The organism is Enterobacter sp. 301B (assembly GCF_003850715.1).
Classification (GTDB): Bacteria; Pseudomonadota; Gammaproteobacteria; order Enterobacterales; family Enterobacteriaceae; genus Enterobacter; species Enterobacter intestinihominis.
The window spans coordinates 57,672-114,556 of record NZ_PQTC01000011.1 but is presented as its reverse complement, the minus strand read 5'-3'; the positions used below and the strand labels follow the sequence as shown (position 1 = coordinate 114,556).

General features: G+C 55.1%; 56 protein-coding genes and 2 tRNA genes (1 of these 58 only partly in view). 26 read left to right on the top strand and 32 right to left on the bottom strand.

Going from position 1 to position 56,885, the window contains the following annotated elements:
• On the bottom strand, positions 1–115 hold the start of the coding sequence (gene garR / locus C3451_RS13965) for a 2-hydroxy-3-oxopropionate reductase (protein WP_022649490.1). It extends 776 nt beyond the left edge of the window; only the first 115 of its 891 coding nucleotides appear in the window; its start codon is at positions 113–115; its stop codon lies beyond the left edge, outside the window.
• Positions 116–136: 21 nt separating this feature from the next.
• Positions 137–907 carry a 2-dehydro-3-deoxyglucarate aldolase gene (gene garL / locus C3451_RS13960; protein ID WP_063139189.1) on the bottom strand — a complete coding sequence of 257 codons (771 nt, stop codon included), beginning with the start codon at positions 905–907 and terminating at the stop codon, positions 137–139.
• A 367-nt stretch (positions 908–1,274) separates the two neighbouring features.
• Here garL and garD point away from each other — a divergent pair, with 367 nt between their 5' ends.
• Positions 1,275–2,846, top strand: coding sequence for a galactarate dehydratase (gene garD, locus C3451_RS13955; protein WP_045622078.1), 1,572 nt, complete (start codon positions 1,275–1,277; stop codon positions 2,844–2,846).
• Positions 2,847–2,953: 107 nt separating this feature from the next.
• Here garD and C3451_RS13950 read toward each other — a convergent pair whose 3' ends face one another.
• On the bottom strand, positions 2,954–3,757 hold the full coding sequence (locus C3451_RS13950) for a DeoR family transcriptional regulator (protein ID WP_045622079.1): 804 nt from the start codon (positions 3,755–3,757) through the stop codon (positions 2,954–2,956).
• A 239-nt stretch (positions 3,758–3,996) separates the two neighbouring features.
• On the opposite strand from C3451_RS13950, the gene kbaZ reads away from it, so the two are divergent.
• From kbaZ to C3451_RS13895, 11 genes are all read left to right on the top strand, one after another.
• Positions 3,997–5,304, top strand: coding sequence for a tagatose-bisphosphate aldolase subunit KbaZ (gene kbaZ, locus C3451_RS13945; RefSeq protein WP_045622080.1), 1,308 nt, complete (start codon positions 3,997–3,999; stop codon positions 5,302–5,304).
• A 19-nt stretch (positions 5,305–5,323) separates the two neighbouring features.
• Positions 5,324–5,797 (top strand): PTS N-acetylgalactosamine transporter subunit IIB, encoded by a 474-nt coding sequence (gene agaV / locus C3451_RS13940; protein ID WP_003861728.1) that lies wholly within the window; start codon positions 5,324–5,326, stop codon positions 5,795–5,797.
• Between the two features lie 10 nt (positions 5,798–5,807).
• On the top strand, positions 5,808–6,587 hold the full coding sequence (gene agaW, locus C3451_RS13935) for a PTS N-acetylgalactosamine transporter subunit IIC (RefSeq protein WP_003861730.1): 780 nt from the start codon (positions 5,808–5,810) through the stop codon (positions 6,585–6,587).
• Positions 6,577–7,455, top strand: a complete 879-nt coding sequence (gene agaE / locus C3451_RS13930; RefSeq protein ID WP_022649494.1) for a PTS N-acetylgalactosamine transporter subunit IID — start codon at positions 6,577–6,579, stop codon at positions 7,453–7,455. Before agaW ends, agaE begins: the two co-directional genes overlap by 11 nt.
• 16 nt (positions 7,456–7,471) lie before the next feature.
• On the top strand, positions 7,472–7,906 hold the full coding sequence (gene agaF, locus C3451_RS13925; RefSeq protein ID WP_032626392.1) for a PTS galactosamine/N-acetylgalactosamine transporter subunit IIA: 435 nt from the start codon (positions 7,472–7,474) through the stop codon (positions 7,904–7,906).
• A complete protein-coding gene (nagA, locus tag C3451_RS13920; protein ID WP_124304333.1) occupies positions 7,903–9,036 on the top strand; it encodes an N-acetylglucosamine-6-phosphate deacetylase in 1,134 nt (377 codons plus the stop codon). The genes agaF and nagA overlap by 4 nt, the downstream gene beginning before the upstream one ends.
• A 246-nt stretch (positions 9,037–9,282) precedes the next feature.
• The gene (locus C3451_RS13915) at positions 9,283–10,428 is read left to right on the top strand and encodes an SIS domain-containing protein (RefSeq protein WP_045308028.1); all 1,146 of its coding nucleotides are present in this window, start codon (positions 9,283–9,285) and stop codon (positions 10,426–10,428) included.
• 12 nt (positions 10,429–10,440) lie between these two features.
• Positions 10,441–11,313, top strand: a complete 873-nt coding sequence (gene kbaY / locus C3451_RS13910; protein WP_003861740.1) for a tagatose-bisphosphate aldolase subunit KbaY — start codon at positions 10,441–10,443, stop codon at positions 11,311–11,313.
• Positions 11,314–11,429: 116 nt separating this feature from the next.
• Positions 11,430–13,001 carry a maltose/glucose-specific PTS transporter subunit IIBC gene (malX, locus tag C3451_RS13905; protein ID WP_045622083.1) on the top strand — a complete coding sequence of 524 codons (1,572 nt, stop codon included), beginning with the start codon at positions 11,430–11,432 and terminating at the stop codon, positions 12,999–13,001.
• Between the two features lie 12 nt (positions 13,002–13,013).
• Entirely contained in the window at positions 13,014–14,186 is a 1,173-nt protein-coding gene (locus C3451_RS13900; RefSeq protein ID WP_045622085.1) for a PatB family C-S lyase, read from the top strand.
• A gap of 16 nt (positions 14,187–14,202) precedes the next feature.
• Positions 14,203–16,092, top strand: a complete 1,890-nt coding sequence (locus C3451_RS13895; RefSeq protein ID WP_124304332.1) for an enterotoxin — start codon at positions 14,203–14,205, stop codon at positions 16,090–16,092.
• 67 nt (positions 16,093–16,159) lie between these two features.
• Here C3451_RS13895 and rsmI read toward each other — a convergent pair whose 3' ends face one another.
• Complete coding sequence (gene rsmI, locus C3451_RS13890; protein ID WP_045622088.1) at positions 16,160–17,023, bottom strand: 16S rRNA (cytidine(1402)-2'-O)-methyltransferase; 864 nt, start codon at positions 17,021–17,023, stop codon at positions 16,160–16,162.
• A gap of 61 nt (positions 17,024–17,084) precedes the next feature.
• Between rsmI and C3451_RS13885 the strand changes: the two genes are divergently transcribed.
• The 4 genes from C3451_RS13885 to dolP are packed head-to-tail and all read left to right on the top strand — an operon-like array spanning position 17,085 to position 20,773.
• Positions 17,085–19,223, top strand: a complete 2,139-nt coding sequence (locus C3451_RS13885; protein ID WP_045622090.1) for a penicillin-binding protein activator — start codon at positions 17,085–17,087, stop codon at positions 19,221–19,223.
• On the top strand, positions 19,181–19,576 hold the full coding sequence (locus C3451_RS13880) for a YraN family protein (RefSeq protein WP_022649504.1): 396 nt from the start codon (positions 19,181–19,183) through the stop codon (positions 19,574–19,576). Before C3451_RS13885 ends, C3451_RS13880 begins: the two co-directional genes overlap by 43 nt.
• Positions 19,577–19,597: 21 nt before the next feature.
• Positions 19,598–20,188, top strand: a complete 591-nt coding sequence (diaA, locus tag C3451_RS13875) for a DnaA initiator-associating protein DiaA (protein WP_003861754.1) — start codon at positions 19,598–19,600, stop codon at positions 20,186–20,188.
• 9 nt (positions 20,189–20,197) lie between these two features.
• A complete protein-coding gene (gene dolP, locus C3451_RS13870) occupies positions 20,198–20,773 on the top strand; it encodes a division/outer membrane stress-associated lipid-binding lipoprotein (protein WP_022649505.1) in 576 nt (191 codons plus the stop codon).
• A 50-nt stretch (positions 20,774–20,823) separates the two neighbouring features.
• Here dolP and C3451_RS13865 read toward each other — a convergent pair whose 3' ends face one another.
• Both C3451_RS13865 and C3451_RS13860 read right to left on the bottom strand, forming a co-directional pair.
• Positions 20,824–21,861, bottom strand: a complete 1,038-nt coding sequence (locus C3451_RS13865; RefSeq protein WP_023307055.1) for a permease — start codon at positions 21,859–21,861, stop codon at positions 20,824–20,826.
• Positions 21,862–21,901: 40 nt separating this feature from the next.
• Positions 21,902–22,546 carry an NAD(P)H-binding protein gene (locus C3451_RS13860; protein WP_022649507.1) on the bottom strand — a complete coding sequence of 215 codons (645 nt, stop codon included), beginning with the start codon at positions 22,544–22,546 and terminating at the stop codon, positions 21,902–21,904.
• 128 nt (positions 22,547–22,674) lie between these two features.
• On the opposite strand from C3451_RS13860, the gene C3451_RS13855 reads away from it, so the two are divergent.
• A complete protein-coding gene (locus C3451_RS13855; RefSeq protein WP_015571965.1) occupies positions 22,675–23,193 on the top strand; it encodes a type 1 glutamine amidotransferase domain-containing protein in 519 nt (172 codons plus the stop codon).
• On the opposite strand, the gene C3451_RS13850 is transcribed toward C3451_RS13855, so the two are convergent.
• Positions 23,173–23,607 (bottom strand): YhbP family protein, encoded by a 435-nt coding sequence (locus C3451_RS13850; protein WP_045622092.1) that lies wholly within the window; start codon positions 23,605–23,607, stop codon positions 23,173–23,175. The genes C3451_RS13855 and C3451_RS13850 overlap by 21 nt on opposite strands.
• A 14-nt stretch (positions 23,608–23,621) precedes the next feature.
• On the opposite strand from C3451_RS13850, the gene C3451_RS13845 reads away from it, so the two are divergent.
• Positions 23,622–23,951, top strand: a complete 330-nt coding sequence (locus C3451_RS13845) for a GIY-YIG nuclease family protein (RefSeq protein ID WP_003861768.1) — start codon at positions 23,622–23,624, stop codon at positions 23,949–23,951.
• Here the strand turns inward: C3451_RS13845 and C3451_RS13840 are convergent.
• Together C3451_RS13840 and C3451_RS13835 are read right to left on the bottom strand one after the other, a co-directional pair.
• On the bottom strand, positions 23,938–24,441 hold the full coding sequence (locus tag C3451_RS13840) for an N-acetyltransferase (RefSeq protein WP_022649509.1): 504 nt from the start codon (positions 24,439–24,441) through the stop codon (positions 23,938–23,940). The genes C3451_RS13845 and C3451_RS13840 overlap by 14 nt on opposite strands.
• Positions 24,435–24,959 carry an SCP2 domain-containing protein gene (locus C3451_RS13835; RefSeq protein ID WP_003861771.1) on the bottom strand — a complete coding sequence of 175 codons (525 nt, stop codon included), beginning with the start codon at positions 24,957–24,959 and terminating at the stop codon, positions 24,435–24,437. Before C3451_RS13835 ends, C3451_RS13840 begins: the two co-directional genes overlap by 7 nt.
• 221 nt (positions 24,960–25,180) lie before the next feature.
• Between C3451_RS13835 and C3451_RS13830 the strand changes: the two genes are divergently transcribed.
• From C3451_RS13830 to C3451_RS13820, 3 genes are all read left to right on the top strand, one after another.
• Entirely contained in the window at positions 25,181–26,176 is a 996-nt protein-coding gene (locus C3451_RS13830) for a peptidase U32 family protein (RefSeq protein WP_022649510.1), read from the top strand.
• Positions 26,177–26,183: 7 nt separating this feature from the next.
• Positions 26,184–27,062, top strand: coding sequence for a U32 family peptidase (locus tag C3451_RS13825; protein WP_045622094.1), 879 nt, complete (start codon positions 26,184–26,186; stop codon positions 27,060–27,062).
• A 77-nt stretch (positions 27,063–27,139) separates the two neighbouring features.
• Positions 27,140–28,147, top strand: a complete 1,008-nt coding sequence (locus C3451_RS13820; RefSeq protein WP_045622096.1) for an LLM class flavin-dependent oxidoreductase — start codon at positions 27,140–27,142, stop codon at positions 28,145–28,147.
• Positions 28,148–28,231: 84 nt separating this feature from the next.
• On the opposite strand, the gene mtr is transcribed toward C3451_RS13820, so the two are convergent.
• The 12 genes from mtr to C3451_RS13760 all read right to left on the bottom strand — a co-directional run bounded on the left by mtr (position 28,232) and on the right by C3451_RS13760 (position 41,935).
• Positions 28,232–29,476 carry a tryptophan permease gene (gene mtr / locus C3451_RS13815; protein ID WP_045622097.1) on the bottom strand — a complete coding sequence of 415 codons (1,245 nt, stop codon included), beginning with the start codon at positions 29,474–29,476 and terminating at the stop codon, positions 28,232–28,234.
• A gap of 142 nt (positions 29,477–29,618) precedes the next feature.
• Positions 29,619–31,514 carry a DEAD/DEAH family ATP-dependent RNA helicase gene (locus C3451_RS13810; RefSeq protein ID WP_022649514.1) on the bottom strand — a complete coding sequence of 632 codons (1,896 nt, stop codon included), beginning with the start codon at positions 31,512–31,514 and terminating at the stop codon, positions 29,619–29,621.
• Positions 31,507–31,587 carry a protein YrbN gene (yrbN, locus tag C3451_RS13805; RefSeq protein ID WP_097397692.1) on the bottom strand — a complete coding sequence of 27 codons (81 nt, stop codon included), beginning with the start codon at positions 31,585–31,587 and terminating at the stop codon, positions 31,507–31,509. The genes C3451_RS13810 and yrbN overlap by 8 nt, the downstream gene beginning before the upstream one ends.
• Positions 31,588–31,694: 107 nt before the next feature.
• Positions 31,695–32,579: a lipoprotein NlpI gene (nlpI, locus tag C3451_RS13800; RefSeq protein WP_003861782.1), complete on the bottom strand. Its 885-nt coding sequence runs from the start codon at positions 32,577–32,579 to the stop codon at positions 31,695–31,697.
• A 110-nt stretch (positions 32,580–32,689) separates the two neighbouring features.
• Entirely contained in the window at positions 32,690–34,828 is a 2,139-nt protein-coding gene (gene pnp / locus C3451_RS13795; protein WP_022649515.1) for a polyribonucleotide nucleotidyltransferase, read from the bottom strand.
• A 242-nt stretch (positions 34,829–35,070) separates the two neighbouring features.
• The gene (gene rpsO, locus C3451_RS13790) at positions 35,071–35,340 is read right to left on the bottom strand and encodes a 30S ribosomal protein S15 (RefSeq protein WP_003861789.1); all 270 of its coding nucleotides are present in this window, start codon (positions 35,338–35,340) and stop codon (positions 35,071–35,073) included.
• A 154-nt stretch (positions 35,341–35,494) separates the two neighbouring features.
• Positions 35,495–36,445 carry a tRNA pseudouridine(55) synthase TruB gene (truB, locus tag C3451_RS13785; RefSeq protein ID WP_023298718.1) on the bottom strand — a complete coding sequence of 317 codons (951 nt, stop codon included), beginning with the start codon at positions 36,443–36,445 and terminating at the stop codon, positions 35,495–35,497.
• Positions 36,445–36,849: a 30S ribosome-binding factor RbfA gene (gene rbfA, locus C3451_RS13780; protein WP_003861793.1), complete on the bottom strand. Its 405-nt coding sequence runs from the start codon at positions 36,847–36,849 to the stop codon at positions 36,445–36,447. Before rbfA ends, truB begins: the two co-directional genes overlap by 1 nt.
• 106 nt (positions 36,850–36,955) lie before the next feature.
• Positions 36,956–39,643, bottom strand: a complete 2,688-nt coding sequence (gene infB, locus C3451_RS13775) for a translation initiation factor IF-2 (RefSeq protein WP_022649517.1) — start codon at positions 39,641–39,643, stop codon at positions 36,956–36,958.
• Positions 39,644–39,667: 24 nt separating this feature from the next.
• Positions 39,668–41,170, bottom strand: a complete 1,503-nt coding sequence (gene nusA / locus C3451_RS13770) for a transcription termination factor NusA (RefSeq protein WP_003861798.1) — start codon at positions 41,168–41,170, stop codon at positions 39,668–39,670.
• Positions 41,171–41,198: 28 nt separating this feature from the next.
• Positions 41,199–41,651, bottom strand: coding sequence for a ribosome maturation factor RimP (rimP, locus tag C3451_RS13765; protein ID WP_014833432.1), 453 nt, complete (start codon positions 41,649–41,651; stop codon positions 41,199–41,201).
• 207 nt (positions 41,652–41,858) lie between these two features.
• A tRNA-Met gene (locus tag C3451_RS13760) sits at positions 41,859–41,935 on the bottom strand.
• 287 nt (positions 41,936–42,222) lie between these two features.
• Between C3451_RS13760 and argG the strand changes: the two genes are divergently transcribed.
• Entirely contained in the window at positions 42,223–43,569 is a 1,347-nt protein-coding gene (gene argG / locus C3451_RS13755; protein WP_045622099.1) for an argininosuccinate synthase, read from the top strand.
• Positions 43,570–43,756: 187 nt separating this feature from the next.
• On the opposite strand, the gene C3451_RS13750 is transcribed toward argG, so the two are convergent.
• From C3451_RS13750 to rlmE, 6 genes are all read right to left on the bottom strand, one after another.
• Positions 43,757–43,843 (bottom strand) — tRNA-Leu (locus tag C3451_RS13750).
• 9 nt (positions 43,844–43,852) lie between these two features.
• Positions 43,853–44,185, bottom strand: coding sequence for a preprotein translocase subunit SecG (secG, locus tag C3451_RS13745; RefSeq protein WP_003861803.1), 333 nt, complete (start codon positions 44,183–44,185; stop codon positions 43,853–43,855).
• A gap of 222 nt (positions 44,186–44,407) precedes the next feature.
• Entirely contained in the window at positions 44,408–45,745 is a 1,338-nt protein-coding gene (gene glmM, locus C3451_RS13740) for a phosphoglucosamine mutase (RefSeq protein ID WP_003861804.1), read from the bottom strand.
• Positions 45,738–46,586 carry a dihydropteroate synthase gene (folP, locus tag C3451_RS13735; protein WP_045622101.1) on the bottom strand — a complete coding sequence of 283 codons (849 nt, stop codon included), beginning with the start codon at positions 46,584–46,586 and terminating at the stop codon, positions 45,738–45,740. The genes glmM and folP overlap by 8 nt, the downstream gene beginning before the upstream one ends.
• A gap of 98 nt (positions 46,587–46,684) precedes the next feature.
• On the bottom strand, positions 46,685–48,619 hold the full coding sequence (ftsH, locus tag C3451_RS13730; protein WP_003861810.1) for an ATP-dependent zinc metalloprotease FtsH: 1,935 nt from the start codon (positions 48,617–48,619) through the stop codon (positions 46,685–46,687).
• Between the two features lie 102 nt (positions 48,620–48,721).
• Positions 48,722–49,348 carry a 23S rRNA (uridine(2552)-2'-O)-methyltransferase RlmE gene (gene rlmE / locus C3451_RS13725; protein WP_003861812.1) on the bottom strand — a complete coding sequence of 209 codons (627 nt, stop codon included), beginning with the start codon at positions 49,346–49,348 and terminating at the stop codon, positions 48,722–48,724.
• Positions 49,349–49,475: 127 nt separating this feature from the next.
• Here rlmE and yhbY point away from each other — a divergent pair, with 127 nt between their 5' ends.
• Complete coding sequence (yhbY, locus tag C3451_RS13720) at positions 49,476–49,769, top strand: ribosome assembly RNA-binding protein YhbY (RefSeq protein WP_003861814.1); 294 nt, start codon at positions 49,476–49,478, stop codon at positions 49,767–49,769.
• Between the two features lie 151 nt (positions 49,770–49,920).
• Here yhbY and greA read toward each other — a convergent pair whose 3' ends face one another.
• A complete protein-coding gene (gene greA / locus C3451_RS13715; RefSeq protein ID WP_023298719.1) occupies positions 49,921–50,397 on the bottom strand; it encodes a transcription elongation factor GreA in 477 nt (158 codons plus the stop codon).
• 228 nt (positions 50,398–50,625) lie between these two features.
• Here greA and dacB point away from each other — a divergent pair, with 228 nt between their 5' ends.
• The 3 genes from dacB to pmrB are packed head-to-tail and all read left to right on the top strand — an operon-like array spanning position 50,626 to position 53,764.
• Entirely contained in the window at positions 50,626–52,059 is a 1,434-nt protein-coding gene (gene dacB / locus C3451_RS13710) for a serine-type D-Ala-D-Ala carboxypeptidase (RefSeq protein WP_063139193.1), read from the top strand.
• Between the two features lie 2 nt (positions 52,060–52,061).
• Positions 52,062–52,724, top strand: a complete 663-nt coding sequence (gene pmrA / locus C3451_RS13705; RefSeq protein WP_003861819.1) for a two-component system response regulator PmrA — start codon at positions 52,062–52,064, stop codon at positions 52,722–52,724.
• Entirely contained in the window at positions 52,721–53,764 is a 1,044-nt protein-coding gene (gene pmrB, locus C3451_RS13700; protein WP_045622103.1) for a two-component system sensor histidine kinase PmrB, read from the top strand. The genes pmrA and pmrB overlap by 4 nt, the downstream gene beginning before the upstream one ends.
• A 33-nt stretch (positions 53,765–53,797) precedes the next feature.
• Here pmrB and cgtA read toward each other — a convergent pair whose 3' ends face one another.
• From cgtA to rplU, 4 genes are all read right to left on the bottom strand, one after another.
• A complete protein-coding gene (gene cgtA / locus C3451_RS13695; protein WP_003861823.1) occupies positions 53,798–54,973 on the bottom strand; it encodes an Obg family GTPase CgtA in 1,176 nt (391 codons plus the stop codon).
• Positions 54,974–54,988: 15 nt separating this feature from the next.
• Positions 54,989–55,954, bottom strand: coding sequence for a DMT family transporter (locus C3451_RS13690; RefSeq protein WP_003861826.1), 966 nt, complete (start codon positions 55,952–55,954; stop codon positions 54,989–54,991).
• Between the two features lie 95 nt (positions 55,955–56,049).
• Positions 56,050–56,307: a 50S ribosomal protein L27 gene (gene rpmA / locus C3451_RS13685; RefSeq protein ID WP_003861831.1), complete on the bottom strand. Its 258-nt coding sequence runs from the start codon at positions 56,305–56,307 to the stop codon at positions 56,050–56,052.
• Positions 56,308–56,326: 19 nt separating this feature from the next.
• Positions 56,327–56,638: a 50S ribosomal protein L21 gene (gene rplU, locus C3451_RS13680; protein WP_003025032.1), complete on the bottom strand. Its 312-nt coding sequence runs from the start codon at positions 56,636–56,638 to the stop codon at positions 56,327–56,329.
• Positions 56,639–56,885: the final 247 nt, after the last annotated feature.

Below are 56,885 nucleotides of genomic sequence, written 5' to 3'. Positions count from 1 at the left end.
CCACCGCGTCTGAATTACGATCTAAAACCACCAGTGAGTAACCTGCTTTGATGAGGTTTTTGCTCATTGGTTTGCCCATGATACCCAGGCCAATAAAACCCACTTTCAGCGTCATAATCTGTTTCCTCAATGATGGTTATTTTTTAAAAGCGTCCGCTAATTTCTGCGTGGCGGCGCGGAATACGCCGAGGTCGCTGCCGACGGCGACAAACGTTGCGCCCCACTCCAGGTAGCGGCGGGCATCGGCTTCCACCGGCGCCAGAATGCCGCACGGTTTACCGTGCGCTTTGGCACGGGCAAAAATGTGCTGGATTGCCCGCTGCACGTCCGGGTGGCTGGCGTTGCCCAGATGACCAAAGGCGGCCGCCAGATCGCTCGGGCCGACGAAAATACCGTCGACACCTTCGGTCGCGGCAATGGCGTCGACGTTATCGACCCCCTGCTGGCTCTCGATCTGAACCAGAATGGTGATGTTCTTGTTGGACTGGGCGAAATAGTCCGGCACGGTGCCAAACATGTTGGCGCGGTGCGAGACAGACACGCCGCGGATCCCTTCCGGCGGATAGCGGGTGGCAGCTACGGCCAGCACCGCTTCTTCTTCCGTTTCAACAAACGGGATCAGGAAGTTGTAGAAGCCGATATCCAGCAGACGCTTGATAATCACCGGCTCGTTGGTAGGTACACGCACCACCGGCGCGCTGTGGCTGCCTTTCAGCGCCATCAGCTGCGGAATAAACGTGTTGATATCGTTTGGCGCATGTTCGCCGTCCAGCACCAGCCAGTCGAATCCGGCCAGGCCCAGCACTTCGGTGCTGATGGGGTTGGCCAGCACAGACCAGCAGCCAATCTGAATCTGATGCGCCGCAAGGGCCGCTTTAAATTTATTCGGGAAGATGTCGTTACTCATTACGTATACCTTTTTTAATTCCGCAGTTTTAGCCAGTAGCTTTTCTTATTTATTCCGACTCAGCGTCAGCGTTATATTTATTTTCCTGACTGAATTTTGGCTTTATAAAATCGTCATTCAGTATAATCGTCACCACCCGGCAGCACATTGTCTCAATGCTCAATTATCCAACGGGGTTAGCACGCTATTTTGAGCATATGCCCAATGCAGTGGGCGCTGATGCACAGAATCAACGATTAGTGTTTCGGGAGCGATCGCGATCACATTCTCACTTTTCCTCTCCTGACATTCTTTATTTCCTCAATAAGAAACGATTAACCATCTGGCTATATTTAGTATCAGATATTTTGCTGGAGATGAGTGAACAATGGCCGATATTGAAATTCGACAGGCGTCGCCGACGGCGTTCTATATAAAAGTGCACGATACCGATAACGTGGCGATTATTGTCAACGACAATGGCTTAAAAGCGGGTACCCGCTTTCCGGACGGGCTGGAGCTGATTGAGCACATTCCGCAGGGGCACAAAGTCGCACTGGTCGATATCCCGGCGCAGGGCGAAATCGTGCGCTACGGCGAAGTCATCGGCTATGCGGTGCGCGCTATCCCGCAGGGTAGCTGGATTGAGGAGTCGCTGGTTGAGCTGCCCACCGCCCCGCCGCTGGAGACGTTGCCGCTGGCTACCCGCGTCCCTGAGCCGTTACCTCCGCTGGAGGGTTATACCTTCGAAGGTTACCGCAACGCGGATGGCAGCGTGGGAACCAAAAACCTGCTTGGCATCACCACCAGCGTGCATTGCGTGGCGGGTGTCGTGGATTACGTGGTGAAAATTATTGAGCGCGATCTGCTGCCGAAATACCCCAACGTTGACGGCGTGGTGGGGCTTAACCACCTGTACGGCTGCGGCGTGGCGATCAACGCGCCCGCAGCGGTCGTGCCGATCCGCACGATCCACAATATCGCCCTTAACCCAAACTTTGGCGGCGAGGTGATGGTGATTGGCCTCGGCTGTGAAAAATTGCAGCCAGAACGCCTGTTGCAGGGTACTGAGGATGTGAAAGCCATTCCGGTTGACGAGGCCAGTATTGTGCGTCTTCAGGATGAACACCATGTCGGCTTCAGATCGATGGTCGACGACATTTTACAGGTGGCAGAGCGCCATCTGGAGAAGCTGAACAAACGCCAGCGTGAAACCTGCCCGGCCTCTGAACTGGTGGTTGGGACACAGTGTGGCGGCAGCGATGCGTTTTCCGGCGTCACCGCTAACCCGGCGGTAGGTTATGCCTCCGATCTGTTCGTGCGCTGCGGCGCCACGGTGATGTTCTCCGAGGTCACCGAAGTGCGTGACGCCATCCACCTGCTTACGCCGCGCGCCGTCAACGAGGAGGTGGGTAAACGCCTGCTGGAGGAGATGGCCTGGTACGATAACTATCTCGACATGGGCAAAACCGACCGCAGCGCCAACCCGTCTCCGGGTAACAAGAAAGGCGGCCTGGCGAACGTGGTGGAAAAGGCCCTCGGGTCGATTGCCAAATCCGGCCAGAGCGCGATTGTGGAAGTGCTCTCACCTGGCCAGCGACCAACCAAACGCGGTCTGATCTACGCGGCAACGCCTGCCAGTGATTTCGTGTGCGGCACCCAGCAGGTGGCATCCGGCATTACGGTACAGGTCTTTACCACCGGACGCGGCACGCCGTACGGCCTGATTGCGGTACCGGTGATCAAAATGGCGACCCGCACCGAGCTGGCAAACCGCTGGTATGACTTAATGGATATCAACGCGGGCACCATCGCCACCGGGGAAGAGAGTATTGAAGAGGTGGGCTGGAAGCTGTTCCACTTCATTCTGGATGTGGCAAGCGGACGGAAGAAAACCTTCTCCGATCAATGGGGATTGCATAACTCGCTGGCGGTGTTTAACCCGGCACCGGTGACGTGATGGCCCCTCACCCTGCCCTTTCCCCACCGGGGAGAGGGTAAAAAAACCGCACCGAGCAGTCCCCTCTCCCCTATGGGGAGAGGGTTAGGGTGAGGGGAAAAGCCTCTTTAGACCAGCACCACATCGATCCCGCTTTTGCGTAACCCTTCCAGGCTTTCCGCCGGAATACCTTCATCAACGATAATCATGTCGATCCGCTGAGTATCAATGATTTTATGCAGGCTTGAACGGTTAAACTTGCTGGAATCAGTGACAACGATAATACGCTCCGCCACCTCGCACATTTTCCGGTTCAGACGGGCTTCATCCTCGTTGTGCGTACTCACCCCCCGATCGAGATCGATGGCATCGACGCCCAGGAACAGCAGGTCAAAATGGTAATTCTGTAAGGACTGCTCCGCCTGGTCACCATAGAAGGACTGCGACTGACGGCGCAAGTGCCCGCCGGTCATCAGCAGCTCTACGCCCTCCGCTTCCAGCAGCGCGTTTGCCACGTTCATCCCGTTGGTCATGGCAATGACATCGGTATGCTGGCGCAGCATGCGGGCAATTTCAAAGGTTGTGGTGCCGGAGTCCAGAATAATGCGATGACCCGGCTTCACCAGTTCAGACGCCGCCTGCGCGATGCTGCGCTTCACAGCCGTATTAAGGGAACTTTTGTCCTCAACGGACGGCTCCACGCCGGGGGCATTGCCTTCGCAAATCAGCGCGCCGCCGTAAGCGCGAACGGCAATCCCCTGCTTTTCCAGAAAGGCCAGATCGTTACGGATCGTCACCGTCGACACGCCGTATAAAAGAGAAAGATCGTTAACCTGCACGCTTCCCTGCGCCCGCAACCGCTGAATGATCTGCTCTCGCCTTTCACTGGTGCCGGTGATGCGCTTCTCTGCGGATGAATCGGTGCTGCTCATACGAGCTCCTTAGTAAATAAACTTTCGTTTCATTTCGTTTTGCTTATTAACGCCTTTCTTTTGAGGGAATGCAAGCCCTGTATGGTGAGCAGACGCAAGCTTAACCGCCGCTGAAACCTTTCATTATGTTTCTTTTGTGAAACAGATCGGAAAACTATTATCTTTCGTTTTATTTTTACCCCACCATAATGCAGTATCAAATGAAACAAAACGAAAGATGCATACCAACACCATCCGAAATGGAGAGGAAAGTGAAACATCTGACAGAAATGGTGGAACAACATAAACGGGGGAATACAAACGGGATTTACGCCGTCTGTTCCGCACATCCATTGGTACTTGAAGCTGCAATTCGTTACGCCCATTCACAACAGACGCCTCTGCTGATTGAAGCCACCTCAAACCAGGTGGATCAGTTTGGCGGCTATACCGGTATGACGCCCGCCGATTTTTATGGGTTTGTCTGCAATCTGGCGGGATCCCTCGGTTTCCCCACCTCACAGCTGATCCTTGGCGGCGATCATTTAGGTCCTAACCGCTGGCAAAACCTGCCAGCTTTGCAGGCGATGGCGAACGCCGACGATCTGATCAGAAGCTACGTGGCGGCCGGATTTAAAAAAATTCACCTCGATTGCAGCATGTCCTGCGAAGACGATCCGGTTCCTTTAACCGATGCAATCGTTGCCGGGCGTGCCGCTCGGCTGGCTAAAATTGCCGAAACCACCTGTCTCGAGCAATTTGGCGTAGCGGATCTGGTCTACGTTATCGGCACGGAAGTTCCGGTTCCCGGTGGGGCACACGAAACGCTGACCGAGCTTGAGGTCACCACACCAGAGGCGGCACGTGCCACGCTTGAGGCACACCGCCACGCATTCGAGAAGGAAGGGTTAAGCGACATCTGGCCGCGCATTATTGGCCTGGTGGTTCAGCCTGGCGTTGAGTTCGACCATGCGCACGTTTGTGACTATCAACCGCATAAAGCCGTCGCACTGAGCAAGATGGTTGAAGCCTACGACACGCTCGTATTTGAAGCACACTCTACCGATTACCAGACGCCGCAGGCGCTGCGCCAGTTGGTGAAAGATCACTTCGCCATTCTGAAAGTCGGCCCTGCGCTAACCTTCGCGCTGCGCGAAGCGCTGTTCTCCCTGGCTGCAATTGAAGAAGAGCTTTTGCCGGCAAAAGCCTGCTCAGGACTGCGTTACGTCCTGGAAAACGTGATGCTCGATCGCCCGGAATACTGGCAAAGCCACTATCACGGCGACGGCAATGCCCGTCGCCTGGCCCGCGGTTACAGCTATTCCGACCGCGTGCGCTATTACTGGCCAGACAGCCAGATTGACGAGGCTTTTGAGCGACTGGTACGCAACCTGGCGGATGAACCGATCCCGCTGCCGCTGATCAGCCAGTATCTGCCGTTGCAGTACAGCAAAGTTCGCGAGGGTGCTCTCAGGTCCACACCACGGGAGCTCATTCTCGACCACATTCAGGACATACTCCAGCAGTACCATGCCGCCTGCGAAGGCGTAACGACTCAACACGCATAATTAAAAAGAGGAAAACGCTATGCCAAACATTGTCTTATGCCGCATTGATGAACGCCTGATCCACGGTCAGGTGGGCGTACAGTGGGTGGGGTTTGCGGGGGCGAACCTGGTGCTGGTGGCAAATGACGAGGTTGCAGACGATCCGGTTCAGCAAAACCTGATGGAGATGGTGCTTGCGGAAGGCATCGCCGTGCGTTTCTGGTCCCTGCAAAAAGTGATCGACAACATTCATCGCGCCGCCGACCGGCAGAAAATTCTGCTGGTTTGTAAAACACCGGCTGATTTTTTAACGCTGGTCGAGGGCGGCGTGCCCATCACCCGTATCAACGTCGGAAATATGCATTACGCCAGTGGCAAACAGCAAATTGCCAAAACGGTATCTGTAGACGCGAACGATATCGCCGCGTTTAACGGCCTGAAGGCGGCCGGAGTGGAATGCTTCGTTCAGGGCGTTCCAACAGAGACTGCTTTGGATCTCTTTAAACTGCTCTGAGGGATTCACAATGGAAATCAGTCTGTTGCAGGCTTTCGCGCTGGGGCTTCTCGCCTTTATCGCGGGCCTGGATATGTTTAACGGCTTAACACACATGCACCGTCCGGTGGTGCTCGGGCCACTGGTTGGCCTGATTCTGGGCGATCTGCACACCGGAATTCTGACCGGCGGTACGTTAGAACTGGTCTGGATGGGTCTCGCGCCGCTGGCGGGCGCGCAGCCGCCAAACGTGATTATCGGCACCATCGTTGGCACCACATTTGCCATTACCACAGGCGTGAAGCCGGATGTCGCCGTTGGGGTCGCCGTGCCGTTTGCCGTGGCGGTTCAGATGGGGATCACTTTCCTCTTCTCGGTGATGTCCGGCGTGATGTCCCGCTGCGATCGCATGGCGGCTAACGCAGACACCCGTGGTATTGAACGGGTCAACTATCTGGCACTGCTGGCGCTCGGCGTCTTCTACTTCCTGTGTGCGTTTCTGCCCATCTACTTCGGGGCTGAACACGCGAAAACCGCCATTGATGTCCTGCCGGAACGTCTGATCGACGGTCTGGGCGTCGCGGGCGGCATCATGCCAGCGATCGGCTTCGCCGTGCTGCTGAAGATCATGATGAAAAACGTCTACATCCCTTACTTCATTATCGGCTTTGTCGCCGCGGCCTGGCTGAAACTGCCGGTGCTGGCGATTGCCGCGGCTGCGCTGGCGATGGCGCTGATCGACCTGCTGCGCAAATCGCCTGAACCGACGGCGCCTGCGGCCCAGAAAGAGGAATTTGAAGATGGCATCTAATCCAACCACCCTGCCGGGCGTGTCTGAAAGTGAAGAGACGCTGCTGACCGGCGTGAATGAAAACGTCTACGAAGACCAGAGTATTGGCGCTGAGCTAACGAAAAAGGATATTAACCGTGTCGCCTGGCGTTCCATGCTGCTACAGGCCTCGTTCAACTACGAGCGAATGCAGGCCTCCGGCTGGCTGTATGGGCTACTGCCCGCGCTGAAAAAGATCCACACCAATAAGCGGGACCTGGCGCGCGCCATGAAAGGCCATATGGGCTTCTTTAACACCCACCCGTTCCTGGTGACCTTCGTCATCGGCATTATTCTGGCAATGGAGCGTTCCAAGCAGGATGTGAACAGCATCCAGAGCACTAAAATTGCCGTCGGTGCACCGCTCGGTGGCATTGGTGACGCCATGTTCTGGCTAACCCTGCTGCCTATTTGCGGGGGGATTGGCGCCAGCCTGGCGCTACAGGGATCCATTCTTGGCGCCGTGGTCTTTATCGTGCTGTTTAACGTGGTGCATCTCGGCCTGCGTTTTGGTCTGGCGCACTATGCCTACCGGATGGGTGTCGCCGCGATCCCGCTGATCAAGGCCAACACCAAAAAGGTTGGTCATGCTGCGTCCATTGTCGGGATGACGGTGATTGGTGCGCTGGTGGCAACCTATGTGCGCCTGAATACCACACTCGAGATTAAAGCCGGGGATGCGGTCGTCAAACTGCAAACCGACGTGATCGACAAACTGATGCCCGCCTTTCTGCCGCTGGTCTACACCCTGACCATGTTCTGGCTGGTACGCCGTGGCTGGAGCCCGCTGCGCCTGATTGGTATCACCGTGGTGCTGGGCGTTGTCGGTAAATTCTGTCACTTCCTGTAAAAGCAAAGAGGTTGCGATGTTAGGCATTATTTTGACGGGTCATGGCGGTTTTGCCAGCGGGCTGGAACAGGCGATGAAGCAAATCCTCGGCGAACAGCCGCAGTTTATCGCCATCGATTTTCCGGAAAGCTCCACCACTGCGCGGCTGACCGCGCAGCTTGAGCAGGCAGTGAATGATTTGGATGCAGAGCACGATATCGTGTTTCTCACCGATCTTCTCGGCGGTACGCCGTTTCGTGTGGCCTCTACCCTCGCGATGCAACACCCCGGCAGCGAAGTGATCACCGGCACCAATCTCCAGCTTTTGCTGGAGATGGTTCTGGAGCGCGACGGGTTAAGCAGTGAAGCATTTCGTTTGCAGGCGCTGGAGTGCGGCCATCGCGGCCTGACCAGCCTGGTGGATGAGCTTGCACGCTGTCGCGAGGAAGCGCCCGCCGAGGAAGGGATATGAGCCAGCTGCTGCGCGCGCGTCGTCTGCTTACCGGGCGGGGCTGGCTGGATGACCATCAGCTGCGCATGGATAGAGGCGTCATCACCGCCATCGAGCCGATTCCGGCAGGGGTTAACACCCGCGAGGCAGACCTGCTTTTCCCGGCATACATTGATATCCACGTCCACGGCGGCGCGGGTGTGGATGTGATGGATGATGCCCCCGACGTGCTGGACCGGTTAGCCATGCATAAAGCGCGTGAAGGCGTGGGGGCGTTTCTGCCTACCACCGTCACCGCTCCGCTGGAGGCGATCCATAGCGCGTTACGGCGCATTGCCCGACGCTGTCATGTCGGTGGCCCCGGTGCGCAGGTCCTGGGCAGCTATCTGGAAGGCCCGTACTTTACGCCGCAGAACAAAGGGGCACATCCGCAAGAACTGTTTCGCGAACTGGATCTCGCGGAACTTGATGATCTGATTGCGGTTTCGCAGAACACGCTGCGGGTAGTGGCGCTTGCTCCGGAAAAAGCGGAAGCCCTGAAGGCGATCCATCACCTCAAGCAAAAAGGGATACGCGTCATGCTGGGTCACAGCGCCGCTACATACGCGCAAACCCTGGCCGCATTTGATGCAGGCGCAGCCGGGCTGGTGCACTGCTACAACGGCATGACGGGGTTACACCACCGGGAGCCCGGCATGGTTGGCGCTGGCCTTACGGACCCACGCGCGTGGCTGGAGCTTATTGCCGACGGGCATCACGTTCATCCTGGAGCCATGCGGCTGTGTTGTTGCTGCGCGAAGGATCGTACGGTGCTGATTACCGATGCCATGCAGGCGGCGGGTATGCCTGATGGACGCTATACGTTGTGTGGTGGAAATGTCGAGATGCAGGGCGGCGTTGTCCGCACGGCCTCAGGCGGGCTTGCGGGCAGCACGCTCGCGCTGGATGCCGCCGTGCGAAATATGGTGGAGCATACGGGGGTCGCCCCAGAGCAAGCTATCCATATGGCTTCACTGCATCCCGCCCGTCTGCTCGGTATGGATCACTTGCTGGGATCGTTAGCGCCTGGCAAACGCGCCAATATTATTGCACTGGATGCGGGTTTACACCTCCGGCAGATTTGGATCCAGGGTCAGGCTCTTTCCCTGTAGCCCTTTCACAGTGTGCCCTGTTGGCCTTACGGAAGACGATCGTAAGGCCTTTCTTTTCCTTTCCTTGATTTTCTCCTTTCCTTTCGCGATCACACTTTTCGTTTTATTTCTTTTACGCCATTGAACTTTCGATTTCTTTTCTATAGATTTTATTTAACAGCTAAAGTGAACAAGTGAAACGAAACGAAAGATAGCGACACGTTTGCCAGCGTCTGATGTGGAATTCACACGACTAAGGACTGAGTTATGCCACAAACCACTACCGCCGCCACCGGCACCTGGACCGAAAAAGAGATCCGCCAGCAGCCAGCCAGCTGGCTTCGCTCGCTCAACAATATTGATAACCTGCGCGCGTCGATCGACAGTTTTCTGACACCACTGTTGCGCAAGCCCGATCTGCGGATCGTTCTGACCGGCGCGGGTACGTCCGCTTTTATCGGCGACATCATTGCGCCATGGCTTGCCAGCCACACGGGGAAAAACATCACCGCGATACCTACGACCGATCTGGTCACCAACCCGATGGATTATTTCAGCCCTGCGCACCCGCTGCTTCTGGTCTCTTTCGCCCGTTCTGGCAATAGCCCGGAGAGCGTCGCCGCCGTTGAGCTGGCGAATCAGTTCGTACCGGAGTGCTACCACCTGTCGATCACCTGTAATGAAGCGGGCAGCCTGTACCAGAATGCCGTCGACAGCGATAACGCCTGCGCTCTGCTCATGCCAGCCGAAACGCACGATCGCGGGTTCGCGATGACAAGCAGCATCACCACCATGATGGCGAGCTGCCTGGCGGTATTCGCACCGGAAACGATCAACAGCAAAACGTTCCGGAACGTGTCCGATCGCTGTCAGGCGATCCTCACTTCTCTTGGCGATTTCAGCCCCGGCGTCTTTGGTAACGAACCGTGGAAACGCATTGTTTATCTGGGCAGCGGTGGATTACAGGGCGCCGCACGGGAGTCTGCGCTGAAAGTGCTGGAGCTGACCGCCGGCAAACTGGCGGCATTCTACGATTCGCCAACGGGTTTCCGTCACGGGCCTAAGTCACTGGTGGACAACGAAACGCTGGTCGTCGTGTTTGTCTCCAGCCATCCGTACACGCGTCAGTACGATCTGGATCTGCTCGCCGAGCTGCGTCGCGATCGTCAGGCTATGCGGGTAGTAGCCATTGCAGCCGAAACGGATCCGGTCATTGAAGCTGGCCCGCATATCCTGCTGCCGCCTTCTCGTTCATTTAACGATATGGAGCAGGCGTTCTGCTTCCTGATGTACGCCCAGGTCTTCGCACTGACCCAGTCTCTGCACGTTGGCAATACGCCAGATACGCCATCCGCCAGCGGTACGGTTAACCGTGTGGTCCAGGGCGTCGTTATTCATCCGTGGCAGGCTTAAGAGGACAGGCTCATGAGTATTATTTCCACCAAATATCTTTTGCAGGACGCACAGGCAAAGGGCTATGCCGTTCCGGCCTTTAACATTCATAACGCCGAGACGATCCAGGCGATCCTCGAAGTCTGTAGCGAAATGCGATCCCCGGTGATCCTCGCGGGTACGCCGGGGACGTTTAAACATATTGCGCTGGAAGAGATCTACGCCTTGTGCAGCGCATATTCCCTTACTTATGACATGCCGCTGGCGCTACACCTCGATCACCACGAATCGCTGGACGACATTCGCCGCAAAGTCCATGCCGGCGTACGTAGCGCAATGATCGACGGTAGCCATTACCCCTTCGAACAAAACGTCAAGCTGGTGAAATCGGTCGTCGATTTCTGTCACCTCAACGACTGTAGCGTCGAGGCCGAACTGGGCCGACTGGGTGGAGTGGAAGATGACATGAGCGTCGACGCCGAAAGCGCGTTCCTGACAGACCCGCAGGAAGCAAAACGCTTTGTCGAACTGACAGGCGTGGACAGCCTCGCCGTTGCCATCGGAACCGCGCACGGTCTCTATACCAAACGCCCAAAAATCGACTTCCAGCGGCTGGCCGAGATCCGCGAGGTAGTGACAGTGCCGCTGGTGCTGCACGGTGCGAGCGATGTTCCGGATGAGGATGTGCGCCGCACCATTGAGCTGGGCGTCTGCAAAGTTAACGTCGCAACAGAGCTGAAAATCGCCTTCTCTGACGCAGTCAAAGCCTGGTTTGCCGAGAACCCACAGGGCAACGATCCGCGCTTCTACATGCGCGTCGGCATGGATGCCATGAAAGAGGTGGTCAGAAGCAAAATCACCGTTTGCGGCTCGGCGAACCGGCTGCTGCTTCCGGCTGAAGCCTGAACCCATCGCGCATAACGTTAGTACCTAAAAAATAACTATAAGCCTCGCAAATATGAAGGCGCGTCCTTAAGCCGGACAGCGCCTTCCATTATCCTAAAAATCCGAGGAGTCCCTACATGACACAGGAAAAGTCGTTTAAATCGAAAGCGTGGGAGTTTTTCCAGAGCCTGGGAAAGACGTTTATGTTCCCGGTTTCGCTATTGGCCTTTATGGGGTTGTTGTTAGGTATCGGTAGTTCTGTCACCAGCCCTTCCACCATCAAAAGTTTTCCCTTTCTGGGCGGCGAGTTAACGCAGCTCACCTTTGGTTTTATCGCCATGGTCGGTGGCTTTGCTTTTACCTATCTGCCGCTGATGTTTGCCATGGCGATCCCAATGGGCCTTGCCAGGCGTAATAAAGCGGTGGGCGCTTTTGCCGGATTCGTTGGCTACATGCTGATGAACATGAGCATCAACTACTACCTGACCGCCACCCACCAGCTTGCGGATGCCGCCACCATGAGACAGGTGGGACAATCCATCGTGCTTGGCATTCAAACGCTGGAGATGGGCGTGCTCGGCGGCATTGTGGTAGGGGTGATCACCTACTTCCTGCACGAACGCTTCCAGGACACGGTGCTGCACGACGCATTTGCCTTCTTTAGCGGCATTCGTTTTGTTCCGATTGTTACCGCCCTCACCCTGTCGCTGGTCGGCCTGGTCATCCCCCTGCTGTGGGAATATGTGGCAATGGGCATTGCCGGGATTGGTCATATCATCCAGAGCACCAGCGTCTTTGGGCCGTTCCTGTATGGCGTGGGCGTGCTGCTACTCAAACCTTTTGGCCTGCATCACATTCTGCTGGCGATGGTGCGCTTCACCCCGGCGGGCGGCATTGAGATGGTTAACGGCCAGGAAGTGGCCGGTGCGCTGAACATTTTCTACGCCGAGCTGAAAGCGGGTCTGCCGTTTAGCCCGCACGTTACGGCATTTTTATCGCAAGGGTTTATGCCGACCTTTATCTTCGGCCTGCCTGCCGTGGCTTACGCTATCTACCGCACCGCGCGCCCGGAAAACCGTCCGGTGATTAAAGGGCTGCTGCTCTCAGGCGTGCTGGTTTCAGTTGTCACGGGTATTTCAGAGCCGATTGAGTTCCTGTTCCTGTTTATTGCCCCTGTGCTTTACGCGTTTCATATCGTTATGTCTGGCCTGGCGCTAATGGTGATGGCGCTGCTCGGCGTCACCATCGGCAACACTGACGGCGGTATTCTGGATCTGCTGATCTTCGGCGTCATGCAGGGGATGTCGACCAAATGGTATCTGCTGTTCCCGGTGGGTCTTGCCTGGTTTGCTATCTACTTCTTCGTCTTCCGCTGGTACATCCTCAAGCACGATATAAAAACGCCAGGCCGTGAGGTTGACGCGCAGGGTGCGCTCCAGGCGGAGGAAGCCAATACCCGGGCACGTGGAAAATCAAAATACGATCATGGGCTTATTCTTCGCGCGCTTGGCGGTAAAGAGAATATTGAGTCGCTCGACAACTGCATTACCCGCTTACGTCTGGTGGTGAAAGATATGGGGCTTATCGACCAGCAGGCGCTGAAGGCCGCTGGCGCCTTGTCAGTCGTGGTGCTTGATGCCCACAGCGTTCAGGTGATCATCGGCCCGCAGGTGCAGAGCGTCAAATCCGGCATTGAAGCCTTAATTTAACAGGGGGTCGTTGTGTTTGATTTCGACAGAATCATTGAGCGTAAAAGCGATAAATGCCGTAAATGGGATCATGCGTTTGTGTGTTCGCGTTTCGGTGATGTCCCGGAGGGATTTATCCCGCTGTGGATAGCAGACATGGATTTCACCTCGCCACCCGCCGTGATTGAAGGCTTTCAGCGCATCGTGGAGCATGGCACCTTCGGTTACACCTGGTGCTTCGACGAATTCTACGATGCGGTCATCGCCTTCCAGCGCACCCGTCATCAGGTTGAGGTGCATAAGTCATGGATCACCCTGACCTACGGCACCGTTTCTACGCTGCACTATACGGTTCAGGCGTTCTGCAATCCCGGCGACTGCGTGATGATGAACACCCCGGTGTATGACCCGTTTGCGATGGCGACACAGCGACAGGGCGTGCGGGTGCTTGCAAATCCGCTGAGCGTGAAGGAAAACCGCTATCAGCTGGATTTTAATCTGATTGAAGTTCAGCTCAAAACTCACCGTCCAAAACTGTGGTTTTTCTGCTCGCCGCATAACCCCTCGGGCCGCATCTGGCGCGCGGATGAGATACGCCAGGTGTCCGATCTCTGTAAGCGCTACGGCACGATTCTGGTGGTTGATGAGGTTCACGCCGAGCACATTCTGGACGGTACATTCGTCAGCTGTCTGACTTCGGGCTGTGCCGCCCAGGACAACCTGATTGTGCTGACCTCCCCCAATAAAGCCTTCAACCTTGGCGGGCTAAAAACATCCTACTCAATGATTCCAGACGATTCGCTGCGCCAGCGTTTCCGCCAGCAGTTGGAGAAGAACTCCATTACCTCGCCGAATATCTTCGGCGTGTGGGGGATTATTCTGGCCTATCAGCAAGGTCTGCCATGGCTCGACGCGCTGAATGGTTATCTGCGCGGCAATGTCCGCTACCTTGCGGATGCCATCCAGACCCACTTCCCTGCATGGAAGATGATGAACCCGGAGTCGTCGTATCTCGCCTGGATAGACGTCAGTGCGGACGATCGCAGTGCGACGGCGCTAACCCAACATTTCGCCAAACAGGCTGGCGTGGTCATCGAAGATGGCAGCCACTACGTACAAAACGGCGAAAACTACCTGCGTATTAACTTCGGCACCCAGCGCTACTGGCTGGAACAGTCCATCAACCGAATGCTGAAGCATTACTGATAAGGATCTTACCCCGATGAAAACAAGGCTCACTCTCTCGCTGCTGGCTCTCTGTGTTTCTCATGGCGCGGCGGCAGCAAACTACGCGCTCAGTAACAACAATATTGCCCTTTCGTTTGATGATGCAAATGCAACGGTAGTGGTAACGGACAGCAAAGCTAACCATCCGCTCACGCCCCAGGAGTTGTTCTTTCTGACGCTGCCGGATGAAACAAAAATCCACACCGCTGATTTCAAAATCAAGCACGTCGAAAAGCAGGACAACGCGATAGTCATCGACTTTACGCATCCGGATTTTAACGTAACGGTGAAACTGAACCTGGTGAAGGGAAAATACGCCAGCATCGGCTACACCATCGCCGCCGTCGGGCAGCCGCGGGACGTAGCGAAAATGACCTTCTTCCCGACGAAGAAGCAGTCTCAGGCACCTTACGTTGACGGGGCGATTAACAGCTCGCCAATCGTGGCCGACTCGTTCTTCATCCTGCCAGACAGACCGATTGTGAATACTTACGCTTATGAAGCCACCACGAACCTCAACGTGGAGCTGAAAACGCCAACTCTGCCTGAGACACCGGTCAGTTTTACCACCTGGTTCGGCACTTTCCCGGAAACTAATCAGCTGCGGCGCAGCGTAAACCAGTTTATCGATGCCGTGCGCCCGCGGCCTTATAAGCCTTATCTGCACTACAACAGCTGGATGGACATTGGCTTCTTTACTCCTTACTCCGAGCAGGATGTCATTGGGCGGATGGACGAATGGAATAAAGAATTTATTGCCGGACGCGGGGTGGCGCTGGACGCGTTCCTGCTGGACGATGGCTGGGACGATCGCACCGGACGCTGGCTGTTTGGCCCGGCATTCAGCAACGGTTTTGGCAAAGTCAGGGAAAAAGCCGATAGCCTGCATAGCTCGGTTGGGCTGTGGCTTTCACCGTGGGGCGGTTACAACAAGCCGCGCGATATTCGCGTCTCGCATGCAAAAGAGTATGGTTTCGAAACCGTAGACGGCAAGCTGGCGCTGTCGGGGCCGAACTACTTTAAAAACTTTAACGATCAGATCATTAAGCTGATCAAAAACGAGCACATTACCTCGTTCAAGCTCGACGGAATGGGTAACGCCAATTCGCATATCAAGGGCAGCCCATTTGCATCGGATTTTGACGCGTCCATTGCCCTGCTGCACAACATGCGCAGCGCAAACCCGAACCTGTTTATCAACCTGACCACCGGGACCGACGCGAGCCCGTCCTGGCTGTTCTATGCTGATTCAATCTGGCGTCAGGGCGATGATATCAACCTGTACGGTCCCGGCACGCCAGTGCAGCAGTGGATGACCTACCGGGATGCCGAAACTTATCGCTCCATCGTACGCAAAGGCCCGCTGTTCCCGCTGAACTCCCTGATGTACCACGGGATCGTCAGTGCAGAGAACGCTTACTATGGACTGGAGAAAGTACAAACGGACGGTGATTTTGCCGATCAGGTCTGGAGCTACTTCGCGACCGGAACTCAACTTCAGGAGCTGTACATCACGCCGTCCATGCTTAACAAGGCGAAGTGGGACACCCTGGCACAGGCGGCGAAGTGGTCGCGTGAGAATGCCAGCGTGCTGGTGGATACGCACTGGATTGGCGGTGACCCAACTTCGCTTGAGGTTTACGGCTGGGCCTCATGGAGTAAAGACAAAGCGATTTTTGGTTTACGCAACCCGTCGGATAAGCCGCAACGTTACTACCTGGATTTAACCAAAGATTTTGAGATCCCGGCAGGAGAGCGCTCGCAGTTTACCCTGAAAGCCGTGTACGGCAGTAATTCGACCGTACCAGAGGAGTATAAAAACGCTGTGGTGATTACGCTGCAACCGCTGGAAACGCTGGTGTTTGAGGCGATGCCGGGAAAATAGTGAGGCTTTGACACGGAGTAGGCCGGGTAAGGCGAAGCCGCCACCCGGCAAAACAGGCGGCAGGGGCTTACTCCCCCTGCTGCTCCAGCGCATATTTATACAGCGCATTTTTCTTCACGCCGTGGATCTCCGCCGCCAGCGCCGCCGCTTTTTTCAGGGGGAGTTCAGCCTGTAGCAGGGCCAGCGTACGCAGCGCATCGGCAGGCAGGGCGTCTTCCTGCGCTTTATGCCCTTCGACAATCAGCACCATTTCGCCCTTGCGGCGGTTCTCATCCTCTTTCACCCACGCCAGCAGTTCGCCAACCGGCGCGCCGTGAATGGTTTCCCAGGTTTTGGTCAGCTCGCGCGCCAGCACCACGTAGCGGGATTCGCCCCAGACGGTAACCATATCCTCCAGGCTTTCCAGCAGGCGGTGGGTTGATTCGTAAAAAATCAGGGTACGCGGCTCTGCTTCCAGCTCCTTTAACACGTCGCGACGGCCTTTGGATTTAGCAGGCAGGAAACCTTCGTAGCAGAAACGATCGGACGGCAGGCCCGCCGCACTTAATGCGGCAATAGCAGCACACGGCCCCGGCAGCGGCACAACGCGGATCCCTGCTTCACGGCAGGTGCGCACCAGATGGTAACCCGGATCGTTGATAAGCGGCGTACCCGCATCGGAGACCAGCGCGATGTTCTGCCCTTCTTTCAGCTTCGCCACCAGCGTTTCGGCTTTTTGTTGCTCATTGTGATCGTGCAGGGCAAACAAACGGGCGTTAATGGCAAAGTGCTGCAGCAGTAAACCGGTATGACGGGTGTCTTCAGCAGCAATTAAATCAACAGCTTGCAATACAGTGAGTGCACGTTGGGTAATATCAGACAAATTCCCGATAGGAGTAGGTACAATATAAAGCTGGCCTTGAGAATTATCTGCCGTTTCGTGTTGTTTCATTGTTTCGTCCGTATTGCCGATTTAATATTGAGCATTGCGTAAAAAAATCACTGGATACAGTATGGTACCGTTAACGTTTCTTCGAAAAAAAGCCGCGCACAGCGTGCCCCTCCTGCTGGCAGCCCTGATCTTTACCGGCTGCGGCACCCAGGCACCCGACCAGAGCACTGCTCATATGCAGGGATCCGCTCAGGCTGATTCTGGCTTTTATCTGCAACAAATGTCGCAGAGTTCAAATGATACCAGGATCAACTGGCAATTACTCGCCATTCGTGCACTGCTGAAGGAAGGAAAAACCCAGCAGGCTGCCGAGCTGTTCAGCCAGCTGCCGCAGGATCTTAACGACGATCAGCGCCATGAGCAGACGCTGCTGTCGGCAGAACTGAAGGTCGCGCAGAAAGATTTCGACGGCGCGAAGAAGATCCTCGGCACTATCGAACTGAGCGCGCTGGATAAGAATCAGCAGGCCCGTTTCTGGCAGGCCGGTATCACCGCTGAGCAGGGTCGCCCCTCCCTGACGCTTCTCCGCGCGCTGATTGCCCAGGAGCCTCTGCTCGCGGGTGCGGACAAGCAGAAAAATATTGACGCAACCTGGCAGGCACTCGCCTCCATGACCCAGGATCAGGCCAGAGCGCTGGTGATCAACGCCGATGAAAATGTCCTGCAAGGCTGGCTGGATCTGCAACAGATGTGGTTCAACAACCGCAGCGATCCGAACATGCTGAAAGCCGGCATTACCGACTGGCAAAAGCGCTACCCGCAAAACCCGGGAGCAAAAATGCTGCCAACGCAGCTGGTGAACGTGCAAAACTTTAAGCCCGCCTCCACCAGCAAAATCGCCCTGCTGCTGCCGTTAAACGGCCAGGCAGCGGTGTTTGGCCGCGCCATTCAGCAAGGTTTTGAAGCCGCGAAAAACGGCACTACCGCCGTCACCGGCAGCGCCGTTCCGGCGCAGGCAGCACAGGCGGCGAATGTGAATGACGTCGTCAGTCCGTCAGCCGCCGAAACCAGCGACCTGACCACCGCGCAAACCCCTGCCCAGGGCACCATGCAGAATCCGGTTACCGCCCCAACGACGCAACCCGCTACCTCAGCGCCTGCGGCAACACAGGCCCCGGCTGAAACTCCGGCGCCCGCGACGGCAGAACAACCTCAGCCGCAAACCGCGCAGCCGGAACAGCAGCCAGCAGCCCAGCCGCAGGCTGTGGCCACCACCAGCGCTAACCCTGGTGCAGAGTTGAAAATCTACGACACCAGCGCCCAGCCGCTTGACCAGGTGCTGGCGCAGGTTCAGCAGGACGGGGCCAGCATCGTTGTCGGCCCGCTGTTGAAAAACAACGTGGAAGCGCTGATGAAGAGCAACACCACGCTGAACGTGCTGGCGCTTAACCAGCCTGAGCAGGTTCAGAACCGCGCCAATATCTGTTACTTCGCCCTCTCTCCGGAGGATGAAGCCCGCGATGCGGCCCGTCATATCCACGAGCAGGGCAAACAGGCGCCGCTGCTGCTGATCCCACGCAGCACGCTGGGCGACCGCGTTGCCAACGCCTTTGCGCAAGAGTGGCAGACCCTTGGCGGTGGCGTGGTGTTGCAGCAGAAATTTGGCTCAGCTTCCGAACTGAGAGCGGGCGTGAACGGCGGGGCAGGTATTGCCCTCAACGGTAGCCCGGTATCCGCCAGCCTGCCGCAGCAGCAGAGCGTCACCATCGGCGGTCTGACGATCCCAGCCCCCCCTACCGACGCGCAAATCAGCGGCGGCGGTAAAGTGGATTCGGCGTACATCGTCGCTACGCCGGAAGAGATCGCCTTTATCAAACCAATGATCGCCATGCGTAACGGCAGCCAGAGCGGCGCAACGCTCTACGCCAGCTCCCGCAGCGCACAGGGTACCGCAGGCCCGGATTTCCGTCTGGAAATGGAAGGACTGCAATACAGCGAGATCCCTATGCTGGCAGGCAGCAACCCGCAGTTGATGCAGCAGGCGCTGGGCGCGGTGCGCAATGATTATTCCCTGGCGCGTCTGTACGCGATGGGCGTCGATGCCTGGGCGCTGGCAAACCACTTTACCCAGATGCGCCAGGTACCGGGCTTTGAGCTTAACGGGAATACCGGCGATCTGACCGCCGATCAGGATTGTGTGATTAACAGGAAGTTATCATGGCTCAAATACCAGCAGGGGCAGATCGTCCCGGCCAGTTAAGCCGCAAAGAGACCGGCGACGCGTGGGAGCTAAAAGCGCGCCGCTGGCTTGAAGGCAAAGGACTGCGCTTTGTCGCCGCCAACGTTCGCGGGCGCGGCGGCGAGATTGACCTGATTATGAAAGACGGTCAAACCATCGTGTTTGTTGAAGTACGCTACCGACAGTCGTCCCGTTTTGGCGGTGCTGCCGCCAGCGTGACGCTCGCCAAACAACAAAAATTATTACAGACTGCCCACTTGTGGCTTGCCCGCCATAATGGGAGTTTTGATACTGTGGATTGCCGTTTCGATGTGGTAGCCTTCACCGGAAATGCGATCGACTGGCTTAAAAACGCGTTTGGCGAAGACGCATAAATAAGATTTTAAAGGGATACCGTGCTCGAACGAATTAAAGTGTGCTTCACAGAAAGCATTCAAACGCAGATTGCCGCGGCGGAAGCCCTTCCGGACGCGATCTCGCGTGCAGCGATGACGCTGGTTCAGTCGCTGCTCAACGGCAACAAAATCCTCTGTTGTGGCAATGGCACGTCCGCCGCCAACGCACAGCATTTTGCTGCCAGCATGATCAATCGCTTCGAAACCGAGCGACCGAGTTTACCTGCCATTGCACTAAACACCGATAACGTGGTCTTAACTGCGATTGCCAACGATCGTCTGCATGACGAAATTTACGCCAAGCAGGTGCGCGCCTTAGGCCATGCCGGAGACGTGCTGCTGGCGATCTCCACGCGCGGTAACAGCCGGGATATCGTTAAGGCGGTTGAAGCGGCAGTAACCCGGGACATGACGATTGTCGCCCTGACCGGTTACGACGGCGGTGAGCTGGCTGGCCTGCTGGGGCCGCAGGATGTGGAGATCCGCATTCCTTCGCACCGTAGCGCCCGCATCCAGGAGATGCATATGCTCACGGTGAACTGCTTATGCGATCTGATCGATAACACGCTTTTCCCTCACCAGGATGATTAAGGAGTTCTCATGAAGGTTTTATCGGCCCTTGCAGTCGTGATGTCTGCATTACTGCTTCAGGGATGCATCGCTGCCGCTGTAGTCGGTACCGCAGCGGTCGGCACCAAAGCAGCGACCGATCCGCGTACCGTTGGGACGCAGGTGGATGACGGTACGCTTGAGCTGCGCGTAAACAGTGCGCTGTCGAAAGACGAACAGATCAAGAAGGAAGCACGCATTAACGTGACGGCTTATCAGGGCAAAGTTCTGCTGGCAGGCCAGGCGCCAACCCCTGAACTCGCCTCGCGCGCCAAACAGATCGCGATGGGCGTAGAAGGTACGGCGGAAGTGTTTAACGAGATCCGCCAGGGCCAGCCGATTGGTCTCGGCACCGCGTCATCTGATACCTGGATCACCACCAAAGTGCGTTCCCAGCTGCTGGGTACCGACCAGGTGAAATCCTCAAACGTGAAAGTAACCACTGAGAACGGCGAAGTGTTCCTGCTGGGCCTGGTGACAGAACGTGAAGGGAAAGCGGCGGCGGATATCGCCAGCCGGGTGAGCGGCGTGAAGCACGTCACCACCGCCTTTACTTATATCAAGTAATTCACACCTGACTGTAAGCCCGGTAAGCGCCAGCGCCACCGGGCTTTCTTTCACACCAGCGCCATACTCCCCACAATCACTCCGCTCAACGCCACCAGCCCCGCCGTCAGCCACAGCGCTTTCGCCGGGAATGACTTACGCAGCATGATCAGCGACGGCAGGCTCACCGCCGGCAGCGTGATGAGCAGCGCCAGCGCCGGTGCGGTACCCATGCCAGCCATCATCATGGTCTGAATAATCGGGATCTCCGCCGCGGTTGGGATCACAAACAGGCAACCGGCCACCGCCATCGCAATCACCCACATCAGCGTGTTGTCGATAGCGCCATCCGCATGCGGGAACAGCCAGACGCGCGCCGCCCCGAGCACCAGTACGGCCAGGATATAGACCGGGATTGTGCTCCAGAAAAGCTGCCACAGCGCTTTGCCCCAGCGAGCTAAGAAACTGCCCTGCGGATCGCTGAGGTCCAGCTCAACGGAGGCAGGCCCGGCCTCGTTGTCTTTCACCAGGTGCTGCACTAGCGTAGCGACAAGCACCACCGTCAGCAGGCCAGCCGCCAGACGGATAAACGCGAAATGCCAGCCGAGAACGAAGCCCATAAACACCAGCGTTGCCGGGTTCAGCAGGGGGTTACCCATCCAGAAGGCAAGCGCACCGCCCATCGACACGCGCTGTCGGCGCATACCCGCCGCCACCGGTGCAGCGCAGCAGGAGCACATCATGCCCGGCAGGGAGAAAATCGTTCCCAGCAGCGTGCCCTGCAGGCGCGGTTGTCCCAGGGTTTTTATCAGCCAGTTACGCGGGATAAGTACCTGAATCAGCGAGCCCAGCAATACGCCCAATACCGCCGCTTTCCAGACGGCAAGAAAATAGACCATTGCGTAATCCCACGCCGCGCGAAGCGGGCTGGAATCGGCCTGCGCGAGAATCGATTTACCGATGCTGTGGGTGTCGGCGGCGGTGAAGGCTTTACCGTAGTACGGCTGCCATTTCACATACCAGAGGCCAATGATGACCACGAGAAAGAAGAGTGCGGGCTTCCACCACTGAACAGGTGTTGCCGCCTGAGATGAAGACTGACCAGTCATACCATTCCCCGGAAGGTGTTATTTAATAAGCCGGGGAAGTTTACGCCTCGCCCTGCGCGATTTCACGCAGTTTTGCCGAAGGGATAATATTAACCCCCTCTTGCGACGGAGCCAGTGCCTCTTTCAGCATCGCCTGCGCGACATCCCGCGCCTCGATGGACTTCCAGTTACCTGGCAGGATGCGAAACAGCGGAGCGAAAAAAGACTCGTTAAAACGCCGTTCGTCGCGGTGGCCCATCAGCATGGAAGGCCGCACGATGGTCAGGCGCTCCCATTGCTGCGCGATTAACGCCTCTTCCATTTTGCCCTTCACCTGGTTGTAAAAAAACGGCGAGCCTGCGTTCGCGCCGTGCGCGCTGACCACCAGGAAATGCTTTGCACCCAGCTTTTTGGCCGTCAGGGCGGTATCTACCACCAGCGTGTAATCTGCATGGACAAAGGCTTCCTTACTGCCCGCTTCCCGTCGGGTGGTGCCAAGGCAGCAAAAGGCGATATCAATGGGATCCTGCACCTGCGCCAGCGCGTCGGTAAGCTGGGGATCGTGCGGGTTATAGACGCCGGTGATATCCAACAGCGGGCGACGCGTCGGGGCGGCGATATAGTTGATATGCCGATCCTGGATCAGCAGCCGCAGCAGATGTCCACCCACCAGCCCGGTTGCGCCGGTAATCAGTACCTGACTCATCTTGTCCCCTTTACAGAATTGTCCGTTTGCGATCTGGGCCTGCTCTACCACACTTAAAAGTCTGTTACCGGTAAGTATTTACCACAAACGGGAAAAAAACAGTCTGAAGCGAAAACAACGGAGGAAGCATGGGTAAAAAAATCGCAGTCTTGATTACCGACGAGTTTGAAGATTCAGAATTTACGTCGCCAGCAGAGGCATTCCGCAAGGCGGGCCACGAGGTGGTCACCATCGAAAAAGAAGCGGGTAAAACCGTGAAGGGCCACAAGGGTGAAGCCAGCGTGACCATTGACGAATCCATTGATAACGTCAGCCCGTCGGATTTCGACGCCCTGCTGTTACCGGGCGGCCATTCACCGGATTCCCTGCGCGGGGACGAGCGTTTCGTCACCTTTACCCGTGACTTCGTCGGCACCGGTAAACCGGTGTTTGCCATTTGCCACGGTCCGCAGCTGCTGATCAGCGCCGAGGTGGTACGCGGGCGTAAGCTCACCGCGGTGAAACCGATCGTTATCGATCTGAAAAACGCCGGTGCCGAGTTCTACGATCAGGAAGTGGTGAACGATAACGATCAGCTGATCACCAGCCGTACGCCGGACGATCTTCCAGCGTTTAACCGCGAAGCGCTACGCCTGCTCGGTGCGTAACCAGTGCAGCTTCTTGCCAAAGCCCAGGGTGTTGTCGGTAAATTTCAGCTCATCGAGGCGGATTTCCCACACCGGGGCTTTTAGCGCTACGGCCACCGGGAAGCGGCGCGTATAGCGTTTACGCTGGGCGTCGCTTTCCTCACCTTCCAGGCGACGAATTTCGCCTTTGAACTGGACCCCGCGGATCAGCGCAACGGTTTTAGGCTGACCATTTACCGTGCCCGCCACTTTTGCCTGTTGGCCCGTCATCTGCGCATGCCGCGTTTTGTCTTCGCTCATCACGTAAAAGGCCACGCGCTCGGGATCGTAGTAATAAAAGGCATTTGCGCACCACATCTCCTCGTCTTTACAGACGCACCAGGTCACAACATGCTGCTTTGCCAGCCAGCGGTTAATGGCGGCCAGTGTTTCCATTTTCGCTCTCTCTCATGCTATGGTGCGTTCACCTTAACATACTGAATCTGTTTACCGTGTGCTGGTTTCTCTATCTTGTCCGAACCGCTGATAACGCACTCTACACCGGGATCACTACCGATGTGGCACGGCGTTTTTTACAACATCAAACGGGAAAAGGGGCGAAAGCACTGCGGGGGAAAGGTGAACTTCAGCTGGCGTTTTCAGCCGCCGTGGGCGACAGATCCCTGGCGCTCAGGCTGGAATACCGCATCAAGCAGCTGACGAAGCGCCAGAAAGAGCGTCTCGTCAACGGGGACGGCTCTTTCGAGGCGCTACGCGAAAGCCTGCTTAAAAACGATTGAAATGATCGTGGTACTCCACCAGACCGGTAACGCCGTCGAGCGAATCGTCCGCCAGAGGATGTACCAGGAAAGATGTTTCCGTGCCTGGCCAGTGGCAGCGCAGATCGTATCTGGACGCTGGCTCAAAGCCTAAACGCTCGTAGAACGCCGGATCGCCCAGAACGACGACAGCGGCATAGCCGAATTCATTCAGGGAATCCAGCCCTTCATAGACCAGCTGGCGTGCCAGGCCCTGTCCACGGTAGTTTTCATCCACCGCCAGCGGCGCCATGCCGACCCACTGTAACTCTTCGCCCTGCACAATCACCGGACTGAACGCCACGTAGCCGACTACCTGCCCTTCATCGTCGGTGGCAACCAGGCCCAGCGTAATCAGGCCATCTTCGCGAAGATCGTGAACCAGTTGAGCTTCGGCGTCGCCTGCAAAAGAGCGGCGTAACAACGCATCGATACCCGGCGCATCAATCCCAATTTCGACTCGAATCAGCATGGTTCACCTACTGAAGTGTGTTTACTGTCCGGCGGGGTTTTTAGCCCGGCCTCAACGAAATCTGCCATTTGCATCAACATCATACGCAGTGCTTTCGGCATCTGCTCCAGCTCAATGGCATCCATTAAATTTTTGACGTACAGACCGAGCTCCGTGTCGCCTTCAATCACCAGACGACGCTGGAAGAAGAGGGTGTCCGGATCCTGTTTGCGCGCGGCGATCATCAGCAGATCGCTGGCATCCGCGCTAAAGCTGACATCCGCCTCGGCGGTTTCACGGACGATAAGCCGATCGTTCTCTACGGAAGTAAACCAGCGCAACCCGATATCGCGTACTTCAATCTTTAACCAGCGGCCTTCCAGAAACTCAAGCTCACCGTCCTGTAGCGCCTGGCGGAACTGCCAGCTCAGTACCTGTTCCAGCACCTGGCGTTTAAGCGCGAACGGCGCCAGTTTTACCGGCACGCTCAGCATTGATGGACCGAATTGTACGAGACGTGAACGCAGTTTATCCAGCACGAGCTTTACTCCCTGATAGCTATAATCCTGCTATTTTGCCATATCCCGACAAGAAGATAGCGGCGTAAATCAACAAACCGTTGTCCGGTATACCTCATTATTGGTGCCATCAATACGCCATTAGCTGCCTTAAATCAAAAATTGTCGCGTATGGGTTAATTAAAATCCCAGCTCGTTAACATTTTTTACGATCCCTGCGATCGACAACATCGGGATAAATTATGGAGCTGCTCTGCCCTGCCGGAAACCTTCCGGCGCTTAAGGCGGCCATCGAAAATGGGGCCGATGCGGTCTATATCGGGCTGAAAGATGATACCAACGCCCGCCATTTTGCGGGTCTTAACTTTACGGAGAAAAAGCTTCAGGAAGCCGTTAACTTCGTTCACCAGCACCGGCGCAAACTGCACATCGCCATCAATACCTTTGCCCATCCTGATGGCTACGCCCGCTGGCAGCGCGCCGTGGATATGGCGGCCCAGCTGGGTGCCGATGCGTTGATCCTGGCCGACCTCGCTATGCTTGAGTATGCGGCAGAACGTTATCCGCATATTGAGCGCCACGTCTCTGTTCAGGCATCGGCCACCAATGAAGAGGCCGTGCGTTTTTATCATCGACACTTTGACGTAGCCCGCGTGGTACTTCCGCGCGTGCTCTCTATTCATCAGGTTAAGCAACTGGCGCGCGTCACGCCAGTGCCGCTGGAGGTTTTTGCCTTCGGCAGCCTGTGCATCATGGCCGAAGGCCGCTGCTATCTTTCTTCCTATCTTACCGGGGAATCGCCAAACACCGTCGGTGCCTGCTCGCCTGCCCGCTTCGTTCGCTGGCAGCAAACGCCGCAGGGACTGGAGTCGCGCCTGAATAACGTGTTAATCGACCGCTATCAGGACGGTGAAAACGCGGGCTACCCGACGCTGTGCAAAGGCCGCTATCTGGTGGACGGCGAGCGCTACCACGCGCTGGAGGAGCCCACCAGCCTCAACACGCTGGAGCTGCTGCCGGAACTGCTGGCCGCCAACATTGCCTCGGTGAAAATCGAAGGCCGCCAGCGTAGCCCGGCCTACGTGAGCCAGGTGGCGAAGGTGTGGCGTCAGGCCATCGACCGCTGCATGGCGGACCCGCAAAACTACGCCCCGCAGGCGGCCTGGATGGAGACGCTCGGCGCGATGTCCGAAGGCACGCAAACCACGCTCGGCGCGTATCACCGTAAATGGCAGTGAGATAATCATGAAATATTCATTAGGGCCGGTGCTTTACTACTGGCCAAAAGAGATGCTGGAAGATTTTTACCAGCAGGCGGCTAACAGCAGCGCCGATGTGATTTACCTCGGCGAAGCGGTGTGCAGCAAGCGCCGTGCCACCAAAGTGGGCGACTGGCTGGATATGGCGAAAAGCCTGGCCGGCAGCGGCAAGCAGGTGGTGCTCTCGACGCTGGCGCTGGTGCAGGCGTCCTCTGAACTGGGCGAACTGAAGCGCTACGTCGAAAACGGTGAGTTCCTGCTGGAGGCGAGCGACCTGGGCGTGGTGAACATGTGCGCCGAGCGTAAGCTGCCGTTTGTCGCCGGACATGCGCTGAACTGCTATAACGCGGTGACCTTGCGCCTGCTGCTCAAACAGGGGATGACACGCTGGTGCATGCCGGTTGAGCTCTCCCGCGACTGGCTGGTCAACCTGCTAAATCAGTGTGACGAGCTGGGCATTCGCAATCAGTTTGAAGTCGAAGTGCTGAGCTACGGCCATCTGCCGCTGGCCTACTCTGCCCGCTGCTTCACCGCGCGTTCCGAAGATCGCCCGAAAGACGAGTGTGAAACCTGCTGCATTAAGTACCCGAACGGACGCAGCATGCTGTCGCAGGAGAATCAGCAGGTGTTTGTCCTCAACGGCATTCAGACTATGAGCGGTTACGTCTATAACCTCGGCAACGAGCTGGCGTCAATGCATGGGCTGGTGGATATGGTGCGTCTTTCGCCGCTCGATACCGGCGTGTTCGCCATGCTGGACGCCTTCCGCGCCAACGAAAACGGCGCCTCGCCGCTGCCGCTGACGGCAAACAGCGACTGCAACGGTTACTGGAAACGTCTCGCCGGGCTGGAATTGCAGGGGTAAAAAAGCTCACTTTGTTAACAACGGTTATCATTTTTTAATGCAGTATTAAAGATTGACCGTCGACAAAGTGAGCTGTTATGACTGACAAAACCATTCCGTTTTCGGTGCTGGATCTGGCACCGATTCCACAAGGCTCCTCGGCAAGAGAAGCCTTTTCGCACTCTCTGGATCTGGCTCAGCTTGCCGAAAAACGTGGCTATCACCGCTACTGGCTGGCGGAGCACCATAATATGGTGGGCATCGCCAGCGCCGCCACCTCAGTACTGATTGGCTATCTGGCGGCGAATACCACTACTTTGCACCTTGGCTCCGGTGGCGTGATGCTGCCGAACCATGCCCCACTGGTGATTGCCGAGCAGTTTGGCACCCTGAATACACTCTACCCCGGTCGCATTGATTTGGGTCTTGGCCGCGCGCCGGGCAGCGACCAGCCGACCATGCGCGCCCTGCGTCGCCATATGAGCGGCGATATCGACAACTTCCCGCGTGATGTAGCGGAGCTGGTAGACTGGTTCGATGCGAGCGATCCTAACCCGCACGTGCGCCCGGTGCCGGGCTACGGCGAGAAAATCCCGGTGTGGCTGTTAGGCTCAAGTCTGTACAGCGCACAGCTTGCCGCACAGCTGGGGCTGCCGTTCGCGTTCGCTTCCCACTTCGCACCGGATATGCTGCATCAGGCTCTGCATCTCTACCGCACAAACTTCAAGTCTTCCGAGCGTCTTGAGAAGCCGTATGCGATGGTGTGCATCAATATCATTGCCGCCGACAGCAACCGCGACGCGGAATTCCTGTTTACCTCCATGCAGCAGGCGTTTGTGAAGCTGCGTCGCGGCGAGACGGGCCAGTTGCCACCACCGGTAGAAAATATGCATCAGCTGTGGTCGGCCTCCGAGCAGTATGGCGTGCAGCAGGCCCTGAGCATGTCGCTGGTGGGTGATAAGGCGAAGGTGCGTCACGGTCTGGAGGCAGTGCTACGAGAAACGCAGGCGGATGAAATTATGGTCAACGGCCAGATTTTCGATCATCAGGCGCGTTTGCATTCATTTGATCTGGCGATGCAGGTGAAAGAGGAGTTGGTGGGGTAGTTTTTTGCCGGATGGCGGCTTCGCCTTATCCGGCCTACGCGATCCCTGTAGGCCCGGTAAGCGTAGCGCCACCGGGCTTTCTGTTTACTGATACACAGGCAACAGATTAAAACTCGACAGCATGTGCACCACCGCGTTGCCGATACCAAATACCAGGATCAGCGCAATCATCGGTTTTCCGCCCCAGACGCGGAATTTCGGGCTACCGAAGCGCTTACGTGATTTACGCGCCAGCAGCGCCGGTACAATCGCCGCCCAGATGGTAGCCGCCAGTCCTGCATAGCCGATGGCGTACAGGAAACCGTTTGGCCACAGCAGGCCGCCCACAATCGGCGGCAGGAAGGTTAACAGCGCCGTTTTGAAGCGCCCCATCGCAGAGTCATCAAAACCAAACAGATCTGCCAGGTAGTCAAACAGGCCCAGCGTCACGCCGAGAAATGAGCTCGCCACCGCAAAGTTAGAGAAGACCACCAGAAGCAGATCCAGACTGCGGCTGTTCAGCACGCCACTCAGCGCCTGTACCAGCACATCAATGTTACCGCCCTTCTGCGCAATGCCGATAAATTCCGGACGCGGGATGTTACCCATCGTCCCCAGCAGCCAGATCACATACAGCCCCAGCGCCAGCAGCGTGCCGTAAATCAGGCATTTCACGATGGTGCGCGGATCCTTGCCGTAGTACTTCATCAGGCTCGGTACGTTGCCGTGGTAGCCGAACGACGCCAGACAGAATGGCAACGTCATAAGCAGGTATGGCGTGTAGGAGGTGTTCACTTCCGCAACGTTAAACAGCGTGGCCGGCGTGACGTGCCCCAGCAGGCTGCCGAAGGTCAGGAAGAAGGTGATGACCTTGGCGCCCAACACGATCGCCGTCATGCGGCTGACCGCTTTGGTGCTCATCCAGACGATAAACGCCACGCCCAGCGCGAAGCAGAGACCCGCCAGACGCGCCGGAACGTTCAGCGACATCTCGGAGAAGGTGTGATGCAGAATCGATCCGCTCGCTGAAATGTACGCGTAGGTCAGGATATAGAGTACAAACGCGATGGACACCCCGTTCACCATGTTCCAGCCTTTGCCCAGCAGATCTCGGGTGATGGTGTCGAAGCTGGAGCCAATGCGGTAATTCAGGTTTGCTTCAAGGATCATCAGCCCGGAATGGAGCATGCAGAACCAGGTGAAAACCAGCGCCGCCAGCGACCAGAAGAACCACGCACCGGACATAACCACTGGCAGGGAGAACATCCCGGCACCAATAATGGTTCCGCCGATGATCACCACGCCGCCAAGCAGCGAAGGTGACGTTTGGGTGGTGGTTAGTGTTGCCATGCGGCCTTATCTCCAGTCAAAAATGTGGTGTGCATTTTAATGTGACGCACTGTACCAGTACAAGAGTACAAAAGGAATAAAAAAAGCCCCGATAACAACTATCGGGGCTGTATATTTTACTTTACGTCAAAAGCGAAAAGGCTTACGCGTCACCGAAACGACGACGGCTGGTGCCTTCTTCGCGGCGTGGGCCACGATTTTCACGGCGCTCGCCGGAGAAACGACGAGGTTCGCCAGTGCGACCTTCGCTACGACCGCCTTCACGACGCTCGCCACCGAAGCTGCGACCACCGCCACGGCGTTCGCCACCGCGGTCAGAGCGAGGCTGTGCATCACCCATCAGTTGCATGTTCATTGGCTTGTTCAGAATGCGGGTGCGAGTAAAGTGCTGCAGTACTTCGCCCGGCATGCCTTTTGGCAGCTCGATCGTTGAGTGTGAACCGAACAGCTTGATGTTACCGATGTAACGGCTGCTGATGTCGCCTTCATTAGCGATCGCGCCAACGATGTGACGAACTTCAACACCATCATCACGGCCCACTTCAATGCGATACAGTTCCATTTCGCCAGCGTCACGACGCTCGCGACGTGGACGGTCTTCACCACCACGCTCTGGACGGTCACCGCGTGGACCACGGTCGTTACGGTCGCCACGACGTTCGAAACGATCGTCACGGTCACGGAACTCACGCTTAGGACGCATCGGTGCATCAGGTGGCACGATCAGGCTACGTTCGCCCTGCGCCATTTTCAGCAGTGCTGCGGCCAGAGTTTCCATATCCAGCTCTTCGCCTTCAGCGACAGGCTGGATCTGGGACAGCAGCGCACGGTACTGATCCAGATCGCTGCTTTCCAGCTGCTGCTGTACTTTCGCGGCGAATTTTTCCAGACGGCGTTTGCCCAGCAGTTCTGCGTTTGGCAGCTCAGCTTCTGGAATGGTCAGCTTCATGGTGCGTTCAATGTTACGCAGCAGACGACGCTCGCGGTTCTCAACGAACAGCAGCGCACGGCCCGCACGACCCGCACGACCGGTACGGCCGATACGGTGAACGTAAGACTCGGAGTCCATTGGGATATCGTAGTTTACAACCAGGCTGATACGCTCAACGTCCAGACCACGTGCTGCCACGTCGGTTGCAATGAGGATATCCAGACGACCATCTTTCAGACGCTCCAGAGTCTGCTCACGCAGCGCCTGGTTCATGTCGCCGTTCAGCGCTGCGCTATTGTAGCCGCTACGCTCCAGCGCTTCAGCCACTTCCAGGGTCGCATTTTTGGTACGTACGAAGATAATCGCCGCATCAAAATCTTCCGCTTCCAGGAAACGGACCAGCGCTTCGTTTTTGCGCATGCCGTATACAGACCAGTAGCTCTGGCTGATGTCCGGGCGAGTGGTCACGCTAGACTGAATACGCACTTCCTGCGGCTCTTTCATGAAGCGGCGGGTAATGCGACGGATCGCTTCTGGCATGGTTGCAGAGAACAGAGCGGTCTGATGACCTTCCGGGATCTGCGCCATGATGGTTTCAACGTCTTCGATGAAGCCCATACGCAGCATTTCATCTGCTTCATCCAGTACCAGGCCGCTCAGCTTAGAGAGGTCCAGGGTACCGCGCTTCAGGTGATCCAGCAGACGGCCCGGCGTACCGACAACAATCTGTGGGCCCTGGCGCAGGGCGCGTAACTGCACGTCATAACGCTGGCCGCCGTACAGGGCTACCACGTTTACGCCGCGCATATGTTTAGAGAATTCCGTCATTGCTTCAGCAACCTGAACAGCCAGTTCACGGGTTGGAGCCAGGACGAGGATCTGCGGCGCACGCAGGTCCGGATCAATGTTGTTCAGCAGCGGCAGCGAGAATGCTGCGGTTTTACCGCTACCGGTCTGGGCCATGCCCAGCACGTCACGACCAGAAAGCAGGTGTGGGATACACTCAGCCTGGATCGGAGATGGTTTTTCGTAACCCAGATCGTTAAGGGCTTCAAGGATAGGAGCCTTCAGGCCCAGATCTGCAAAAGTGGTTTCGAATTCAGCCATGTAGTACAAGTGCCTCGATATTAATGGCGGCCAGTCTACTTAGCTCATCGTGAAAATGATTAGCAATTTTCATTGAAAAGTGTGAACCGGCTCAAATTAGGTGTATTGACGAACAACAACGCCCTCACCAGTGAAGGTGATGGCAATCAAAAGATTACGGGCTGATGTTTATGTCGTCAGCTATTGCTGGTCCGATTCTGCCAGGTCGTCTTGCTCCTGGCCCAAGAGCGATAATTCCAACAATGCATAACGGTGCTCAACGAAGTTATGTACGTTGTTAGCAACCGCTAATTTGAACAGTGCCGTAGCGCTGTCCATATCCCCCAGACTTAGGTAGTACTTACCTAAATAGAAGTTGGTTTCACTGAGATGCTCAGCGAGCGAGGTGTTATCCGTTGCGTCCGCCTTGAGGCGTTCCATCAGCGTTGCTTCGCTAATGTTGCCCAGGTAGAACTCGACAATGTTCCATCCCCACTGTTCCTTGTCCGATTTCTCGAAGCGCTGTTTCAGTGCTTCTTTGGCCTGCTTCTCATCGAGCTTCTGCTCAACGATGTAAAGCCACAGGCTGCGGAAAGGATCATTAGGATCGTCTTGATAAAACGCCAGCAGATCATCTTGCGCTAACTTATCACGACCGCCGTAATACAATGCGATACCGCGATTCAAGTGCGCGTAGTTGTAAGTTGGATCAAGCTCAAGTACAGAATCAAACGCTTCATAGGCAGCATCAAAATTGCCTGCCTGCGTTAAATAAATGCCTAAGTAATTGAATACTTCAGGCATATCAGGTCGAATTGCCAGCGCTTGTGAAAAATCATTTCGCGCTAATGCCCTCAGACCGAGACTATCATACAACACTCCGCGCTCATATAAAAGCTGTGCGCGTTCGTCATCGGTTAAAGCCCGACTGGCAAGTATTTGTTCCATGCGTGCCAGAATCACTTCCTGCTGCAAAGTCGGTTGCAATGGCACTGCGAGGACTTCGCTCTTACGCCAGGCAGAGTTGCTGCATCCTGCCAGCGTTAAAGCTGTCGCAACGAAGCACCAGCGCAAAAAAGGCTTCATTTCCCACTCCCGAAGACAACTATTGGATGAACGTCCTGTCCCCCGGCGGCTTAACAAGGCGTCCTGCCTGATAATAAGCCCTCCGCCTACGCGGAGGGCAAATGGCAACCTTACTCGCCTTGCTGTTCGGCAGCCGGGGCTTCCGGCGCCGCAGCAGGCTGAGACTGCTCGGTTGCTTCTTTAATGCTCAGACGGATACGGCCCTGGCGGTCTACTTCCAGAACTTTCACCGGTACTTCCTGACCCATTTGCAGGTAATCGGTCACTTTCTCAACGCGCTTGTCAGCGATCTGAGAGATATGTACCAGACCTTCTTTACCGCCACCGATGGCAACGAATGCGCCAAAGTCAACGATACGGGTCACTTTACCATTGTAGATACGGCCCACTTCGATTTCTGCTGTAATCTCTTCGATACGGCGGATAGCATATTTCGCTTTCTCACCGTCGGTTGCTGCGATTTTCACAGTACCGTCATCTTCGATTTCGATGGTGGTGCCCGTTTCTTCGGTCAGTGCACGGATAACAGAACCGCCCTTACCGATAACATCTTTGATCTTGTCTGGATTGATCTTGATGGTGTGAATACGCGGAGCGAATTCAGAGATATCACCGCGTGGTGCGTTGATAGCCTGTTCCATCACGCCCAGGATGTGCAGACGCGCACCTTTAGCCTGGTTCAGAGCAACCTGCATGATCTCTTTGGTGATACCTTCAATTTTGATATCCATCTGCAGGGCAGAGATACCGTCGCGGGAACCCGCCACTTTGAAGTCCATATCACCCAGGTGGTCTTCGTCACCCAGAATGTCAGACAGAACAACGAAGTTGTCGCCTTCTTTCACCAGACCCATTGCGATACCCGCAACGGCGGCTTTGATCGGCACGCCTGCATCCATCAGTGCCAGAGAGGCACCACACACGGAAGCCATGGAAGAAGAACCGTTGGATTCAGTGATTTCAGACACGACACGTACGGTGTACGGGAATTTGTCTGCTTCTGGCATTACTGCCAGCACGCCGCGCTTCGCCAGACGACCGTGACCAATTTCACGACGCTTCGGTGAGCCAACCATACCGGTCTCGCCCACAGAGTACGGAGGGAAGTTGTAGTGGAACAGGAAGCTGTCAGTGCGCTCGCCCATCAGTTCATCGATGTTCTGTGCGTCACGTGCAGTACCCAGGGTAGCGGTAACCAGCGCCTGGGTTTCACCACGGGTGAACAGCGCGGAACCGTGAGTACGTGGCAGCACGCCAGTACGCACATCCAGACCACGGATCATGTCCTTTTCACGGCCATCAATACGCGGCTCGCCTGCCAGTACGCGACTACGAACAACGTTTTTCTCGATAGCGTGCAGGATTTCGCTCAGCTCGTTAGCGTCCAGCGTTTCGTCTTCCGCGATCAGGGTTGCGATGGTTTCATCTTTGATCACGTCAACCTGAGCATAACGCTCCTGTTTGTCTGTAATGCGATATGCATCGCTCAGACGAGATTCTGCCAGTGCAGCTACGCGTGCGTTCAGCGCGTCGTTTACCGCTTCTGGCTGCCAGTCCCAACGTGGTTTACCAGCTTCTTTCACCAGGTCGTTGATGTTCTGGATAACAATCTGCTGCTGGTCGTGGCCGAAGACCACTGCGCCCAGCATCTGGTCTTCACTCAGCAGTTCTGCTTCAGATTCAACCATCAGAACTGCTGCTTCAGTACCGGCAACAACCAGGTCCAGCTTACTCTCTTTCAGCTCTTCCTGAGTTGGGTTCAGCACGTACTGGTCGTTGATGTAACCGACGCGCGCGGCACCGATTGGGCCATTGAATGGGATACCAGACAGTGACAGGGCAGCAGACGCACCGATCATCGCTACGATGTCCGGGTTAACCTGTGGGTTAACGGAAACAACGGTTGCGATAACCTGCACTTCATTGACGAAGCCTTCCGGGAACAGCGGACGAACCGGGCGGTCAATCAGACGCGCGATCAGGGTTTCGCCTTCGCTTGGACGGCCTTCACGACGGAAGAAGCCACCCGGGATTTTACCGGCAGCGTAGGTACGCTCCTGGTAGTTCACGGTCAGTGGGAAGAAGTCCTGACCTGGTTTAGCTTTTTTCTGGCCAACTACGGTAACGAATACAGCAGTGTCATCCATGCTTACCATTACCGCAGCAGTAGCCTGACGAGCCATCATGCCGGTTTCCAGCGTGACGGTATGCTGACCATACTGGAATTTACGAACGATCGGATTCAGCAAAATTCTGTCCTTTCTTAAATGTTTGAAAGCACACCTCAGGTGTGCTGACGATTTAACCCGACCTTCTTCGCATCCTCGCGACTAATGACAACCGACACCCCCATGGGTGAAGCCTCTCATTAGCCGCGCGAACCTCTGCAATGAAGATCATTTATAGCAACAATACAATAGTTTCCCCTGAATTGCTGCCGTCTGGTTGAAAAAAGGGGCCATCAGGCCCCCTTTTCTGAAACTCGCAAGAATTAGCGACGCAGACCCAGACGCTCGATCAGCGCGGTGTAGCGTGCAACATCTTTACGCTTCAGGTAGTCGAGCAGTTTACGACGCTGAGAAACCATACGCAGCAGACCACGACGGCTGTGGTGATCTTTTTTGTGCTCTGCAAAGTGACCCTGCAGGTGGTTAATCTGTGCAGTCAGCAGTGCAACCTGAACTTCGGTAGAACCGCTGTCGTTAGTACCACGACCAAACTCAGAAACGATTTTAGCTTTAGCTTCAACGCTTAGAGACATTTTCAAACTCCAAAGTATAAAGAATGTAAGGATGCCGATCTCTAATTCAGCTATCCCATGTACGCCCCGCAGATTGTTAAACAATTTACCAGGCGTTAAGCGGCGATATTCTACTCGTCTCCCCTGCTTATCGCAAGGTGAGGCGTTATCACCGTCACGCTTCGACCGGGTATTCGACGACCAGACGACGCGGGGCAACGCGCCCTTCACCGTCCATTTCGCCCATCCCGATAAACTTGCCTTCCTCCCCTTCCGTCACACGGACCAGGCCCTCAAGCGGCGCCCCCGTTGTGCGGACCGGGTTTCCGTTCTTAAAATAAACGGACGATGTTAAAGGAAGATTAACAACCGGGAAATCTGCTGCCGGACTGTCCATTGGCATCAGCAGCGGATCCAGCAGATCTGCCGGCGCAATTCCCTGCGCTTGCGCCTGTTCAGCCAGGGCGTGCAGATGCTCAAGCGTTACCATACGTTCGACCGGATACTTGCTGACCGCCAGACGACGCAGATAAATCACATGCGCGCCGCAGCCCAGCTTTTCACCGAGGTCGTCAATGATGGTGCGGATGTAGGTCCCTTTCGAACAGTGTACTTCCAGCTCCAGCTCATCACCTTCGTGGCGAATGAACAACAGCTCATACACGGTAATCGGACGGGCTTCACGCGGAACGTCAATGCCCTGACGCGCATATTCGTAAAGCTTCTTGCCCTGATATTTCAACGCCGAATACATCGACGGCACCTGCATTGTGTCGCCCCGGAAGCTCTCCAGCGCCGCATCAAGTTGCTCTGCGCTGAAGGTTACCGGGCGCTCTTCAACGACCTGACCATCCGCATCGGAAGTGTCCGTGCGCTGGCCCAGTTTGGCAATCACGCGGTAGCGCTTATCGGAATCCAGCAGATACTGGGAAAACTTTGTCGCTTCACCCAGGCAGATCGGGAGCATCCCGGTTGCCAGCGGATCCAGCGCGCCGGTGTGCCCCGCGCGATTGGCGTTATAAATACGCTTTACTTTTTGCAGCACGTCGTTGCTGGATGCGCCCTGTGGTTTATCCAGCAACAGCACGCCATGCACGTCACGACCGCGACGACGAGGACGACTCATCAGTCCTCCTTGCTGTCGTCCGCCGGGTTAACACGACGCTCATCGTCATGTTTCACCACGCTGGTCACCAGGTTGGACATACGCATACCCTCAACCAGCGAGTTGTCGTAGAAGAAGGTCAGCTCCGGCACAATACGCAGACGCATCGCTTTGCCAAGCAGAGAGCGGATGAAACCAGAGGCTTCCTGCAGCGCTTTAATGCCGTTCTTCACGGCGTCTTCATCCTGGTCATTCAGGAATGTCACAAACACTTTGGCGTACGCCAGGTCGCGGGACATTTCCACGCCAGACACGGTGGTCATCATCCCCACGCGTGGATCTTTGATTTCACGTTGCAGAATGAGAGCGATCTCTTTCTGCATCTCCTGCGCGACGCGCTGTGGGCGACCAAATTCTTTCGCCATAATAAATTCTCCAGACAAAAAAGGGGCTTAAGCCCCTTTTTAAAATTACTGCCGGGTGGCGCTTCGCTTACCCGGCCTACGCTAATTAATCTTCAGTTGACGAAGATTACGCGATGGTACGCTGAATTTCGATGATCTCGAACACTTCGATCATATCGCCAACGCGAACGTCGTTGTAGTTCTTAACACCGATACCACATTCCATGCCGTTACGAACTTCGTTAACGTCATCTTTGAAGCGGCGCAGGGATTCCAGCTCACCTTCGTAGATAACCACGTTGTCGCGCAGTACGCGGATTGGGTTGTGACGCTTAATGGTCCCTTCGGTAACCATACAGCCCGCGATCGCACCGAATTTCGGTGATTTGAACACGTCACGTACTTCAGCCAGACCGATGATCTGCTGTTTCAGCTCAGGAGACAGCATGCCGCTCATCGCTGCTTTCACTTCGTCAATCAGGTTATAGATGACGGAGTAGTAACGCAGATCCAGGCTTTCAGCATCGATAACTTTACGCGCAGATGCGTCAGCACGAACGTTGAAGCCAACCAGGATAGCGTTGGACGCGGCTGCCAGGGTTGCGTCGGTTTCGGTGATACCACCTACGCCAGAACCGATGATCTTCACTTTCACTTCGTCGGTAGACAGTTTCAGCAAGGAGTCGGAGATCGCTTCCACAGAACCCTGTACGTCCGCTTTCAGAACGATGTTCACTTCGTGAACTTCGCCTTCAGTCATGTTGGCGAACATGTTCTCGAGTTTAGATTTCTGCTGGCGAGCCAGTTTCACCTCACGGAATTTACCCTGACGATACAGCGCCACTTCACGTGCTTTCTTCTCGTCACGTACCACGGTTACTTCGTCACCGGCAGCCGGAACACCGGACAGGCCGAGGATTTCCACTGGGATGGACGGACCCGCTTCCAGCACTTCCTGACCCAGTTCGTTACGCATCGCACGAACGCGACCGTATTCGAAACCACACAGAACGATGTCGCCCTTGTGCAGAGTACCTTCGCGAACCAGAACGGTTGCAACCGGACCACGACCTTTATCCAGGAAGGATTCGATTACCGCGCCGCTCGCCATACCTTTACGAACCGCTTTCAGCTCCAGAACTTCAGCCTGAAGCAGGATAGCGTTCAGCAGGTCGTCGATACCGGTACCTGCTTTTGCAGATACAGGGATAAACTGCGCTTCACCGCCCCACTCTTCCGGCATAACGCCGTATTGTGACAGTTCGTTCTTAACGCGATCCATATCGGCTTCTGGCTTATCGATTTTGTTGACTGCAACAACCAAAGGCACCTGCGCCGCTTTCGCGTGCTGGATAGCTTCAATGGTCTGTGGCATCACGCCATCATCGGCAGCAACAACCAGAACAACGATATCCGTTGCCTGAGCACCACGAGCACGCATTGAGGTAAACGCTGCGTGGCCTGGGGTATCCAGGAAGGTGATCATGCCGTTTTCGGTTTCTACGTGGTAAGCACCGATATGCTGGGTAATACCACCCGCTTCGCCGGAGGCAACCTTAGTAGAACGAATATAGTCAAGCAGAGAGGTTTTACCGTGGTCAACGTGACCCATGATGGTCACAACCGGGGCACGCGGTTCAGCCGCTGCGCCCGTATCACGGTCGCTCATTACTGCTTCTTCCAGCTCGTTTTCACGACGCAGGATAACTTTGTGGCCCATCTCCTCGGCAACCAGCTGTGCGGTTTCCTGGTCGATGACCTGGTTGATGGTGGCCATTGCGCCCAGCTTCATCATCGCTTTGATGACCTGAGAGCCTTTCACCGCCATCTTGTTAGCCAGTTCGCCAACGGTGATGGTTTCGCCGATCACAACGTCACGGTTAACGGCCTGAGCTGGCTTCTGGAAGCCCTGCTGCAGAGCGGAACCTTTACGCTTACCGCCTTTACCACCGCGAACCGCTGCACGTGCTTCTTCACGGTCAGCTTTAGATTCAGCGTGCTTGTTACCTTTTTTCGCAGGACGCGCCGCTTTTGTACTGCGAGTACGGCCACGACCACCTTCAACTTCACGGTCGTTATCGTCTTCTGCCTGGCGCGCATGCTGAGAAGTGGTTACGTGATAATCGCTGTTGTCTTCAGTTGGTTCAGCGGTATTCACACCGTTCTTCTCGTTTTCTTCTGCCATGCGACGCGCTTCTTCGGCGACGCGGCGAGCTTCTTCTTCAAGCTTGCGGCGGGCTTCTTCTTCCGCTTTACGCTTCAGCTCGGCAGCTTCATTTTCACGGCGGGCTTTTTCAGCCTGGGCAGTTTTGGTCATTTCGTCGGTCTGTTGATTGCTCACTTTGTCTTTTTCCGCAGCGTCACGCTTCGCTTTTTCACCGGCGTCGCGTTTCGCTTTTTCTGCGGCCTCACGTTCAGCTTTTAATTCTGCTTCGCGTTTGGCAGTGGCTTCTGCCTCACGCTGAGCTTGTTCTTCCGCTTCACGCTGTGCCTGCTCTTCCGCAGCAAGGCGTTCTGCCTCTTGCGGATCACGTTTTACAAAGGTGCGCGTCTTGCGGACTTCAATTTGTACCGATTTGCTTTTGCCACCGGTACCAGGGATGTTCAACGTGCTACGCGTTTTGCGCTGCAGCGTTAACTTGTCAGGCGTAGAGCCGTGTTCACGGTTCAGGTGCGCTAACAAGGTTTGTTTTTCTTGCGCGGTCACCGAGTCATCAGCGGCCTTCGGGATCCCTGCATCAGCAAATTGCTGTACCAGGCGGTCCACGGAGGTCTGAATCTCAGCAGCCAGCGATTTTACAGTTACATCAGTCATGCTGTTCCTTCCTGCTACAGTTTATTACGCTTCGTCGCCGAACCAGCAAATATTACGTGCGGCCATGATGAGTTCGCCGGCTTTCTCGTCGGTTAAACCTTCGATATCAGCCAGGTCATCAACGCCTTGCTCAGCGAGATCTTCCAGCGTACAAACACCACGGGCAGCCAGCTTGAACGCAATCGCACGATCAAGACCTTCCAGATTCAGCAGGTCATCAGCCGGCTTCTTATCGCCAAGGCTTTCTTCCTGAGCCAGCGCCAGGGTGGTCAGTGCGTTTTTAGCGCGTTCACGCAGGGCTTCAACGGTTGGTTCATCCAGACCGTCAATTTCCAGCAGCTCTTTCATTGGCACGTAGGCCAGTTCTTCCAGCGTAGAGAAACCTTCTTCAACCAGCACAGTGGCGAAGTCTTCGTCAATGTCCAGGTATTTGGTGAAGGTATCGATCGCCGCGTGGGCTTCAGCCTGATGCTTGGCCTGAAGGTCATCAACGGTCATCACGTTGAGTTCCCAGCCGCTCAGCTGTGACGCCAGACGTACGTTCTGACCGTTACGGCCAATCGCCTGCGCCAGGTTGCCCGCTTCTACAGCGATATCCATGGTGTGTTTGTCTTCGTCAACAACGATAGACGCCACATCAGCCGGTGCCATTGCGTTGATTACGAACTGCGCCGGATTGTCGTCCCACAGAACGATATCAATACGCTCGCCGCCCAGTTCGGTAGAAACCGCCTGAACACGTGCGCCACGCATACCGACGCAAGCACCGACCGGGTCGATACGCTTGTCGTTGGTTTTCACCGCAATTTTCGCACGGGAACCCGGATCGCGGGCCGCCGCTTTGATTTCGATAACTTCTTCGCCGATTTCCGGCACTTCGATACGGAACAGTTCAACCAGCATTTCTGGTTTAGAACGCGTCACGAACAGCTGTGCACCACGTGCTTCAGGACGTACGGCATACAGCACACCACGAATACGGTCGCCTGGGCGGAAGTTTTCACGCGGCAGCATGTCTTCACGCAGGATAACGGCTTCAGCGTTACCCGGCAGCCCTTCGGATTTGATCTCCAGAGAGATATTATCGCGGTTCACTTTCTTCACCACGCCAGTGATGATTTCGCCTTCCTGATCGCGGAACTGATCGACAACCAGCGCGCGCTCGGCTTCGCGAACTTTCTGCACGATAACCTGCTTCGCGGTCTGGGTGGTGATACGGTCGAAGGTGACAGATTCAATCTGATCTTCAACGTAGTCACCCACGTTCAGACTTTCGTCTTCAAAACGTGCCGCTTCCAGGGTGATCTCTTTGGTCGGTTGGGTCACTTCTTCAACGATTACCCAACGACGGAATGTATCGAAGTCACCGCTTTTACGATCGATTTCTACGCGAACATCGATCTCTTGTTCGTATTTTTTCTTGGTTGCTGTAGCCAGTGCACTTTCCAGCGCTTCGAAAATCTTCTCACGCGGCAGTGATTTCTCGTTGGAGACGGCTTCAACAACAGCCAAAATTTCTTTGTTCATCGCGGGCTTTTCACCTCAATCCAGACTGTTAAAAGTGGGGAACCAAGTTCGCCTTCTGGATATTACTCAGCGCGAACACTTCATCTTTGCCTTCGACTGTCACCGTGATCATTTCACCATCAACGGCTTTGATAATTCCCTGCCATTTACGGCGGTTCTGTACGGCCATACGCAGAACGAGAGCCACTTCTTCACCGGTAAAGCGCACATAGTGCTCGGCCGTGAACATCGGACGATCGAGGCCAGGTGAGGAAACTTCCAGGTTGTACGCAACGGTAATCGGATCTTCAACATCAAGAACCGCACTCACCTGGTGGCTGACATCAGCACAATCATCAACATTGATGCCATCTTCACTATCAATATAGATGCGCAGCGTCGATGTGCGGCCGCGAACGAATTCGATGCCGACCAGTTCGTAGCCCAGTGCTTCGACCGGTGCAGTAATCATCTCTGTTAATTTTTGCTCTAATGTGGACAAGCCCACCCCCAAGACATAAAAAAAGGGCGTAAAGCCCAGTTATTCTGTAGTCAGATAACAAAAAACCCCGATAAATCGGGGCTTTAGATAACTGAACCCTATAGCCACAACTGTGGCCTGGAGCACTTTCCGAAAGAATTTTTTCAAATCCAGCTACGAAGGCTCTAAGTCTTCACAGTATATTTGAAAAAGAACTTTATAGGAAAGTGGTTGCGGGGGCCGGATTTGAACCGACGACCTTCGGGTTATGAGCCCGACGAGCTACCAGGCTGCTCCACCCCGCGCCTGAAACGTGGCAAATTCTACGCGTTTTGGACAGAATTTGCAAATAATGCTGGGATTTGGTACCGAAGACGGGACGTAAAATCGGCGTTTAGTATATTGATAGTTGACCCCACCTGTCAACCCAGCTTCTGCCAGACAGAACAGACCAATTTTTTTACAAAAAACGCACGAGTCTCTTTCGGTCTTCGACAAAAGATGATTAAATGAATACTCACTTATTTTGCATAAAAATGCACAAGAGAGCGAAAGCGGTCTCTAATCAGTCAATCAAGCAGGGTTTTATTCTATGACGACGATTCTCAAGCATCTTCCGGTAGGACAACGTATTGGCATCGCTTTCTCAGGCGGCCTGGATACCAGCGCTGCACTGCTGTGGATGCGCCAGAAGGGAGCGGTTCCGTATGCATATACAGCGAACCTGGGTCAGCCGGACGAGGAAGATTATGACGCGATCCCTCGTCGTGCCATGGAGTATGGCGCAGAGAACGCACGTCTGATTGACTGCCGTAAGCAACTGGTCGCTGAAGGCATTGCCGCTATCCAGTGCGGTGCTTTTCATAACACTACCGGCGGCCTGACCTATTTTAATACCACTCCGCTGGGTCGTGCTGTCACCGGCACCATGCTGGTCGCCGCCATGAAAGAAGATGGCGTGAACATCTGGGGTGATGGCAGTACCTATAAAGGCAACGATATTGAACGTTTCTATCGTTACGGTCTGCTGACCAACGCCGAGTTGCAGGTCTACAAACCGTGGCTGGATACCGACTTCATCGACGAACTGGGTGGCCGTCATGAAATGTCTGAGTTTATGATTGCCTGCGGCTTTGACTATAAGATGTCCGTTGAGAAAGCCTACTCAACCGACTCCAACATGCTGGGTGCGACGCACGAAGCGAAAGACCTGGAATTCCTGAACTCCAGCGTAAAAATTGTTAACCCGATCATGGGCGTAAAATTCTGGGATGAGAACGTGAAGATCCCGGCGGAAGAAGTGACCGTGCGTTTCGAACGCGGTCATCCGGTTGCCCTGAACGGTAAAACCTTCTCAGACGATGTTGAACTGATGCTGGAAGCAAACCGCATCGGCGGTCGTCACGGTCTGGGTATGAGCGATCAGATCGAAAACCGTATCATCGAAGCGAAAAGCCGTGGCATTTACGAAGCTCCGGGGATGGCGCTGCTGCACATCGCTTACGAGCGTCTGCTGACCGGTATTCACAACGAAGACACCATTGAGCAGTATCACGCTCATGGCCGTCAGCTGGGCAAACTGCTGTATCAGGGTCGCTGGTTTGATCCACAAGCGCTGATGCTGCGTGACGCCCTGCAACGTTGGGTGGCGAGCGCAATCACCGGCGAAGTGACGCTGGAACTGCGTCGCGGCAATGATTACTCCATCCTCAATACCCTGTCTGACAACCTGACCTATAAAGCAGAGCGTCTGACCATGGAGAAAGGTGAGTCAGTATTCTCTCCGGACGATCGTATTGGCCAGCTGACCATGCGTAACCTGGACATCACCGATACCCGTGAGAAGCTGTTCAACTATGTTGAGAATGGCCTGCTCTCCGCGAATTCCGGTAATGGTCTGCCGCAGGTTGAGAACCTGGAACACAGCGATAAGAAGTGATCGACAGCAAGACATGCAAAAGGCGCCCAATGGGCGCCTTTTTTGTGGTCTTCGTAGGCCCGGTAAGCGCAGCGCCACCGGGCAAAACGGCGGGCGGCGCTGCGCTTACCCGCCCTACAATAGATCGGAAACACAGAATGTACAGACGAAAAAAAAGACGTCTTGCGACGTCTTTCTTCTGGAATATTGGTACCGAGGATGGGACTCGAACCCACAAGCCCGTTAGGGCACTACCACCTCAAGGTAGCGTGTCTACCAATTCCACCACCTCGGTACTGAATACTTACTGCGGGATATCGCTGGTTGGCTTAGCCGGTGCAGCTGGCTGAGTTTGCTCAGTTTTTGCTGGCGCGCTCAGATTTTCCCACTCGCTTCCTTTACTGGTCTTGTTGCTGTTGATATTGCCCAGCACCAGACTGATGATGAAGAACAGCGTAGCCAGAATCGCCGTCGTACGGGTCATGAAGTTCGCAGAACCACTTGAACCGAACAGCGTACCGGAAGCGCCTGCTCCGAAGGAGGCTCCCATATCAGCGCCTTTACCTTGCTGCAGCATAATCAGCGCTACGAGAGCGATGGCTACAATAAGGAAAATAACTAAAAGAGCTTCGTACATAATCAACCTGTTCCTTGCGGATTTGCCGCATACCAATGCTTCGACCAATTAGCAGGATTTTGTTTCCCACTGAAGCGGGTGTGAATACTAACCAAAGCGAATCACCTTCGCAAGGGCATTTTCGAGGCATTGTATCAACTGCGGAAAAAAACAGCAAAAAGCCATTAATTGCTTAAAACAAAGGCGGCAAACGCCGCCTTTTTAAACACTTATTCTGGAAGATTATGCAGCTTTCACTGCATCCGCAATGCGGTGCGCAAATTCAGTTACCTGCGCTTCGTCTTCACCTTCCACCATCACGCGGATCAGCGGCTCGGTACCCGACTTACGCAGCAGGACGCGTCCACGGCTGCCAAGCGTCGCTTCCACCTCTGCCATCACCGCTTTCACGTTATCATTTTCCAGCGGGTCGCCTTTACCAGCGGTGAAACGCACGTTCACCAGGATCTGCGGGAACATTTTCATGCCGCTGCACAGATCGTGCAGGCTCATATGGTTACGCGCCATCGCGGCAACAACCTGAAGCGCCGCCACAATGCCGTCACCGGTGGTGGTTTTATCGAGCAGGATCACGTGGCCGGAGTTTTCCGCGCCAATGCGCCAGCCTTTTTCCTGAAGTTTTTCCAGCACGTAGCGGTCACCCACTTTCGCGCGAACAAACGGGATGCCCAGCTGTTTCAGCGCCAGCTCCAGACCCATATTGCTCATCAGCGTGCCCACCGCGCCACCGCGCAGTTGCCCCTGACGCAGGCCTTCACGCGCAATAATGTAGAGGATCTGATCGCCATCGACCTTGTTACCTTCGTGGTCAACCATGATCACACGGTCGCCATCGCCATCCAGGGCAATACCCAGATCGGCTTTTTCAGCCAGTACACGCGCCTGCAAGGCACGCACGTCTGTCGCGCCGACTTCTTCATTGATGTTCAGACCGTCCGGCTCGCAGCCGATGGTGATCACTTTCGCGCCCAGCTCGCGGAAAACATTCGGCGCAATGTGATAGGTCGCACCGTTTGCACAGTCCACCACAATTTTGAGGTGTGCCAGGCTCAGTTCATTCGGGAACGTGCCTTTGCAGAATTCAATGTAGCGGCCTGCGGCATCGACAATACGGTTGGCTTTACCCAGTTCAGCGGAGTCGACACAGGTGATCTCTTTCTCCATTTCCGCTTCAATCGCCTCTTCCACGTCATCCGGCAGTTTAGTGCCGTCGATGGAGAAGAATTTGATACCGTTGTCATAGAACGGATTATGAGAAGCTGAAATGACGATACCCGCTTCCGCACGGAAGGTACGAGTCAGATAGGCAACAGCAGGGGTCGGCATTGGCCCCGTAAAGGAAGCTGAAAGCCCCGCCGCCGCCAGCCCGGCTTCCAGCGCGGACTCCAGCATATAACCCGAAATACGGGTATCTTTACCAATAATGATCTTACGGGAGCCATGACGCGCCAGTACCTTACCCGCCGCCCAACCCAGCTTCAGGACAAAGTCAGGGGTAATTGGCGCATCGCCTACGCGCCCACGGATGCCATCGGTACCAAAATATTTACGATTACTCATAGCGTTTGTTTTCCTTCGCTGCCAGTGTGGCTTCCACCACACGCATGGCTTCTACTGTTTCTTTTACGTCATGGACGCGAATGATGTGTGCACCTTGCATCGCGGCAATCACCGCGCAGGCCAGACTGCCGCTCAGACGTTCGTTCGGCCCGATATTCAACAACTGACCAATCATCGATTTTCTCGACATTCCCACCAGCAGTGGCAGGCCGAACTGATGAAACTCTGATAAGCGCGCAAGCAACGCGTAATTGTGTGAGAGATTTTTACCGAAACCGAAGCCCGGGTCGAGCAGCAATTTCTCTTTTGCGATACCCGCACGTTCACAGCGTTCGATATGCTCAATAAAGAAGCGGGTGACGTCGGCAAACACATCTTCATATTTTGGCGCCTCCTGCATTGTCTTAGGCTGGCCCTGCATATGCATCAGACACACCGGTAGCCCGGTTTCAGCGGCGGCTTCAATTGCGCCCGGCTCGGTCAGCGAGCGGATATCATTGATAATGTGAGCGCCCACTCTCGCCACTTCACGGATCACTTCGGGTTTGGAGGTATCAACGGAGATCCACACTTCAAAGCGCCGGGCGATAGCCTCCACCACCGGCACCACGCGCGCCAGCTCTTCTTCCACCGAAACCTCCGCCGCGCCAGGCCGCGTTGACTCCCCTCCAACGTCAATGATGGTGGCACCCGCGTTGATCATTAAATTCGCGTGTTTAACCGCGTCGATAAGCGAGTTATGCGTGCCGCCGTCAGAGAAGGAATCAGGCGTGACATTCAGGATCCCCATCACATGCGGATGTGAAAGGTCGAGATGCGAGTCCTGGGCGAAGAGTTTCATGGCTAAATCCCTGTTATTTTCATGGTTATATAAAAAAGAAAAACCCCGGAGCACACTCCAGGGTTTGATGTACAGACAAACGCTTCAACAGCAGTGACTTACTTGTCGCCCAACTGCTCTGACATGGTGTTGCCCGGGTTTGGCGTACGCGGTTCATCGACCGGACGCGGTGCACGCGGGGTGCCATTGTTGTCAGAATTGTTAGACGCGCCTGGGTCTTCCCAGCCTGCTGGCGGACGCACTTCGCGGCGAGCCATCAGGTCGTCAATCTGCGGCGCATCGATGGTCTCATATTTCATGAGCGCATCTTTCATCGAATGCAGGATGTCCATATTGTCATTCAGGATCTGACGGGCGCGAGCGTAGTTACGCTCAATCAGCGCTTTCACTTCCTGGTCGATGATACGAGCCGTTTCATCGGACATATGTTTCGCTTTTGCCACGGAGCGGCCCAGGAATACTTCGCCCTCTTCTTCTGCATAGAGCAGCGGACCGAGTTTGTCGGAGAAGCCCCACTGGGTCACCATGTTACGTGCCAGGTTTGTCGCCACTTTAATATCGTTCGACGCACCGGTGGAAACATGTTCCGCACCGTAGATGATCTCTTCTGCCAGACGACCGCCGTACAGGGTTGAAATCTGACTTTCCAGCTTCTGACGGCTGGCGCTGATCGCGTCGCCTTCAGGCAGGAAGAAGGTCACACCCAACGCACGACCGCGTGGAATGATCGTCACCTTGTGTACCGGATCGTGTTCCGGCACCAGACGACCGATAATCGCGTGGCCCGCTTCGTGATATGCCGTGGACTCTTTCTGCGCTTCCGTCATCACCATGGAGCGACGTTCCGCACCCATCATGATTTTGTCTTTCGCTTTCTCAAATTCCACCATGGACACTACACGCTTGTTACCGCGAGCGGCAAACAGTGCTGCCTCGTTGACCAGGTTAGCCAGATCCGCACCGGAGAAGCCTGGAGTACCACGCGCGATGATTGCCGCGTCGATATCTGGCGCCAGCGGTACGCGACGCATATGCACTTTCAGGATCTGTTCACGACCACGAACATCCGGCAGACCGACCACAACCTGACGGTCGAAACGGCCTGGACGCAGCAGCGCAGGGTCGAGTACGTCTGGACGGTTAGTTGCCGCGATAACGATGATACCTTCGTTACCTTCAAAGCCGTCCATTTCAACCAGCATCTGGTTCAGGGTCTGCTCACGTTCATCGTGACCACCGCCCAGGCCTGCGCCACGCTGGCGGCCAACGGCGTCGATTTCATCGATGAAGATGATGCACGGTGCTGCCTTCTTAGCCTGCTCGAACATGTCACGCACACGAGATGCACCGACACCGACGAACATTTCAACGAAGTCAGAACCTGAAATAGTAAAGAACGGGACCTTCGCTTCACCCGCGATGGCTTTTGCCAGCAGGGTTTTACCGGTACCCGGAGGGCCGACCATCAGGACGCCTTTCGGGATCTTACCGCCCAGTTTCTGGAAACGGCTCGGCTCGCGCAGGTATTCAACCAGTTCACCCACCTCTTCTTTTGCTTCGTCACAACCTGCTACGTCAGCAAAGGTGGTCTTGATCTGGTCTTCCGTCAGCATACGCGCCTTGCTCTTACCGAACGACATGGCACCTTTGCCACCACCGCCCTGCATCTGGCGCATAAAGAAGATCCAGACACCGATAAGAAGCAGCATCGGGAACCAGGAAATGAAGATAGAAGCCAACAGGCTTGGTTCTTCCGGCGGCTCGCCTACCACTTTGACGTTTTTGGTCAGAAGGTTATCAAGCAGCTTAGGATCGTTCACCGGGATGTAAGTCGTGTAACGGTTACTATCTTTCTTGGTAACGTTGATCTCACGTCCGTTGATACGCGCTTCGCGAACCTGGTCCTGATTGACCTCTTGCAGGAAGGTAGAATAATCCACCTTGCGGCCATTCGACTCGCTGGGCCCAAAGCTCTGGAAAACTGACATCAGCACAACGGCAATGACCAGCCAGAGTATTAGGTTTTTCGCCATGTCACTCAAGGGATTAACCTCATATTACAACTGTGTTAAAAACAGCGTCAGGATACTCTATATCCAGTTTCATTCAAACTTTCGCCTGAAATCTACCGGTTATCATTTTCGCCCGGTCGCTACAATATACACTTCACGGGAACGGGCCCGGGAAGAGTCCGGCTTACGAACTTTGACCTTCGCAAACAGGGAGCGAATTTCCTTAAGATACTCCTCGAAACCTTCGCCCTGAAACACCTTCACAACAAAACTACCACCAGGCGCTAGTACATCACGACACATTTCTAACGCTAGTTCCACCAGATACATGGCGCGGGGGATATCCACCGCCGGTGTTCCACACATATTTGGTGCCATATCCGACATGACAACCTGGACCTTACTGTCACCTACACGATCAAGTAATGCTTTAAGCACTAATTCATCACGAAAGTCGCCCTGAAGGAAGTCGACACCGACGATGGGATCCATTGGTAAAAGATCGCATGCGATGATTCGGCCCGTTCCGCCGATCTGCGTAACCGCATACTGAGACCATCCGCCAGGTGCCGCACCGAGGTCGACCACCGTCATTCCCGGTTTAAAAAGTTTGTCACTTTGCTGTATTTCATCAAGTTTAAACCAGGCGCGGGAACGTAACCCCTTTTTCTGCGCCTGTTGAACATATTTATCGCTAAAGTGTTCCTGAAGCCAGCGGCTGGAGCTGGCAGAACGCTTTTTACCTGTCATTTAACATTTCCGTCCTGGTTCATCGTTACTTGCCTGTGACGTAAATTTCTACGCAGCTATTTGGCGATATTAGGGAGATGGCGGTAGAATGAACCGTTTTCAATCCCAACGTAAGCAAAAATATACGATGAATCTGAGTACTAAACAAAAACAGCACCTTAAAGGTCTGGCACATCCGCTCAAGCCTGTAGTGATGCTTGGCAACAATGGTTTGACCGAAGGGGTGCTTGCCGAGATTGAACAAGCGCTGGAACACCACGAGCTGATCAAGGTGAAAATCGCCTCTGAAGACAGAGACACTAAAAACCTGATCGTGGAAGCCATCGTGCGCGAAACCGGCGCCTGTAATGTACAGGTCATCGGTAAAACGCTGGTGCTCTATCGCCCATCTAAAGAGCGCAAAATCTCGCTGCCACGTTAAGGATATCCTGAATCAAACACATTTTCTGTGTGAAACGAGGGATTTCTTTCAGCAGGCGAGCAAAATGCCATGCTCCTTGAGTTGATAAAAGGCCGCTATGCGGCCTTTTTCTTTTCTTTACAATGTATCAACATCTTAGAAGAGAAGCGAATTACAGGTATTCAACCTTAATAATTTCGTATTCCACTTCGCCACCCGGGGTGCGGATAATCACAACATCATCCTGCTCTTTGCCAATCAGGCCGCGAGCAATCGGGGAGTTCACCGAAATCAGGTTCTGTTTGAAGTCCGCTTCATCATCACCCACGATGCGATAGGTTTGCTCTTCGTCGTTGTCCAGATTCAGGACGGTGACGGTAGAGCCGAAGATCACGCGACCGTTGTTTGGCATTTTAGTGATATCGATAACCTGCGCGTTGGACAGTTTCGCTTCGATATCTTTGATACGCCCCTCGCAGAAACCCTGCTGCTCACGCGCCGCGTGGTATTCAGCATTCTCTTTCAGGTCGCCATGCTCACGCGCATCCGCGATAGCGGCGATGATTTCAGGGCGACGTACGGATTTCAGAAAATCCAGCTCTTCGCGCAGTTTTTCGGCACCACGTAAGGTCATCGGAATAGCTTGCATTTGTTATACCTCTTAAACATTCCTGTTGGGAGCAGTGTTCCCTGCTCCAGCCCACCTGAACAGGCCAGAAGCAAAAAGAAAACCGACCCGGGAGCAACGCCCCAGGTCAGCAGCAATTTTTCAATTTGATACGCATTTTACCGCGAAGTTCACTATGGGTCATCGTTTACTTTACAGTGCCATGCACCGTAGTATGACGGTTTGTTTTCGGGTTGTTAGCGCGAGATTATGCGATTTTCCAGTTTTATCATCGGATTGACTACCAGTATAACGTTCACCGTTCAGGCCGCGAATGTTGATGAGTACATTAATCAACTGCCCACCGGCGCGAACCTTGCCCTGATGGTGCAGAAGGTTGGCGCGCAGGCTCCCGAGATTGACTATCACAGTCAACAGATGGCGCTGCCTGCCAGTACCCAGAAGGTGATCACTGCCCTCGCCGCCCTGCTCCAGCTCGGGCCTGACTTCCGTTTTACTACCACCCTTGAAACCAGAGGTAACGTTGAGGGTGGCGAACTGAAAGGCGATCTTATCGCCCGTTTTGGTGGCGATCCCACCTTTAAGCGCCAGGATGTCCGCAACATGGTGGCGGTACTGAAAAAATCCGGCGTAACAAAAATTGATGGCAACGTGCTGATCGACACCTCCATTTTCGCCAGCCACGATAAAGCGCCTGGCTGGCCATGGAACGACATGACGCAGTGCTTTAGCGCCCCGCCAGCCGCCGCCATCGTTGACCGTAACTGCTTCTCCGTATCGCTTTACAGCGCGCCAAAACCCAATGACTTAGCGTTTATCCGCGTGGCGTCTTACTACCCGGTCACGATGTTCAGCCAGGTGCGGACGCTGGCGAAAGGCTCCCCGGAGGCACAGTATTGTGAGCTCGACGTGGTACCGGGCGATCTCAATCGCTATACGCTCACCGGCTGCCTGACCCAGCGGGCCGATCCCCTCCCGCTGGCCTTTGCCATTCAGGATGGCGCAGGCTATGCCGGTGCCATTTTTAAAGATGAACTGAAGCAGGCGGGCATAACCTACACCGGAACGCTGCTGCGCCAGACGCAGGTGAATGAACCAGGCACGGTGATTGCCAGTAAACAGTCCGCGCCACTGCATGATTTGCTTAAGATTATGCTGAAAAAGTCGGATAACATGATTGCCGACACGGTGTTCCGTATGATCGGGCACGCGCGCTTTGGTGTGCCAGGAACCTGGCGGGCCGGTTCTGATGCCGTACGTCAGATCCTGCGCCAGCAGGCGGGTATCGATCTGGGCAATACGATCGCTGTCGACGGTTCTGGTTTATCGCGCCATAACCTGATCTCACCGGCCACCATGATGCAGGTGTTGCAGTACATCGCTCAGCATGACGCTGAGCTAAACTTTATTACAATGCTGCCGCTCGCCGGACACGATGGGTCACTTCAGTACCGTGCGGGCCTTCACGCTGCAGGCGTGGATGGCAAAGTGTCAGCCAAAACGGGTTCCCTGCAAGGCGTTTACAACCTTGCCGGTTTTATCACGACAGCCAGCGGGCAACGCATGGCCTTTGTGCAGTATCTTTCCGGCTATGCCGTCGAACCGGCTGACCAGCGCAATCGTCGTATTCCACTGGTGCGTTTCGAAAGCAGGCTCTATAAGGACATCTACCAGAATAACTAGCGATGAAACTACTGATAGTTGAAGACGATCTGTTATTACAGGAAGGGTTAGCGCTGGCGCTGGGGAATGAGGGCTACGCCCTGGATTGTGCCGCCACGGCGGCTGAAGCAGATGCCTTGATCCAGAGCGGAGAATACAGCCTTGTGATCCTGGATTTGGGACTGCCGGATAAAGACGGCGCGACGCTGCTCTGCCAGTGGCGTCGTCGCGGAGTGGAGAATCCCGTATTGATTCTCACCGCCCGCGATGCCATTGAAGACAGAATTAACGGGCTGGATTCTGGCGCTGACGATTATCTGGTAAAACCCTTCGCCCTTGCCGAGCTACAGGCTCGCGTACGGGCGTTGATCCGCCGCTATCAGGGCCACAGCGACAACCTGCTGACGGACGGGGATATCACCCTCAATCTGCAAACTCAGCAGGTGCTGCGCCAGTCTCAGCCTGTGGAAGTGACCCCAAAAGAGTTCGCTCTGCTGACGCGTCTGATCATGCGCAGCGGGCAGACCGTGCACCGTGAAACGCTGCAACAGGACATCTACTCCTGGCAGGACGATCCAGGATCAAACACGCTTGAAGTTCACATTCATAATCTGCGCCGCAAGCTCGGTAAAGATCGCATCAAAACCGTACGCGGCGTGGGTTACCGTCTGGAGAGCCAGAAATGAACAGTATGCGCCGGCGATTAATGGTGTTGCTGGCGGTTATACTGCTATTTTTTCAACTCATTAGCGTAGTCTGGCTGTGGCATGAGAGCCGCGAGCAAATCGGTTTTCTGGTGAACGAAACGTTGTCTGCGAAAGCGCGCAACAACCATGTCGAAAAAGAGATCCGCGAAGCCATTGCCTCCCTGCTGGTCCCTTCTCTGGTGATGGTCGGTTTTACCCTGCTCTTCTCATTCTGGGCAGTCACCTGGATCACCCGACCACTCAACAAACTTCGCTCCAGCCTTGCGAACCGTTCGGCGGATAATCTGACTCCCCTGCCGATGTATTCTGATATGGAAGAGATAGGCGCTGTGACCACATCGCTCAATCAACTCCTCGCCCGGCTGGACCACACTATTCAACAGGAACGCCTGTTTACCGCCGATGCGGCACACGAGTTACGTACGCCGCTTGCGGGGATCAGGCTCCATCTGGAACTGATGGCTCAGTCCGGTTCCCCGCAGGCCACACCACTGATAAACCGGATCGATCAGTTGATGCACACGGTGGAACAGCTGCTGATGCTGGCGCGTGCCGGACAGGCGATGGCCAGCGGCCATTACGATACCGTGAACTGGACTGAGACGATCATTGCTCCGCTTAGCCTGGAGCATGAAGCCAAAGAGCATACGGTGATATGGCCGGCCCACAGCGCGCTGACGGTTCAGGGGGACGCCGTCCTGTTACGTCTGATGCTAAGGAACCTTCTGGAGAATGCCGCCCGCTACAGCCCGGCAGGCACAACCATTGAAGTGGCATTAACAGCGATGGAAAGCGGTACCCAGGTGAGCGTTACCGATCAGGGGCCGGGTATTGATGAGGCACACCGCCAGTCGATCACCGAACCTTTCCGACGTCTCGACCAGCGCTACGGCGGCAGCGGCCTTGGGCTGAGCATCGTACAGCGTATCGTACAGCTCCATCATGGCCATTTAACGCTGGAGAACGGCGCTGCGGGCGGCCTCATCGCCAGCTGTTGGTTACCGGCGAAAATAGGATAAAAAAAAGCCCCGTTAAGGGGCTTTATACTGAGGTTAGTGCTTGTAGATGAACTCGACGCCTTCTTCGTCGTCTTCATCCCAGTCATCGTCCCAGTCTTCATCATCTTCTTCCGCTTCCAGCTCTTCGAGCTGCTGGCGGTGGTAGTCATCCCACATGAATTCGACTTTTTCAGGCTGTTTCGCCTCTTCTGCCTGAACAACCGGATTCTCGATGATAAAGGTCATCACATCCCAGCAGAGATCTTTCACGCCAACCTGGCTGGCGGCAGAGATCAGGTAGTACTTATCTTCCCAACCCATCGCTTCGGCAATCGCTTTCGCTTTCGCTTCAGCTTCCGCTTTATCCATCAGGTCGATCTTGTTAAATACCAGCCAGCGCGGTTTTTGCGCCAGTTTTTCACTGTATTTCTCCAGCTCACCGATAATGATACGGGCGTTTTCAACCGGATCGGAACCGTCGATTGGATCGATGTCGATGAGGTGCAACAGTACGCGACAACGCTCAAGGTGCTTCAGGAAGCGAATCCCCAGACCGGCGCCTTCTGCTGCCCCTTCAATCAGACCCGGGATGTCAGCGACCACGAAGCTCTTCTCGTTATCCATACGGACAACGCCCAGGCTCGGTACCAGTGTCGTAAACGGATAATCCGCCACTTTTGGTTTCGCCGCAGAGACCGCACGGATAAACGTCGATTTACCGGCGTTTGGCATACCCAGCATCCCCACATCCGCCAGCAGCATCAGTTCCAGTTGCAGGTCGCGCTTATCACCCGGGGTACCCATGGTTTTCTGACGCGGGGTACGGTTAACGGAAGATTTGAAACGGCTGTTACCCAGACCGTGCCAGCCGCCTTTCGCCACCATCAGGCGCTGACCGTGTTTGGTCATATCACCCATGGTTTCGCCCGTGCCCTGATCGATGACACGCGTACCTACCGGCACTTTGATCGTCACGTCTTTACCGCGTTTACCGGTACAGTCGCGGCTCTGGCCATTCTGCCCACGTTCGGCGCGGAAAGATTTTTCGAAACGGTAGTCGATCAGCGTGTTGAGGTTTTCATCCGCCTCCAGCCACACGTCGCCACCGTCCCCACCGTCACCGCCGTCAGGACCGCCACGAGGAATATATTTTTCACGGCGGAAGCTTACACAACCGTTACCGCCATCACCTGCCACGACCAGAATCGTCGCTTCATCAACAAACTTCATTTTACTCTCCGTAACTCATTCGCCTGAGCGGGGGACTATTACAACCGCTTCATTTTTGCGCCAACGCCCCCAGAGACGATGACCAATGGCGGAATACATCGCGCCCGCAACCACGACAAACGCACCGAGATAACCCAACAGGTTGAGCATCGGCTTGACGAAGACATCGGGCCAGGCCATTGATAACAAATCTGAAAATAACAGCGTAAACAGCGGGGTAAGCGTGATTAAGGCGCTCACCTGTGCTGCCTGCCAGCGCGCCATGGCTTCAGCCAGCGCGCCATAACCGACCAGCGTGTTCAGCCCACAAAAAATGAGGCACGCCAGTTGCCAGTCGCTGAGCTGGGTAATCACCCCCGGCTTAGCTAACGGCAATAATGCCAGTGTACACAAAGTGTACAGTAAAAAGAGGATCTGCTGTGAGGCAAGTCGACGCAATAACACCTTTTGCGCGACGCCATAACTCACCCAGACCGTTGCTGCACCCACCCCAAAAATGACACCCCAGGTGTAATCCGTCAGGCGGGTAAAAATCTCGATCAGACTGGTGTTAAAGAACATCACCAGACCGCAAAGCAACATGCTTGCCCCGATGATCTGCGTACCGCGCATCTTCTCCTTGAGGATGAATACGCTGGCGACCATCATGCCGACCGGTGATAGCTGACCAATCACCTGCGACGCTGTAGGGCTAAGATATTGCAGGGAAGAGCTGAACAGAATGAAGTTACCGAACAGACCGCCCGTCGCGATAGCCAGTAACACCAGCCAGCGCGGTTTTCGGAAGATGCGCAGCGGTGGCAGCTTACCTTTGACGGCCAGAATGGCGCCCAGGCCTATACTTGCCATCAGGAAGCGATAAAACACCACCGTGGGCGGTTCCATCACTTCCAGTACCTGCTTCATTGCAATTGGCAGCGCACCCCAGCACATCGCGGTAGTGAGCGCCAAAAGAATACCAATGCCGGCCTGCTGCTTCATGCCCGTTTTCCCTACAGAAAATTTTCCGGGTTTCCAATGTAAAAAGCCCCGCAACACGTTGCGGGGCTTTAATCCGTTACCGGACCGAGAAAACCTTACTCAGCAACGATGCTGATGTATTTACGGTTGTTCGGGCCTTTAACTTCAAATTTCACTTTACCGTCTGCTTTAGCAAACAGAGTGTGGTCACGACCGCAACCTACGTTGGTACCCGCGTGGAACTTGGTGCCACGCTGACGAACGATGATGCTACCCGCCAGAACGGATTCGCCACCGAAACGCTTAACGCCCAGGCGTTTAGCTTCTGAATCGCGACCGTTACGTGTGGAGCCGCCAGCCTTTTTATGTGCCATTTAAATCTCTCCTCAGGTCTTAGGCGCTGATGCCAGTAATTTTCACATCAGTGAACCACTGACGGTGGCCCTGCTGCTTACGATAGTGTTTACGACGACGAAACTTAACGATTTTAACTTTCTCGCCACGACCGTGAGCAACAACTTCAGCTTTGATAACGCCGCCATCAACGAAAGGAACGCCGATTTTGACTTCTTCACCGTTTGCGATCATCAGAACTTCAGCGAACTCAACAGATTCGCCAGTTGCGATGTCCAGCTTTTCCAGGCGAACGGTCTGACCTTCGCTTACTCGGTGTTGTTTACCACCACTTTGGAAAACCGCGTACATATAAACTCCGCTTCCGCGCACATCCTCGTATGATTCAGAGTGCGCTATAAATATTCACAATAGGGCGCGAATATTACGCAAAACGCGAGCCTTTGACAAGTGCTACCATCAATACATGAAGAAAAAAAACACAACACGTACGGTAACGTTTATCTGAGCCATTTTTTCAGTACAATCAGCAATACTATTTATAAACCGAAACCCTTTGTGTACCCATCTCGTGTGGGATAAACAGGATAAAAAGCCC

Excerpts from the sequence above, each read along its gene's own strand:
- pmrB (WP_045622103.1), top strand. The coding sequence starts at position 52,721 with ATGAACAGTATGCGCCGGCGATTAATGGTGTTGCTGGCGGTTATACTG.
- glmM (WP_003861804.1), bottom strand. The coding sequence starts at position 45,745 with ATGAGTAATCGTAAATATTTTGGTACCGATGGCATCCGTGGGCGCGTA.
- greA (WP_023298719.1), bottom strand. The coding sequence starts at position 50,397 with ATGCAAGCTATTCCGATGACCTTACGTGGTGCCGAAAAACTGCGCGAA.
- nagA (WP_124304333.1), top strand. The coding sequence starts at position 7,903 with ATGAGCCAGCTGCTGCGCGCGCGTCGTCTGCTTACCGGGCGGGGCTGG.
- malX (WP_045622083.1), top strand. The coding sequence starts at position 11,430 with ATGACACAGGAAAAGTCGTTTAAATCGAAAGCGTGGGAGTTTTTCCAG.
- kbaZ (WP_045622080.1), top strand. The coding sequence starts at position 3,997 with ATGGAGAGGAAAGTGAAACATCTGACAGAAATGGTGGAACAACATAAA.
- C3451_RS13845 (WP_003861768.1), top strand. The coding sequence starts at position 23,622 with ATGCTATGGTGCGTTCACCTTAACATACTGAATCTGTTTACCGTGTGC.
- C3451_RS13690 (WP_003861826.1), bottom strand. The coding sequence starts at position 55,954 with ATGAAGCAGCAGGCCGGCATTGGTATTCTTTTGGCGCTCACTACCGCG.
- agaE (WP_022649494.1), top strand. The coding sequence starts at position 6,577 with ATGGCATCTAATCCAACCACCCTGCCGGGCGTGTCTGAAAGTGAAGAG.
- C3451_RS13810 (WP_022649514.1), bottom strand. The coding sequence starts at position 31,514 with ATGGCTGAATTCGAAACCACTTTTGCAGATCTGGGCCTGAAGGCTCCT.
- nusA (WP_003861798.1), bottom strand. The coding sequence starts at position 41,170 with ATGAACAAAGAAATTTTGGCTGTTGTTGAAGCCGTCTCCAACGAGAAA.
- C3451_RS13895 (WP_124304332.1), top strand. The coding sequence starts at position 14,203 with ATGAAAACAAGGCTCACTCTCTCGCTGCTGGCTCTCTGTGTTTCTCAT.
- infB (WP_022649517.1), bottom strand. The coding sequence starts at position 39,643 with ATGACTGATGTAACTGTAAAATCGCTGGCTGCTGAGATTCAGACCTCC.
- yrbN (WP_097397692.1), bottom strand. The coding sequence starts at position 31,587 with ATGAAAATTGCTAATCATTTTCACGATGAGCTAAGTAGACTGGCCGCC.
- rsmI (WP_045622088.1), bottom strand. The coding sequence starts at position 17,023 with ATGAAACAACACGAAACGGCAGATAATTCTCAAGGCCAGCTTTATATT.
- garL (WP_063139189.1), bottom strand. The coding sequence starts at position 907 with ATGAGTAACGACATCTTCCCGAATAAATTTAAAGCGGCCCTTGCGGCG.
- rplU (WP_003025032.1), bottom strand. The coding sequence starts at position 56,638 with ATGTACGCGGTTTTCCAAAGTGGTGGTAAACAACACCGAGTAAGCGAA.
- yhbY (WP_003861814.1), top strand. The coding sequence starts at position 49,476 with ATGAATCTGAGTACTAAACAAAAACAGCACCTTAAAGGTCTGGCACAT.
- C3451_RS13880 (WP_022649504.1), top strand. The coding sequence starts at position 19,181 with ATGGCTCAAATACCAGCAGGGGCAGATCGTCCCGGCCAGTTAAGCCGC.
- rpsO (WP_003861789.1), bottom strand. The coding sequence starts at position 35,340 with ATGTCTCTAAGCGTTGAAGCTAAAGCTAAAATCGTTTCTGAGTTTGGT.
- C3451_RS13850 (WP_045622092.1), bottom strand. The coding sequence starts at position 23,607 with ATGGAAACACTGGCCGCCATTAACCGCTGGCTGGCAAAGCAGCATGTT.
- C3451_RS13915 (WP_045308028.1), top strand. The coding sequence starts at position 9,283 with ATGCCACAAACCACTACCGCCGCCACCGGCACCTGGACCGAAAAAGAG.
- pmrA (WP_003861819.1), top strand. The coding sequence starts at position 52,062 with ATGAAACTACTGATAGTTGAAGACGATCTGTTATTACAGGAAGGGTTA.
- cgtA (WP_003861823.1), bottom strand. The coding sequence starts at position 54,973 with ATGAAGTTTGTTGATGAAGCGACGATTCTGGTCGTGGCAGGTGATGGC.
- C3451_RS13860 (WP_022649507.1), bottom strand. The coding sequence starts at position 22,546 with ATGAGTCAGGTACTGATTACCGGCGCAACCGGGCTGGTGGGTGGACAT.
- rlmE (WP_003861812.1), bottom strand. The coding sequence starts at position 49,348 with ATGACAGGTAAAAAGCGTTCTGCCAGCTCCAGCCGCTGGCTTCAGGAA.
- mtr (WP_045622097.1), bottom strand. The coding sequence starts at position 29,476 with ATGGCAACACTAACCACCACCCAAACGTCACCTTCGCTGCTTGGCGGC.
- C3451_RS13840 (WP_022649509.1), bottom strand. The coding sequence starts at position 24,441 with ATGCTGATTCGAGTCGAAATTGGGATTGATGCGCCGGGTATCGATGCG.
- folP (WP_045622101.1), bottom strand. The coding sequence starts at position 46,586 with ATGAAACTCTTCGCCCAGGACTCGCATCTCGACCTTTCACATCCGCAT.
- C3451_RS13885 (WP_045622090.1), top strand. The coding sequence starts at position 17,085 with ATGGTACCGTTAACGTTTCTTCGAAAAAAAGCCGCGCACAGCGTGCCC.
- C3451_RS13825 (WP_045622094.1), top strand. The coding sequence starts at position 26,184 with ATGAAATATTCATTAGGGCCGGTGCTTTACTACTGGCCAAAAGAGATG.
- dacB (WP_063139193.1), top strand. The coding sequence starts at position 50,626 with ATGCGATTTTCCAGTTTTATCATCGGATTGACTACCAGTATAACGTTC.
- rpmA (WP_003861831.1), bottom strand. The coding sequence starts at position 56,307 with ATGGCACATAAAAAGGCTGGCGGCTCCACACGTAACGGTCGCGATTCA.
- C3451_RS13865 (WP_023307055.1), bottom strand. The coding sequence starts at position 21,861 with ATGACTGGTCAGTCTTCATCTCAGGCGGCAACACCTGTTCAGTGGTGG.
- secG (WP_003861803.1), bottom strand. The coding sequence starts at position 44,185 with ATGTACGAAGCTCTTTTAGTTATTTTCCTTATTGTAGCCATCGCTCTC.
- agaF (WP_032626392.1), top strand. The coding sequence starts at position 7,472 with ATGTTAGGCATTATTTTGACGGGTCATGGCGGTTTTGCCAGCGGGCTG.
- argG (WP_045622099.1), top strand. The coding sequence starts at position 42,223 with ATGACGACGATTCTCAAGCATCTTCCGGTAGGACAACGTATTGGCATC.
- C3451_RS13820 (WP_045622096.1), top strand. The coding sequence starts at position 27,140 with ATGACTGACAAAACCATTCCGTTTTCGGTGCTGGATCTGGCACCGATT.
- garD (WP_045622078.1), top strand. The coding sequence starts at position 1,275 with ATGGCCGATATTGAAATTCGACAGGCGTCGCCGACGGCGTTCTATATA.
- C3451_RS13855 (WP_015571965.1), top strand. The coding sequence starts at position 22,675 with ATGGGTAAAAAAATCGCAGTCTTGATTACCGACGAGTTTGAAGATTCA.
- dolP (WP_022649505.1), top strand. The coding sequence starts at position 20,198 with ATGAAGGTTTTATCGGCCCTTGCAGTCGTGATGTCTGCATTACTGCTT.
- ftsH (WP_003861810.1), bottom strand. The coding sequence starts at position 48,619 with ATGGCGAAAAACCTAATACTCTGGCTGGTCATTGCCGTTGTGCTGATG.
- kbaY (WP_003861740.1), top strand. The coding sequence starts at position 10,441 with ATGAGTATTATTTCCACCAAATATCTTTTGCAGGACGCACAGGCAAAG.
- agaV (WP_003861728.1), top strand. The coding sequence starts at position 5,324 with ATGCCAAACATTGTCTTATGCCGCATTGATGAACGCCTGATCCACGGT.
- truB (WP_023298718.1), bottom strand. The coding sequence starts at position 36,445 with ATGAGTCGTCCTCGTCGTCGCGGTCGTGACGTGCATGGCGTGCTGTTG.
- agaW (WP_003861730.1), top strand. The coding sequence starts at position 5,808 with ATGGAAATCAGTCTGTTGCAGGCTTTCGCGCTGGGGCTTCTCGCCTTT.
- nlpI (WP_003861782.1), bottom strand. The coding sequence starts at position 32,579 with ATGAAGCCTTTTTTGCGCTGGTGCTTCGTTGCGACAGCTTTAACGCTG.
- C3451_RS13950 (WP_045622079.1), bottom strand. The coding sequence starts at position 3,757 with ATGAGCAGCACCGATTCATCCGCAGAGAAGCGCATCACCGGCACCAGT.
- rbfA (WP_003861793.1), bottom strand. The coding sequence starts at position 36,849 with ATGGCGAAAGAATTTGGTCGCCCACAGCGCGTCGCGCAGGAGATGCAG.
- C3451_RS13830 (WP_022649510.1), top strand. The coding sequence starts at position 25,181 with ATGGAGCTGCTCTGCCCTGCCGGAAACCTTCCGGCGCTTAAGGCGGCC.